We start from the raw sequence: 57671 nt of genomic DNA on the forward strand, positions 1-57671 counted from the left end.
ACCATCTCCCAGCGGTGGTCCGGCCCGGCGGCGTGGGCGTCGCTCGTGGCGTCCAGGACGAGCCGGGTCAGGTCGACCGGACGCGCCTCCAGGGGGCGGCCGGCGTCCAGTCGCGCGAGGAGCAGCAGGTCGTCGACCAGCTCGGACATGCGCACCGACTCGGCCTCGATGCGCCCGAGCGCGTGCCGCACCTCCGGCGGGACGGGCTCGGACGTGCGCAGCGCGAGTTCGGCGTGCCCGCGGATCGCCGCGACGGGCGTCCGCAGCTCGTGGCTGGCGTCGGCGGCGAACCGGCGCAGCCGTTCCTCGCTCGCGTGCCGGCGGGCGAGCGACTTCTCGACATGGCCGAGCATCCGGTTCAGCGCCGCGCCGACCTGGCCGACCTCCGTGCCCGGGTCGGTGTCGGGGACGCGCTCGGGCACCGCCACCTCGCCGCTCGCCAGCGGCAGCTCGGCCACCCGGGACGCGGTGGCCGCGACCCGGCGCAGCGGCCGCAGCGCCAGCCGCACCCAGGCCGCCGCCGCGATCCCGGCGACGGCGAGCACGGCCGCGAAGACGACCGCCTCCACCAGGACCAGCCGGCGCACGGTCTCCTCGACCGGATGCAGCGGCAACCCGGTGATCAGCACGTCGTTCTCGTCACCGCGCACCGCCGCGACCCGGTACTCCTCCAGCGCCGACAGCGACATCGACCGCCCCCGGCCGTCGACCGGGACGGCGGCGAGAGTGCGCCGGTCGGCGGCGGTCAGCGGCACGGGCGCGACGCCGCCCGCGCGGACGACCACCGCCTGCGCCGAGCCGCCGAGCAGCCGGGCGCCGAACGTCCCCGCCGCCTGCCCGCGCGAGTCCGGGAGGTTGTCGGCGTCACTGTGCCGCTCGTGCTCCAGGCTCGACGGGAACCTCCCGTTGGACGCGGCCAGCTGCTCGTCCAGCCGGCCGACGAGGAACCGGCCGAGCGCCGCGGACGTGGCCAGGCCGACCACGAGGCAGCTCAGCGCGAGCAGCACGACAAGCCCGGCGGTCAGCCTCGCCCGCAGCGTGCGGAACGCCGCCGGGATCCTCACGGGGCCTCCGGCTTCAGCACGTACCCGACGCCGCGGACGGTGTGGATCATCGGCGTCCGGCCCGCGTCGATCTTCTTGCGCAGGTAGCTGATGTAGAGCTCGACGACGTGGGCCTGGCCGCCGAAGTCGTAGTCCCAGACCCGGTCGAGGATCTGCGCCTTGCTGAGCACCCGGCGCGGGTTGCGCATCAGGAACCGCAGCAACTCGAACTCGGTGGGGGTCAGCTCGACGATCTGCCCGTCGCGGGCCACCTCGCGGGCGTCCTCGTCCATGGACAGCCCGCCGACGGTGAGCAGCCGCGCGGCCTCCGCCTGCCGGGTCAGGCCCGCCCTGCGCAGCAGCCCGCGCAGCCGTGCCAGCACCTCCTCCAGGCTGAACGGCTTGGTCACGTAGTCGTCGCCGCCCGCGGTGATCCCGGCGATGCGGTCCTCGACGGCGTCGCGCGCGGTCAGGAACAGCACGCAGACGTCCGGGGCCTCGGCGCGGAGCCGGTGCAGCACCCGCAGGCCGTCGATGTCGGGGAGCATCACGTCCAGCACGACCGCGTCGGGCTGGAAGTCGCCGGCCGCGGCGAGCGCCCCGGCGCCGTCGCCCGCGGTGCGGACCGCCCAGCCCTCGGACGCCAGCACGCGCGACAGCACCTCCGCCAGGTCCGGCTCGTCGTCGACGACCAGTACCCGGACGGGCGTGCCGTCGGCCCGCAGCAGCCTCGCGGACCCGGAATCGTCACTCGTCATGGTGCGGCCAGCATCTCTCTCCGACCTCTGAGTTTCCTCTGAGATGTCGCTGAAAAGGGGGTCTTTCCCGTGGAGTCATAGGGAACACAGAAAATGCGTTGGCAGGGTGACCGGCATGACCACGACCAGACACGACATCCCGCGTACAACCGCCCGGACCCCGCGTCCGGCGTGGCGCGTCCCGTCCTCGTGGCCACAGGTACTGATCTACGCCGGGGCGGTGCTCGTCCTGGCTCTGTGGTGGCGGAGCACCGGTTCGATCACCGGGCTGGACGGCTGGCTGACCGAGGCCGGACGCGTCACCGGGCTCCTCGCGGGCTACGGATGCGCCGTCCTGCTCGCCCTGATGGCACGCGTCCCGGCACTGGAACGGGGCGTCGGCACCGACCGGCTCGCCCGCTGGCACGCGATGGGCGGGCGGTACATCATCGCCCTCACGGCCGCGCACGTGCTGCTGATCATCTGGGGGTACGCGGTGACGTCCGGCACGGACGTCGTCCACCAGACGGCCACCATCGTCCTGGACTACCCCGAGATGATCAAGGGGACGGCCGGGTTCGCCCTGCTGGTGGGCGTCGCGATCACTTCGGCGCGGGCGGCGCGGCGGAGGCTGCGGTACGAGATATGGCACTACCTGCACTTCGCGACCTACCTGGCGATCTTCCTGGCGTTCTGGCACCAGCTCGCCAACGGCGCCCAGTTCGTCGAGAACGCCTGGGCACGAGCCGCCTGGTACACCCTCTACATCGGGGTCACCCTCACACTCGTCTGGTTCCGGTTCCTGATGCCGGTCATCGGCGGGATCCGGCACGGGCTGCGGGTCACCGCCGTCCACACCGAGGCGCCCGGAGTCTTCTCCGTCTACATGACCGGGCGGGACCTCGGCAGGCTCGGCGCCGAGCCGGGGCAGTTCTTCCGCTGGCGGTTCCTCGCGCCCGGCCTGTGGTGGGCGGCGAACCCGTACTCGCTGTCCGAACCGCCGCGCGGTGACCGGCTCCGGATCACCGTCAAGGAGGCCGGGGACCACAGCCGCGCCCTGGCCCGGCTCCGGCCCGGGACACGGGTGTGGGCGGAAGGCCCCTACGGCGGCTTCACCGGGGCGCGGCCCCACCACGACCGGGCGCTGCTGCTCGCCGGCGGCGTCGGCGTCACCCCGCTGCGGACGCTGTTCGAGACGCTCCCCGGCGACGTCACCCTCGTCTACCTCGCCCGCCGACCCGAGGACCTGGCCCTGCGCGGCGAGCTGGACGCCGTCGCCGCCGCCCGCGGCGCCCGCGTCCACTACTTCGTGGACGAGCCGTCCCAGCACTCGCTGCCGCTGACCGCGCGGGCGCTACGGTCCATCGTCCCCGACGTACGGCACCGGGACGTCTACCTGTGCGGGCCGTCCGGCATGACCGCCGCCGCGCTGCGCGCCCTCCGGCAGGCGGGCGTGAAGCGCCGCCACATCCGCACCGAGTCGTTCGAGTTCTGAGAGGCACCGATGCGCCGAACCTTGATCACCACGGGTACGACGGTCGCCGGCGTCGTCCTGCTGCTGTCGATGAAACCGCACCACCAGGCGAGTTCCGCGACGCCACCGCCCGCCCCCGGGCCGTCCGCTTCCGGGACGTCCGGCCCCGAGACGTCCGGCCAGGGCGGGGACGGGACGGCACCCGCCGCGAACGGAACCTTCAAGGGGCAGAGCGTCGACACCGAGTACGGGCCGGTCCAGGTCGAGATCACGATGTCGAACGGCCGGCTCACCGCCGTCCGGGTGCTGAGCGCCCCTTCGGAGGACGGCCGCGACCGGGAGATCAGCGCCTTCTCGCTCCCCAAGCTCACCAAGCAGGCCATCGCGGCGGGCAGCGCCAACATCGACACCGTCTCCGGAGCGACCTACACGAGCGAGGGGTACATCACGTCCCTGCAGAGCGCACTGGACAGCGCGCGTGCCTGAGACGATCCGCCATGTCGAGCACGTGATGGGGACCGTGTTCACCTTCGACGTCCGCGCGGCCCCCTCCCCCACGATCACCGATGCGCTCGCGGAAGCCGTCGCCTGGCTGCACCACGTCGACCGCGTGTTCTCCCCGTACCGACCCGACAGCGAGATCACGCGTCTCGCCGAGGGGGACGTCTCGGCCGGCCAAGGCGACCCCGACGTCGCCTGGGTCCTGCGCCGGTGCCGGGAGATGGAGCGCGACACCGGAAGGGCGTTCACCTGCGAACCGTCCGGCCGGCTCGACCCGAGCGGCCTGGTCAAGGGATGGGCGGTCGAGCGGGCGTCCACGATCCTGCACGAGGCCGGCGCCCGCGACCACTCCGTGAACGGCGGCGGCGACATCCAGCTGCGCGGGGAGGCCCGCCCCGGACGGCCCTGGCGGATCGGGCTCACCGACCCGCACCACCGCGACCGGCTCATCGCCGCCGTCACCGGCCGCGACCTCGCCGTCGCCACCTCGGGCACCGCCGAACGCGGGGCGCACATCATCGACCCGCGCACCGGACGTCCCGCGACCGGCCTGGCGTCGATCACGCTGGTCGGACGGCATCTGACCGACGTGGACGCGCTCTCCACCGCCGCCTTCGTCCTCGGCGGCGCCGCGCGCGCCTGGGCGGACGCGCAGCCCGGGATCGAGGCGCTGGCCGTGACCTGCGACGGCTCCGTCTGGTGGACGCCGGGCTTCGAGGACGTCGCCGTGTTCCTCCCGCGCGAGGGCATGGGCCTCTAGGCGCGCAAGGTCGCCGCGTGATCGGGGACGTAGGTCTGCACGTCTCGCGGGGGCCGCTCGTAGCCCTTCGGAGGAGGGCGGCGCGGCAGCCGGAGCTCCGGGCGCTCCACCTCGCGGTACGGAATGGTCGACAGCAGGTGGGAGATCATGTTGATGCGGGCACGGCGCTTGTCGTCGCTGTCGACCACGTACCAGGGCGCCTCGGGGATGTCGGTATGGACGAACATCTCGTCCTTGGCGCGCGAGTACTCCTCCCACCGGGAGATCGACTCCAGGTCCATCGGCGACAGTTTCCACCTCCGCATCGGGTCGTCGAGCCGGCTGCAAAAGCGGCGTTCCTGCTCGGCGTCGCTGACCGAGAACCAGTACTTGCGCAACAGGATGCCGTCCTCGACGAGCATCCGCTCGAATATCGGGCACTGGTGCAGGAAGCGCCTGTACTCCTGGCCGGTGCAGAACCCCATGACCCGCTCGACTCCCGCGCGGTTGTACCAGGACCGGTCGAACAGGACGATCTCACCGGCGGCGGGGAGATGTTCGACGTACCGCTGGAAGTACCACTGTGTCCGCTCGCGGTCGGTCGGCGTCGGCAGCGCCACGATGCGCGCGACGCGGGGGTTGAGGTACTCCGTGACGCGCTTGATGGTGCTGCCCTTGCCGGCGGCGTCCCGTCCTTCGAACACCACGGCGATGCGCGCGCCCTCGGCGCGCACCCACTCCTGCATCACCATCAACTGCGCTTGCAGCCGGCGCAGTTCTCGCTCGTAGATCTGCCGGGGCAGACGCCGGGAAGTGCCCATACCGCCTCCAAAGATCGAATACTCGTCAGCTTCAGTCTGACCGATGCGCCGCCGCGCACACCGGCTGTGCCGGCGGCCGGGGTCAGCCGGTCGGGTTCGTCGCCACGGTTGAGTCGCGAGGCATTTCGTGCGCTCTGGAGAGCGGAAACTCCACGGCAATACGATTGCGCACCATGCGAAAGCGACTGATCGCCATGGCGACGATCTCGTGGCTGACGGCGGGATGCGGTGCGGTGAACTCGGCGATGCACGGAAACCACCGGTACAGCGATCCCGGCATGGCGATGGAGCCGACCATCCATGCAGGTCAGACATTCGACGCGCGTCCGGTCGACCAGGGCGAGTACGAGCCGAAGCGCGGCGACGTCGTCGTCTTCCGAATGCCCGCATGGATCAATGGGCGCGACACGCCGCAGGTCAAGCGAGTGGTGGCGATCCCGGGCGACCGGATCGGCTGCTGCTCGCCCGATGGCCGGGTCACGCTCAACGGGGCCGTGCTGCCCGAGCGGTACCTCGCACCGGGCGCCCGCGGAATGCCCTTCGGGCCGGTCGTCGTGCCCCCGGGACGGCTCTGGCTCATGGGAGACAACCGGAATGCTTCGGCGGACTCCCGCTACCACGTCAACGACGATGGGCACGGCACCGTGCCGGTATCGGCCGTCATCGGCGTGGCTGTTCTCGATGGCCGGTGAGCGCGCATGTCGCGGCGAAGCCCACCGGAGACTCGCCGAGCACCTGGGCGTCGAACTTCCCGAGGGCCGAGAGGTCCGCTGATCGGGTTCCCCCGGGTGGCGGCCGCGGTCCAGGCCGTCACTGCCCGCTTCCCTGCGGATGCAACGACGGAGTGGACCGCGGTCCGTAACGCCGTTGGGTCTACATGCCCTCGCCGCTCCAGCGGCCGATGGAGCGGCTGCGCACCGGGAGGGTGGACGGGATCGGGACGGGGATGGGCTGCCCTTCCTTCCAGGGCCGGCCCTTGCCCACGTTGTGGCGGTGCTCGTCGGTCCGTTCGGTGGGGTGTTCCAAGGCGCGCGGGTCGGCGCCCCAGTCCGCCGTCACCGGCTCGTGGTCGTGATCATGGTCGTGGTCGTGGTCGTGCTCGGACGAGCCGCCCGGGCCGTGGCCGCTCTGGAGGTTGGTGATGTCGAGGGCCTTGGCGAGGGCGATGAGGCTCTTGTCCACTCCCGTCCCGTGCGGGACGAGGTCGATGTCGGGCCCTCCCTGCCTGCGCTGGAAGTCGACGGACGCCTGGAAGTCCGCACGGTCGCGATCGCTGCGCAGCGGGGCGTCGCGTCCGATGTCGTGGCTGGACATCGACCAGCGCATCGGCCCGCCGCCCGGGCCGTAGTTGACCGCCTCGCCTCCCCACCGGATCCACTCGTTCTGCGTGTACCAGTTGATCAGCTCGCCGTCCGAGCGCAGCAGCCAGGTGGTTCCGCCTTCGGGCGTGGTGAAGTGCCCGTGCTTGATCCGCGCGGGCCGGAAGAAGTAGGAGCCCACGCCCATGCGTCCGAAGTTGCCGTCCATGTGCCCCTGGAGGGTGTACGCCTCCTCGTAGCACGGGTGGTGGGCCAGCCGGTGCTCGGTCCAGCCCTCCTGGGAGTGCACGAGCCGCGTGTAGAAGCCGGTGAGCGGGTCGATGTGCAGGTACTTGATGAACAGCCCCGGCATCGGACCGTCCACGGGAACCGCGTCCCACTTCATCGCCTCGGTGTCGATGACGATGACCTCTTCTCGCGCGTCGGGCCAGGCCGGCGCGCGGACGCTGTCGACCGGGTCGAAACCGGCGTCCCCGTATTCGCGGTAATGCAGGATGCGGGTTCCCGCGCTGAAGGTGATCGCGTCCGCCGGAACGCCACGGGGGGCGTACACGTATCCGCCCTTGCCGATTCTGCGGCCGCCGTAGGTCATCGACCCTTCGATGACGTGGTACTCGGTGTTCGCGTGGTGGATGCCGGGTCCGCGGCCCCAGTCCGTGTGGAAGTCGATGCGAAGGGAGGACGAGCCGTCCTCCTCGTCCACCGACAGCCGCCGTTCACTGGCCCGGCCTTCGCCGCCGGTCAGTTCGGCGGCGTGCCAGACGTAGTCCTGTTCCTGGATCAGCTCGACATGGGATCGCACAGCGAATCCTCCTGTTCCACATTCTGGAACACTGTTCCATAGCAATTCCCTAGTATCTCTCCGCGACCCCCTACCGTCAATAGATCGCGCTTTCGGGCCCCTGACCTGCCCGATCAGCGGCTGATGCCGAGCGGCACCCGGCTTCACGTGGGAAATCGAGACTCGGACCACAGAGCAAACCTTCGACCTGGGCGTTGACGTCGCCGAGATATCCGGGAGATCCTTTAGCGGAGTCCGGAAGTCTGTTCCGAATATAGGAACATTTGAGAGGGCTAGAGGTTGACAGAGACGAGCATCGTCCGGCCGAGGGAGAATTCCGGGAACGGCGGCCGCACGCGAATCGTTCTGGTGGACGATCGCGCGTTGATCCGATCCGGTCTGCGGGCCCTCCTGCAGGAACATCCCGACATCCATGTGATCGGCGAAGCCGCCACCACCGAAGACGCCCTGCGGCTCGCTCTGGCTTCGGCCCCCGACATCGTCGTCGTCGACGCCTCGGCCCACACCATCGACGCGGTCGAGACGACGCGCCTGCTGGTGACCCGGTGCGCCGCACCGCGACCGCGGGTGCTGATCGTGATCAACGCTTTAGGGGACGACAGCGGCCATGAGGCGATCAGGGCGGGCGCCTCGGGCCTCCTGCTCAATCACGCCGACCCGCGCGAACTGGTCGCCGCGCTGCGCATGGTGGCCGCGGGCTACCTCCTGCTGGTGGCGTCCGACCCGGGTCCGAAGAAGGCCGCCGGGCTCCCGGAGCCGCCAGAGGTGAAGTACGTGGCCGCCGAGCTGGAATCGCTCACCCAGCGTGAACTCGATGTGCTCGCGCTGGCCGCACGCGGCCACACGAACGCGGAGATATCCGCCGCGCTCTGCCTCAGCGAGAGCACGGTGAAATCGCATATCCAGCACATGCTGGAGAAGCTCCGGCTGCGCAACCGCGTCCACGCCGTCATCTACGCCTACGAGGCCGGCCTGGTCAAGATCGGGACGGCGTCACTCGACCATCTTCAGCGCGCGTACTGAACCGGGGGCCGCCTAACCGCACGCCTTTTCGAGGATGAACTGGGAGAGGACACTGATCAGCACCTTCGGGTTCGTGTGGATGAAATCGTGTCCGCCCGCGACGACCTGGAACGCGAACGGACCGGACGTGTGCCGTTCCCAGTCCCCGACCTGGTCCGGCGGCCAGAGCCGGTCCGCCCTCCCGGCGACCGCGAGTACGGGGCAGGAAAGCAGTTCTCCCTCAACGAAAGCGTACTGTTCGGACAGGCGCAGATCGGCCTCAATGGCCGGCAGAACCAGGTCGAGCAGCCGGTCGTCCTCCAGAACCTCAGCCGGGACACCGCCCAGTCGGCGCAGGAACGCGACGAGCTCCGAGCGGTTCCGCACCTGCACGGGCGGGACGTCGGCGTCCGGTGCGCCCCTGCCCGCCACCACCAGCGCGGTCGGCGTACCACCGGCGGTTTCCAGGGCACGTGCCAGTTCGAAGGCGAGGACCGCCCCCATGCTGTAACCGAAGAGGACGATGTCCGGTTCGGGTATCGAAAGCACCGCGTCCGCGAGTTGCCCGACGAGGACGTCCGGATCGTCGACGGGATCCTCCGCCATGCGTGAACCGTGGCCGGGAAGCCGCACCCCCCAGAGCCTCACGCCCGGCGGCAGCGCTTCGGGCCAGGAGCCGAACATCGCCGCGTCCCCGCCCAGGCCGGGAAGGCACACCAGCCCGATTCGCGAGTACGCCCGTGGCTCCGGACTCCAGAACCACCTCCGCGGATCCGGGGTCACGCCCATGCTCCGGCCTCACGCATGGACTCGTATAGAAGGGTTGCCCAGGCGGTCGGCGGTGCCGTGAAGAACTCCCGGTACTCCACCTTCACCTTCAGGTCCCGATGGAACAGCCGCAGCAGTTGCATGACGGCCAGCGAGTCCATCCCCAGATCGATGAACGTCGTCTCCTCGGTGAATTCGGCGGGGTCGCTCCCCAGCTCGCCGACGCGCTGGCGCACGTATTCGTCGACGGCGGCGGGCCGGTCCTCCGGCGGCGCGGAGAGAATCCGATCCAGTTCGGCCGACTCCTCCCCCGCGACGGCGTCGTCCGCCGCTGCGGCGATGTACTGGATGAAGGGCTTTTCCGCCCGCACCTCCAGGAGCGGCTTGAGAACCGACCAGTCGATTCCGGCCACGACGGCCTGGGCCGGCCCGCCCTGGAGCAGGTCGCCCAGCAGGTCGACCGCGACGGACGGCGACAGAGGCCGCAGGCCGACCCGGGTGAGCCGGGCGAGCAGTTCCGCTCCGCCGAGGCCGCTCGCGGCCAGCCAGGGCCCCCAGTTCACGCTGAGACCGGCGCGGCCGCGGGCCCGCCGGTGAGCGGCGAGCGCGTCGAGGAACTGGTTGGCGGCGGCGTACGCCGCCAGATGGTGGGAGCCCCACAGCGAAGCGACCGATGACATGCCGACGAAGAAGTCCAGCGGGTCCTCTTCGGTGAGGCGGTGCAGCAGCCATGCGCCTTCGGCCTTCGCGCGCAGGACCTCCCGGACGGTCTCGACGTCGATGTCCGCGATCAGTTCCGGTCCGGAGACTCCGGCGGAGTGCACCACTCCCCGCAGCGGTACCGGCCCCTTCCGCAGTTCCTCCAGGACGGCTCCCATGGCGGGCTCGTCCCCGACGTCCGCCACTCGCACGTGGACGGCGGCGCCGGCCGCTTCCAGTTCCCGTACCGCCGCGATCCGGGCTCGCACGACCTCGCCCAGGTTCTGGTCGTCCCAGGAGGAGCGCGGGGGGAGGCCGCTGCGGCCGACGAGCGCGACGTGCCGGGCGCCCCGATCGACGAACCACCGGGCCAGGGTGAGGCCGAGACCGCCCAGCCCGCCGGTGATCAGGTACAGGCCGTCCGCCGGGATCGTGAACGGTCGCGGCGGTTCGGTCCGCCGGCGGGGCAGGAGCCGGGCGGCCAGCCGCCGTCCGTCGCGGTAGGCGATCTGGTCCTCGCCGTCGGAGCCCAGTTCCGCGGCCAGGGCTTCGGACGGGTCGCCGTCCGCCGGATCCAGGTCGATCGCCCCGCCCCAGAGTTCGGGATGCTCAAGGGAGATCACCTTGCCGAGCCCCCACAGCGGCGCCGCGGCGATGCCGGGCAGGGCCGCCCCGTCCCCGGCCGCTTGGGCGCCTCTGGTCACGAGCCAGAACCGCGGCGTCGCGGCCTCGGCGGCGGCCAACTCGCGGACCAGGAGCAGCACGGTGTTCACACCGGTCTCCTGCGCGGTCGCGAAACCCGTGGCGTCGAGCTCCCCGGCATCGGGGACGTCCAGGCCCCACAGGTGCACGACGTGGTCGACCGGCCCGCCGGCCGCGAGGGTCTTGAGGACGTTCCGGACGAGTGACGCGGCGTCCCCCGGCGGCCCCTGCTCCCCCAGGTGACCCGCTTCGGCGGCCGTGACGACGAGGCATTCGGCGCCGTCCGCGGTCAGCCGGTCGGCCAGCCGAGCCCCCACGCCGGCGGCGTCGGCGAGGATCAGCACGCGGCGCGGGGACGGCCGCGGCGCGGCCGGCACTGCGCGCGGTTCCCACCTGACGTCGTACTCCAGACCGTCGGCGCCGCCGGCCGCGTCGGCGGCGGCACCGGGAAGCACCACGGACGCGGCGCGGTCGAAGAAGTACCGCTTGCGCTGGAAGGGGTAGGTGGGAAGCCGGACGGTGACCGGCTGGGTCCGCTCATGGACCCGGCGCATGTCGATCGGCACCCCTCTCACGTAGAGCTCCCCCAATGCCGTCTGCATCTGCTCCACGTCCCCGGCCTTGGGGTTGAGGGACGCCACCCATGCCTGCTTCGGGTCGGGGAGCGACTTGGCGCCGAGGCCCAGCAGGGTGCGTCCGGGCCCGATCTCCACGAACGTGGTGTATCCGAGCCCGTCGAGGGCCCGCATGCCGTCGTGGAAGCGCACGGTCTCCCTGGCGTGCCGGCACCAGTAGTCCGGTGCGGCCAGGTCCCGCGCGTTCACGCGGCCGCCGCTCAGATTGGAGATCATCACGCTGCGCGGCTGCCGGACGCGCGCACCCTCCGCCGCCGCGCGCAGCCCGTCCAGCATCGGCTCCACGAGGGGGCAGTGCGAGGCATGCGAGATCCGCAGCCGCCGGGTCTGCGCGCCGGTGCCCGCGAGTTCGGTCTCGATGCGCTCGATCTCGTCGGACGCGCCGGACAGCACCACGTCGGTTTCGGCGTTGACGGCCGCGACCGACACCCGCCGGGCGGCACGGACGAACGGCATGACCTCGTCTTCGGACAGGGCCACGCTGAGCATGGCGCCTCGGTCCGGCAGGGCCTGCATGAGGCGTCCCCGTGCCGTCACCAGCCGCAGAGCGTCCCCCACGTCCAGCGCGCCGGCGACGCAGGCGGCCGCGTACTCGCCGCCCGAGTGGCCCAGCACCGCGCCGGGCTGCACCCCCCAGGAACGCCAGAGCTCCGCCAGCGCGTACTGGAGGGCGAAGAGCGCCGGCTGCGTGAACTCCGTCTCATCGATCGGGCCCGCGTCGGCCTCGCTCGTGGAGAACATGATGTCCAGCAGCGGACGGCTCAGCTCGTCCCGCGACAACCGTGCGCAGTTGTCCAGCGCGTCGCGGAACGCCGGTTCCGTCTCGTAGAGACCGCGGCCCATCCCGGTGTACTGGGCGCCTGAACCGGTGAACAGGAACGCGACCTTGGCACGATGGCGCGGCGCCGCCTGGCCGGTGACCGTCCCGGACGGGCTCCCTCCCGCGGCGAATCCGCGCAGCATCTCACCGAGCCGCCCGCTCGAATCCGCGACCGCGGCCAGGCGTCTCGTCTGATGGGACCGCCCGATCGCGGCCGTCCTGGCGACCGCGGACACCGGGAGCGGGGATCGGGCCGCCAGCCGGTCGGCGTAGCGGCCGGCGAGCTCCCGCAACGCCGGTTCCGACCGTGCCGAGAGCAGGACGGCTTCGGCGGGCCGGTCGCCCGGCACGGGTGAAGGGCCTGCCGGGGCCTCCCCGAGGATCAGGTGGACGTTCGTCCCGCTGGCGCCGAAGGCGCTGACACCGCAGTACCTTCGCCCGGGGTCGGCCGGCATGGGCTCCCGGGCGACCGGGATCCGGAGGTGGAGCGAATCCCAGTCCATGTTGGGATTCGGGTCGGTGAAATGCAGGTGGGGCGGGATCTCTCCATGCCGGAGCGCGAGGACCGCCTTGATCACCCCGGCGACTCCGGCCGCCGCTTCCAAGTGCCCGATGTTGGTCTTCACTGATCCGACGTACAGCGGATCGTCCCGGTCGGGCCCGTACACCGCCTCCAGGGCCCGCAACTCGATCGGGTCACCGAGCGGCGTCCCCGTGCCGTGCGCCTCCACGTACGCCAGCCTGTCCGGCGTCAGGCCCGCGTCGTCGAGCGCGGCCCTGATGACGGCCTGCTGGGCCGCCGCGTTGGGCACCGTGACCCCGCTTGACCGGCCGTCGTGGTTGACGGCGGAGCCGTGGATCACCGCGAGCACGCGGTCACCCTGAGCCAGCGCGTCCGACAGCCGCTTGAGCACCACGACGCCGCAGCCCTCACCCCGCACGTAGCCGTCCGCGGCCGCGTCGAAGGCCCTGCAGCGCCCGCCCGCCGACAGCGCGCGCGCCTTGCTGACCAGGACGAAGCTGAACGGCGAGAGCATCAGGTTCACCCCGCCGGCGAGCGCCATGCTCGACTCGCCGTGGCGCAGGCTCTGGCAGGCCGTGTGCAGCGCGACCAGCGACGAGGAGCACGCCGTGTCGATCACCTGGGCGGGGCCCCGCAGTCCCATGGCGAACGACACCCGTCCGGCGATGAAGCTGTTCTCGCCGAGGACCTGGTACGGGTCGATGTCGTTCGGATCGCCGTACTGCTGCCGCAGCCGCACGTAGTCGCTCGTGCTGGCGCCGAAGTAGACGCCGGTTCTGCTGCCCTCCAGCGCGTCCGGCGCCAGGCCGGCGTCCTCGAGGGCCTCCCACGAGACCTCCAGGGCGAGGCGCTGCTGGGGGTCCATGCCGACGGCCTCCGCGGCGGAGATGCCGAAGAGCTGGGGGTCGAAGTCCTCCACCGACTTCAGGAAACCGCCGTCCAGCGTGTACGCCTTGCCGGGGGCGTCCGGATCGGTGTCGTAGAACGCCTCCGCGTCCCACCGGCCCGGCGGGAATCGGGAGATCGCGTCGGTGCCCGAGCTCAGCGTCCGCCAGAACTCCTCCACGTCCGCGCCGCCCGGGAAGCGGCAGGCGGCGCCGATGATCGCGATGGGTTCGCGGTCCGCGCGGTCACGGTCCGCCAGCGCCCTGCGCAGCCGGCCGATCGTCTCCACGGCGCGGGCCAGTTCGGTGCGGTAGTCGATCCTGTCGCTGGTCGAGGTCATCCGGGGTTCCTCTCCGTCAGCTCACGTGCCGCGGCGATCTCGGAGTCGAGCCGGGCGAGCAGGACGTCGTCCGGGACCGGCGAAGCCTCGGTCTCCTCGGCGAGGGTCTCCTCCGGTGGGGTCTTCTCGGGGAGGCTCTTCTCGGGGAGGCTCTTCTCGGGGAGGCTCTTCTCGGGGAGGCTCTTCTCGGGGAGGCTCTTCTCGGGGAGGCTCTTCTCGGGGAGGCTCTTCTCGGGGAGGCTCTTCTCGGGGAGGGCGTCACCGGCACTGTCAAGGGCGAGCACGTCCGCCGCGAGGTAGGCGGCCACCGCCGCCGCGGTCGGGAACTCGAAGGCGAGCGTCGCGGGCAGGTCGCGATCACATCGCCTCTGCAGCCTGATCCTGAGCTCCAGAGCCGTGATCGAACTCATGCCGAGCTCGAAGAATCCGGCGTCGGGATCGGTGTCCTCGGCGTCGACGCCGAGGACCACGCTCACATCCTCCAGAACCATCTCCAGGAGCAGGTCCGAACGCTCGTCTGTGGGCAGCCCGCGCAGCCGGTCCGCCAGCTGCGCACCGTCCTCCTCCCGCCGCACCGTCATCTCGTCGAAGAGCGGCCACGGCAGGGCCTGCCGGTAGAGCGGCAGCATCAGGCTCCAGTCGACGCCCGCGACGACGGCGTCGGCGCGGCCGGCGGCGACCAGCCGGTCCAGCGCGGCGATCGCCGTTTCCGGCGAGAGCATCTCGACTCCACTCCGCTCCAGCGTCCGCCGGCTCTCGGGGTCGAGGAGGGCGTCGTCGTCCCACGGCGTCCACGCCACGTGCAGCGACTTCCAGCCTCGTGCGCGCCTGTCGGCCGCGACCGCCGCGAGAAGGCCGTCGGCGGGCGACTGTTGCAGCGCACCCGCGGAGCCCCACGCGGAACCGACACCGGTGAAGACGGCGAAGAGGTCGCGATCGGCGACGATCCGGGAGAGCAGCCAGGCCCCGGCCGCCCGCCGTGCGGTCGCGGCGGCGAGCGTCGCCGGGTCGGCGCCGGCCGGATCTCGCAGCCGCCAGTCCAGGCCGAGCCAGACGACTCCACGCAGCGGTTCGCGCGTTTCCAGTTCGGCGACCAGATCCTCGACCTGGCCGGGGTCGAGGTGGTCGACCTGGCGGAACTCGACGTGGACGCCCCGTTCGGCGAGCCCGTCCAGCGGTCGGTACTCCACGGCCGCCTTGTCCCGGCCGGTCACGACGACCCGGGTCGCGCCCCGGTCCGCCAGCCAGCGGGCGACGCGGGCTCCCACGGTGTTCCAGCCTTCCGCCACCAGGTACGTGCCCGAGAGATCGGCGGGGGCCGGCAGCGGACGGTGGAGCGGATCCGCGACGACCCGTGGCACCAGGCTGCGTTCGCCGCGCAGCGCCACCCTGTCCTCGCCGCCGGGCCGCGATGCCCGGGCGAGCACGGCCCTGGCGTCGGTCACGACGTCCGAGCCCACCGGGTCGAGGTCGAGCAGGCCGCCCCAGGACGCCGCGTAGTTGAGCGCGGCGACACCGGCCGTATGCCAGAGGGACGTCTGCATGGCCGCCGGCGGCGGCTCCAGGTCCCCGACGCGCTGGGCTCCCCGCGTGACGAACAGGGCGCGCGGGGCGTCGGCCTTGGCCGTCGCGCTCAAGGCACGGCAGAGGGCCGGCACGGAAAGGTGGACGCCCGCCTCCGCGTCGCCCGCCGCCTCCGGTCCTTCCGGCAGATCGAGACTCCACAGATGGACGGCCTTCCGGCAGCCATGGCGGCGGACGAGATCGCGCACGAGTCGTTCCACGTCGGCGGGGCTGCGCACGTCCACGCGGTGGTGATCCGCCGCAGCCGGTCCCGCGACGCCTTCGCGCTCGATCACGACCACGCGCTCACCACGCCGGACGAGTTCCACGCGGAGTGCGTCCGCAACGCCTCCGGTATCGGCGAGCAGCAGCCACGGACCCGCCGTGTCGTCCGTCTCACCCTGGCCGGCCGGTGATCGCTCCCGCCAGGCCAGGCCGTGGAAGAGCGTGTCGAGCGCCGCCCGAGCCTGCGAGACCGGAATTTCCGGGGCCGGGCACAGCCGGACACCGAGAAACTCGGCGAGGACGGTCCCTTCCGAATCCAGAACGTGCACATCACCGCTAACGGCGCCGTCCACTCGTCCGGTCACGGCCGCGTGGACCCGCACGCGGGCACGAGGCGTTCCCAGCGCGATGTAGCGCTCGACACTTCTCATGGTCAACGGCGTGTCCGCGACGTCCGCGGCTAGGGCGAGCGCCCGTTCGCACGCGGCGGCGACCACGGGAGGGAACAGCCAGGGACGCCCGCTTGGGGCATACGCGAAGTCCAGCACTGCGAGGCCGCCGGTCACGTGCGCCGCTTCCAGCGACAGGCCGGGCAATGGTCCCAGCGAAGCGGCCGCCTCCGCGGCTTCGTCTCCTGTCCGCGGCCCGTCGAGGCCGGGCTGGACGGCAGGCCCGGACAGTCTTGCCGGGGCCCGGACCGCGCGGCCCACCGCGAAGCTTTCCGCGCCGTCACCGATTGAGAAGCCGGCAGAGCCACCGGTAGAGAGGGTGACGCTCACCGTCCGGGTGCTCTCCGGCTCCAAGACGAGCGGTGCCGGGAAAGCGACTCCGGCGCAGGCGATGGGTCCGGGCCCGGCGTTCGCCGCCACGGCCGCGGCGGCCATCTCCAGCCACGCGCCGGCCGGCGTCATCAGGGCGCCGTGATGGGCGAGCGCGCCCATCTCCTCGGCCAGCGAAGCGGTGAGTTCCACGTCGGCCCGGTGACCGTCCGCGCCCGCGGGCGGACGGACGAGCGGATGCCCCGTCCCGCCGGACACGGCCTCCTCGGCCTGCGGAGCCTCATGCTCGACCCAGTGACGCCTGCGCTGCCACGCGTAGGTCGGGGCGAAGTTGCCCGGGCGGCTCGGAGCGACATGCCTGCGCCAGTCCAGCGGGTACCCGCCGGCGTGCAGGCTTCCCGCACCGGTCAGCATGGTCAGCCGCTCGTCGGCGTCGCGCACGATGGAAGGGACGAGCAGCCCGTCCACGCCGACCGAACGCAGCTCCTCCTCGATCGGGTTCAGCAGGATCGGGTGCGGCGATATCTCTACGAACGTGTCGAATCCGTCCTCGGCCATCTGCCGGATCGCATCGGCGAAACGCACGGGTTCGCGCAGATTGCGCCCCCAGTACTCCGCGTCGAACTCCGCCCCCGGCAGCAGCCCGGCGGTGACGGAGGAGTAGAGCGGCGTCCGCCCGGGGTGCGGCGACAGCGAGGCGAGGGAACGGACGAGCTCGGCGCGCAGCGGCTCCGCCAGCGGACTGTGCCCGGGACCGCCCGCGTTGACCCGGCGGCAGAAGACGTTGCGGGCGCGCAACCTGGCGAGGACCTCGTCGAGCGCCGCGTCCTCCCCGGAGATCACCGTCGATCGCGACGAGTTGCTCACCGCCACGCACAACCGGTCCTCGTACCCGCTCAGTTCGGCGGCCAGCGCGTCCGCGGGCAGCCCGACGACTCCCATCCCGCCCCGGCCCAGCAGACGTTCCAGCAGGCCCGCGCGCATGCAGATCAGGCGGGCGGCCGACGGCAGGTCCAGGACGCCCGCGAAGAACGCGGCGGCGACCTCGCCCATGCTGTGGCCCACCACGGCGTCCGGGGTCACCCCCCACGATCGCCACAGGGCCGCGAGCCCGCACTGGACGGCGAAGATCAGCTCCTGCAGCTCGATCTCCGATCGGGTCGTGCTCCCGGCGGCGATGCGCTCCACCACCGACCAGCCGAGGTGCGGGCGCATGTGCTCGTCGCAGGCGGTCACCGCGTCACGGAAGACCGGTTCCTCGGCGAGGAGGGTGCGGGCCATCCCCGGCCATTGGGAGCCGTAACCGGAGAACACGAACGCGACCCGCCCGCGCTCGCGGGAGCGGCCGGTCGCGACCCCCGGGGCGCTCTCCCCCGCGGAGAACGCCGACAGCCTCTCCGCCAGCTCGACCCGGTCGCGGCCGGCCACGACCAGGCGATGCTCCAGATGCTCACGGTGCAGCGCCGCGGAGCCGCACAGGTCCGCCACCGGCACGCCGCGGTCGAGAGCCTCCTTGTAGGCCGCGGCCTGGGGCGCGAGGGCCGACCTCGTGGCGGCCGAGATCGGCAGCAGGTACGGCGGCGCGGGCCGACGGTGCAGCGGCGTCCCCGTGCCCGTGTCCGGCTCCGCCGCCGGGTCACTCGTGCGTTCCGGTGACTTCGCGAGGACGACATGCGCGTTGGTCCCCGTCATGCCGAAGGCGCTCACCCCCGCCACCCGGCGGTCGGACCACGGCGTCCTCTCGGTGACGACGGTGAACGGCGACTCCTCCCACGGAACGCGCGGATTGGGAGCGTTGAAGTGCAGGCTCGGCGCGATCTCCCCGTGCCAGGCCATCAGGGCCGTCTTGATCAGCCCGGCGACACCGGCGGCGGCTTCGAGGTGCCCGAGGTTCGTCTTCGCAGAACCGACCAGGACCGGCCGCCCGCTCTCCCGCCCGGCCAGGGCGGCGCCGAGCGCCCCCAGCTCGATGGGATCGCCCAGCGCGGTACCCGTGCCGTGCGCCTCCACGTATCCGACATCGCCGGGGCCCACGCCGGCGTCCTGGAGGGCCGTCCGGATCAGCGCTTCCTGGGCCGGTCCGTACGGGGCGGTGAAGCCGTTGCTCGCCCCGTCCTGGTTGACGGCGGACCCGAGGAGGACGGCGTACACCCGATCGCCGTCCGCCACGGCCTTCGACAGCGGTTTGAGGACGAGGACCCCGCAGCCTTCGCCGCGCGAGTACCCGTCGGCGGCGGCGTCGAAGGTCTTGCAGCGGCCGTCGGCCGCCAGAGCCCCGTTGGCGGCGGAGAACCGGTGGATCGTGGGGCGCAGGATGAGATTGACGCCACCGGCGATCGCCGTCTCGCACTCTCCGTCGCGGATGCTGCGGCAGGCCAGATGGACGGCGACGAGCGACGACGAGCAGGCCGTGTCGACCGCCATGCTCGGGCCGTGCAGGCCGAGGAGGTACGACAACCGCCCGGGGACGGCGGAGAAGGCGTTGCCGGTGCCGTAGAAGGCGTCGACGTTCTCCGGGTGCCGGGTGACCAGTTCGGTGTAGTCGCTGGAGTTGATGCCGGTGAAGACCCCGGTACGGCTTCCGGCGAGCGCCGAGGGCACCTGGCCGGCGTCTTCCAGCGCCTCCCAGGCGACCTCCAGGAAGAGCCGCTGCTGCGGGTCCATGCTGCGCGCCTCGCGCGGCGCTATCCGGAAGAACCCCGCATCGAACTCGTCGACGTTCTCCAGGTAGCCGCCGGGCCACAGCCCCGCGTCGGCCGACCGCCGGCCGGGCGGGTCGGTGATCGCGTCTTCGCCGTCCCGGAGCAGGCGCCAGTAGCCTTCCGGACCGTCCGCGCCACCCGGGAACCGGCAGCCGATCCCGACGATCGCCACCGGCTCGTGCCGGTGGTCGGCGCGTCCTCCGGCGGCCGGGTGTCCGGGCGGGGCGGGCTCGTCCAGTGGGGCGCTGGGCGTCGGCGTCGGGGTCGGCTCCTGTGCCGGCGCGGCGGGACGGGACGGCCGCAGGTCGTGCAAATGCGCGGCAAGTCGTTCCACCGTCGGGTGGTCGAACACGACCGTGGCCGACAGCCGGCGGCCGAGTGCCGCCTGGAGGACCTTGTGCAACTCGATCGCGGTCACCGAGTCCATGCCCATTTCGGCGAAACCCCGCCGGGACGGGACCGCGGCGTCCGCTGAGAGCCCGAGGACCTGGGCGACCGCATGCTGGACGAGCATCCCCAGGTCACGCGGGGTGTGCGGGGATTGCGGTTCGGGCGCGGACGCCGACTCGGGCGCGGGCGCCGGAACCGGCACCGGCTCGATGGCCGCGGGCGGGACCGCAGACGTGTCGGGCGTGTACCAGTACCGCTGCCGCTGCCAGGGGTAGCGCGGCAGGTTCCTCGCCGAACTCGCCGAAAGGGCGCCCACGGGCGAGGTCTTCCGCCAGTCGACGTCCAAGCCCGCGGCATAGAGTTCCCCGAGGGACTCCGTGATCGTCTCCAGCGCCGATGTGTCACGGCGGAGTGACGGCACGACCAGCCCTTCGGCGCCGCGCGCGGCGAGGCACTGCGCGAGAGGCTCGGCGAGGGCGGGATGGGGGCCGAGTTCGACGAAGAGGTGATGCCCCGTGGCGATCAACTCGTCGGCCGCCGCCGCGAAGGCGACGGGTTCGCTGACATTGCGTGCCCAGTGCTCCGTGGTGAACCGCCCGTCCCCCGGGGTCGTCGGGACGATCCGCAGGGCCGGCTCGCCGGGCGAAAGGCCCCGCAGGCGAGCGCCCAGTTCGGCGGCGTGCGGGATCATCTGGGGGCTGTGGAACGCGTACTCGCCCGGCATGAGCCGGGCCCTCGCCCCCTGCTCCTTGAACCGGGCGGTGACCGCCTCCACCTCGTCCGCCGGACCTGCGATCACGGTGGCCCGGGGTCCGTTGACCGCCGCGATCGTGATCCGGTTCCCCGCGGCCGCCACGACCTCGTCGGCCGGCAGCGCCACGGCGGCCATCCGGCCCTGCCCCTCGGAGCGCTGAAGCAGCCGTCCCCGCTCGACGATGAGCCGGACGGCGGTGGCGAGGTCCAGCACACCGGCCAGGTGCGCCGCCGCGACCTCGCCCATGCTGTGCCCGACGACCGCGTCGGGCCGCACGCCCCGCGCGTTCCACAGCGCGGCCTGCGCGAGCTGCACCGCGAAGATGGCGGGCTGGGCGAACTCGGTGCGGGACAGCCGGGAAGCCGCGGCGGACACGGCGGAGACGGCGGACACGGCGGACGCGGCGGACACGGCGGACGCGGCGGACGTGTCGAGCAGGTCGAGCAGCGACCAGCCCGCCGCCCGCTCGATCTCCTCGGCGCACTCCCGCAGGACGTCGGCGGCCGCCGGCTCGTCCAGCAGGCCCCGGCCCATGCCGGCCCACTGCGCGCCCTGCCCGCACAGCACGAAGGCGAGTTTGGCCGGGCCCTCGTCGTGTCCGGCGCCGGACGACACTCCGGAGACAGGTCGCCGTTCCAGATAGCCGTCGAGCCGCTCGACCAACTCGGTGCGATCGTGGGCGAGGACGGCGAGCCGGTGCTGGACGTGGTGGGTCCGGTGCACGGCCGCGGCCCGGACGTACTCGTCGGCGGCCGTCCCGTCGCCGCCGTCGCTCAGCGCGGCGACCCGGTCTCGGTGGGAGCGCGCGAGCCGCACGAGCGCTTCCTCGGAGCGTGCGGACACCGGGAGCAGCAACGGCCCTCCCGGACGGGACCGCGCGGCGGCGGCCCGTTCCGGCGCCTCGTGCAGGACGACGTGGGCGTTCGTACCGCTCAGGCCGAAGGCGCTCACTCCCGCGACGCGCTGGGAGCCCGCGGCGGGCCAGGGCGTCAGCGTCCGAGGAACCCGGATCGCCCAGCGGTCCCAGCGGATCGCGCGGTTGGGCGTATCCAGGTGAAGGTGGGCGGGGATCTCGCGGTGCCGCAGTGCGAGTGCGGCCTTGATGAGGCCGGCCACTCCGGCGGCGGCGTCGAGGTGGCCGACATTGGTCTTCAGGGACCCGACGAGGAGGGGGGCCTCCGGCGTCCGGCCCTCCCCCAGAACGGCCGCGAGGGCGCCCATCTCGATCGGGTCGCCGAGGGGCGTGCCCGTGCCGTGCGCCTCGACGTAGCCGACGTCCTGCGGGCGGACCCCGGCATCGTCCAGTGCGGCTCTCAGCAGAGCCTGCTGGGCGGCGCCGTTGGGTACGGTCAGCCCGGCGCTCCGGCCGTCATGGTTGACGGCCGATCCGGCGATGACGGCGACCACGTCGTCGCCGTCCGCCAGCGCGTCCCGCAGCCGTTTCAGCACGACCACGCCGGCGCCCTCGCCTCGGACGATGCCGTCCGCCGCGGCGTCGAAGACGCGGCAGCGGCCGTGCCTCGACATCGCGCCGATCTCGGACATGTACATCGTGAGCTCGGGGGAGATCATGAGGTTCACGCCGCCGGCGATGGCCAGGTCGCTCTCTCCGCCGCGCAGGCTCCGGCAGGCCAGATGCACCGCCACCAGTGACGAGGAACAGGCGGTGCTCACGGAGAGCACCGGCCCGTGCAGGCCGAGCGTGTAGGCGATCCGCCCGGGGCCGAAACTGGCCTCCTTACCGCTGGCGAACCAGGGGTCCACGGCCCCCAGTCCCGTTTCCCTGGACTGCCGGAGCAGGTAATCCGTGCCGAGCGCCCCCGTGAACACGCCGGTGCGCGTCCCGGCGAGGCGGGCGGCGTCCTGGCCGGCGTCCTCCAGCGCTTCCCAGGCGACCTCCAGGAGGAGCCGCTGCTGCGGATCCATCTGCCGGGCCTCGCGGGGCGCGATGCCGAAGAAGCCGGCGTCGAAGTCGGCGATCCCGTCGAGGAACCCGCCCCAGCGCGCGTATAGGTCCGCGGCGTTCCAGCGGTCCTCGGGCACCTCGCCGATCGCGTCCGCACCGTCGCGGAGCAGCTTCCAGAACTGCCCCGGCCCGTCGGCTCCGCCGGGGAAGCGGCAGCCGACGCCGATCAGCGCGATGGCATGCTCCTGCCGGGCGACCCCGCCGGTCTCCTCGGTGGGCATCAGAAGGCGGGCGCCAGGGACGGGGCGCGCAGGCTGCCAAGATGCCGATGCCAGAGATGATCCGGGTTCTCCTCGACGACGCGGGTGATGTCCCGCATGGCGCCGAGAGCCGCCGGCTCGACGTCGTCATAGACGTCGCCCTGCAGCATTTTGAGGACGTCGAGCCGGTACCGCGGGTCCTGGACGAAGGCGGTGAACAGGATGTTCAGCCGGTAGTAGATGGAGATGAACTCGTACCAGTTGCGCGTCGCCCGGCGCAGCTTCCGCTCGTACTCGGCGAAGCGGGGCTTGGTGAAGTCGCCGGCCTCGACCGCGCCGACGACGTCGGCGGCGGCGAGCCGCGCGGAGTTCATCGCGACGCTGACGCCGCTGGAGAAGATGGGGTCCACGAACCTCGCGGCGTCTCCGATGAGCAGGAAGCCGTCGCCGCAGATCTCCCGCATGGCGTAGCTGTAGTCCCCCTCGGACTTGAAGGGGCGGACCCGCTGCGCGCTCCGCAGCGCGCCGTCCAGCTCCGGACGGCTTCCCACGCAGTCCCAGAAGAACTGCTCGCGGTCGGACTTCGCGGAGGCGAAGTACTTCTTCTGGGTGACGACCCCGATGCTGGTGACCGTATCGGTGATCGGGATCTGCCATACCCATGTGTCGTTGATGGGCAGGAAATGGATGAAGATGTAGTCCGCCTGCTCCTCGTCGCCGGAGACGGCACGCCTGTCCAGTCCCTCGAACCAGGTGTGAATGGCGTACTGGTTGAATACCGGATCCGGCTCCTTCAGCTTGAACTGGCGGCCGAGGAGGGTCTGCCGGCCGCTGGCGTCGACGACGATCCGGGCACGCAGGGTCAACTCCCTCGGGCCCATCGCGAAATTGACCGCCGACCTGCCCGGATCCAGGTCGACGCTCCGGACCCGGATGCCCTCGAACACCTTGGCCCCGAGCGACTGCGCATGCTGGAGAAGCAAGGTGTCGAATTGCGCGCGGTCGACGTGATAGGTGTACGCCTGCTCCACACCGGGCTGGTCACGCTCGCCGAACTCCACCGTCGCGGCCCGGAATCCCTCGGTGAGGCCCGTGAATCCCAGGTGCGGGATGCCCGGCTCCGCCGCCGAAGTCCACGCGGCGCCGTACTTGCGCGGAAACCCGGCCTGCTCGATCAGCGGAAGCGCCCCGATCTCGTCCAGCACGGGAGTGGTGGCCGGCACCAGGGACTCGCCGACATGCGGGCGGGGGAAGATCTCACTCTCGAAGACGGCGCAACTCAGCCCCGCCTTGGCGAGGTAGGAGGCGGCCGTCGAGCCCGCCGGGCCACCACCGATGATCGCGACGTCGAAGTCGGCTTCTGACATGTTCGCTCGCTTCCTCACGGGATTCGCCGGCCCTTGCCCCTCATGCCTGCGCGACCGGGTCATCGCGCAGGCTGAGGACCAGCCGCGTGATGGTGTCGAGATTCTTGAAATTGGCGCCGACGATGCGGTCCGGCGGAATGTACAGGTGAAATTCATCAAGGATGAACGTCACCATCCGGGCCATGTTCATCGAGGTGAGGATCCCCCACTCCAGCAGCGGGGTCGTCGCGTCGAGTTCACCGTCGGAGGAACCCAGGACGCGCTCCTCGATGAAACCCGTAAGGCCGGCCAGGACGTTCTCGTAGTCAATCATGCGCACCGCACCCCTAGAGTTCGTTGCCCCGGTACACCGACCCGTGCCTCCGCTGTGATCACCGCGCGACCGCCCCTCGCGATTCCGAGCCTCGGGTGTACCGGAGACGAATGTACGGACGCGGCGGGGCCGGGTCTTCATTCCATTGACGGAATCGGGAATCGGTACCTTCTGCGGAGGGCTCATCAATGAGTTTTCATCATTGAGGCGGAGGAGCGGGGGAAACCGGCGTTCGTAGGCTTCCGGCTGGCAGCGTGCGCGGCGGAAGGCGGGCTCGGTGGTCGATCAGAAGGCTCGTGCGAAGGCCGGTGCCGGCGACGCGTCCGGCTCCGGTGGCGGTGGTGGTGGCCGGACGCGCCGTCTCGCCTCGTTCCTCAGCGTTTACGTCCTGCTGGTCCTGGTCCCGGCGGCCGTCATCGTCGTCCTGCTCGCCGGCGGGGGGCTCGGCGGGGAGGCCGCGCACTCATCCGTTCGGCCGACACCCGGCGGGACGGGGCACTCCGTCTCGCGATTCCTGCTCGCCGTCGCCGCCGTCCTGGTGGCCGGATGGGTGATGGGCGCCCTGTTCGAGCGGATGCGGCAGCCCCGCGTGGTCGGCGAGATCTGCGCCGGCATCCTCCTCGGCCCGTCGTTCCTCGGAGCGGCCTGGCCCGGGGCGGCGAACCTGCTGTTCCCGGCGGCGGTGCTCTCGCACGTGGCCGTGCTGTCCCAGCTCGGCCTGGTCCTGTTCATGTTCGTCGCCGGCGCGGAACTGCGGCCGGCGTTGCTGCGCGGGCAAGTGCGCGTGGTCTTCATGGTGAGCCATGCGGGGATCGCGGTCCCGTTCGCGCTGGGAGTCGCCCTGTCCCCGAGTCTCTATTCGGAGTTCGCGGGGACGGAGGCGTCCCCCACCACGTTCGCGCTCTTCCTCGGCCTGGCGCTGAGCATCACCGCCCTGCCCGTGCTGGCGCGCATCCTCGTGGACCGGGAGATGCAGGACGTCAGGCTCGGAGCGTTGAGCCTCGGGTCGGCCGCGGTCGGCGACGTCACCGCGTGGTGCCTGCTCGCCGGCGCGGTGGCCATGGCCGGCAACGCCTCCCCGGTCGAGGCGCTCAGGGTGCTGGCCTGGACGCTGCTGTTCGTGCTCGTGCTGGTCGGCGTGGTCCGTCCGATGCTGGGCAGGCTGGTGTCCGCAGGCGCCGTGACGGGACCTTCCGACGAGGCGCTCTTCGCGCTGCTGGTGGGCGGGGCCCTGCTGGCCGCGACGGCCACCGAGTACATCGGCCTGCACGCCGTCTTCGGAGCCTTCGCGTTCGGTACCGCGGTGCCACGGGGCTCCGAGCAGCTCGCCCGGGTGCTCGGCAGGCTGGAGACGCTCACGCTCTTCCTCCTTCCGTTGTTCTTCGTGCAGGTGGGACTGCGCACCGACCTCGGGGCGGGCGGCTGGCGGCCGGCGACGCTCCTGGCGACCCTGCTCGTCTGCGCGGTGGCGATCGCCGGCAAGCTCGCCAGCACGGGGGCGGCCGCCCGCGCGGCGGGTCTCCCGTGGCGGGACGCCGCGGCCGTGGGCGTGCTCATGAACTGCCGGGGGGTGACCGAGCTGGTGATCCTGGACATCTGCCTGGAGCTGCGGGTGATCGGTTCCAGCCTGTACAGCGGCCTGGTCGTCATGGCCCTGGCGACGACCGCCATGACCTCCCCGATCCTGGACCTGCTGGAGCGGTCTCGTCCGGACGGCGGAGCTTCTCGGCACAAGGACGGAGCCGACGTTCGGCCACTGTGAGGAAGACGGCGGCGCCGGTGCGACCTAGGTTCTGTCCCGTGGAATTCGACTGGACGGTTTCGCAGCGAAATCTGTACGAGAAGATTTTGTCAGGCGTCCGGGCCGGGGTCGGCGAGGGAGCGGGCGACGGCCGTTTCAGCCGGGACGCGTGGCGTACCTGCGGGGGGCTCGGCCTGCTGGGTCTCTCGGTTCCCGCGGAATACGGCGGGGAGGGGCTGGACGCCGTCACCACCGCGCGTGCCGTGGAGGCGTTCGGCAGGGGGACCGCGGACTTCGGCCTCCTGTTCGCCGCCATGGCGCACCTGTTCGCCTGTGCCATGCCGATCGCCGAACACGGCCGGGCGGAACTGCGCGCCCGCGTGCTGCCCGCATTGTGCTCGGGCGAATGGATCGGCGCGAACGCCATAACGGAGGAGCAGGCCGGCTCCGACGTCGGGGCACTGCAATGCACGGCGGAACGGCAGGACGGTCACTACCGGCTGAACGGGCCGAAGTCGTTCGTGAGCAACGGACCGGTGGCGGACGTCTTCATCGTCTACGCGGTCACTGATCCAGGACTCGGTCATCTGGGCATCAGCGCATTCGCCGTGGAACGGGGCACCCCCGGCCTGGATGTCGGCGAGCCGTTCACGAAGATGGGCCTGGCGTCATGCGCCGCCGGCGAGATCGTCCTCACGGACTGCCTCGTCCCCGAGGGCAACCTGCTCGGGAACGAGGGCCAGGGCTCCGCGATCTTCCAGAGTTCGATGCGCTGGGAACGCGGCTGCCTCTTCGCCGGCTACCTCGGCATGATCGACCGCCTGCTGGAGCGCTGTGTCGCCCACGCCAGGACCCGGCGGCAGTTCGGCGGTCCGATCGGGGGGAACCAGGCCGTCTCCCACCGGCTGGCCGACATGAAGCTCCAGTTGGAGGCCGCGCGGCTGCTCCTGTACCGGGCATGCTGGGCAATGGACCGGGGCGCCCAGGCCGTCCTCGAGATATCGCTGTCGAAGCTGGCCGTGAGCGAAGCCGCCGTGCAGTCGGCGCTCACCGCGATCCAGATCTTCGGTGGCGGCGGATACCTGACGGCGAACCAGATCGAGCAAGAACTGCGCAACGCCGTTCCCAGCACGCTCTTCTCCGGAACCTCGGAAATGCAACGCGAGATCATCTCCCGGGAGATCGGGCTGTGAGGCTGCACGAACTCGTCATCGCCGGGGCCGAGCGGACGCCGAACGCGCCGGCGGTGGACGGCCCGGACGGCCCGCTCACCTACCTGGAGCTGGATCGGGAGGCGAATCGGATCGCCCGTGCCCTGACCGACCTCGGTGTGGGGCCCGGTGACCGGGTCGGGCTCTGGATGGACAAGTCGGCGCGCATGGTGGCCGCCATGCAGGGCGTCCTGCGGCTGGGCGCGATGTACGTACCGCTCGACCCGCTGAGCCCGGTCGATCGCATCGCCCGGATCGTCAGCGGCTGCCGGGCCGCCGCGGTGATCTCCACACCCGAGCGGTCCCGCGAGCTGGCGGCGAGGGTCCGCACCGCGCACCTGTGCACCGGCCCGGACGGGGCCGGGCCGAGCTGGGGCGCCGTCACGGGCCGGTCGGGTGCGGCGCTCCCCGATCCCCCGGTGCGGCCCGACGATCCCGCGTACATCCTTTACACCTCGGGCTCGACGGGCGAGCCGAAGGGCGTGTGCATCAGCCATCGCAACGCGCTGGCGTTCGTCGAGTGGGCGGCGGCGGAGCTGCGCGCCACACCGGAGGACCGCTTCGCCAACCATGCCCCGTTCCACTTCGACCTCTCCGTGCTGGATCTCTACGTCGCCTTCAGCTGCGGGGCGTCGGTCCACCTGGTGCCGCAGGGCACGGCCTACGCGCCGCATCTGCTGACCGACTTCCTCGTCCGGCGGCGGATCACGGTCTGGTACTCGGTCCCGTCGGTCCTGATCTTGATGATCTCCGAGGGCGGCCTTCTGGACCTGGAGCCGCCGGAGGTTCGCGCGGTGCTGTTCGCGGGTGAGCCGTTTCCCATCCGGTACCTGCGGCGGTTGCAGGCCCGCTGGCCCCATGCGCGCCTTCTCAACCTGTACGGCCCGACGGAGACCAACGTCTGCACGTTTCACGAGGTGAAGGGGCCGATCCCGGCGGAGCAGACGCTGCCGGTGCCGATCGGCAAGGCATGTTCGGGCGACCGGGTGTGGGCCCGCCGCGCGGACGGCGGCGTGGCCGCCCCCGGAGAGGAGGGCGAGCTGATCGTCTCCGGGCCGACGGTGATGCTCGGTTACTGGGGCCGGCCCGGGCAGGACGGCGCTCCCTACGCGACCGGCGACATCGTCCGGTTGCGGGAGGACGGGGCGTACGAGTTCGTGGGCCGCCGCGACGCGCTGGTGAAGGTCCGCGGCCACCGGATCGAACTCGGGGAGATCGAATCGACCCTGCTGCGGGATCCGGCGATCGCGGAGGCCGCGGCGGCCGTGGTGGGCGCCGGCCCGGACGCCCGCCTGGTCGCCTTCCTGGTCGGAGCGGGCGGCTCACCACCGGGACTGCTCGCGGTCAAGCGCCTGTGCGCGCGCCATCTGCCGCGGCAGATGATCGTCGACGACGTCCTGCCGCTTCCCGAACTGCCGCGCACGAGTACCGGGAAGATCGACCGGCGGCGCCTCACGGAGATGGCGCCGAAGCGGCTCACATGAGGCGGGCCCCAGGCCGGCCTCCAGACCCGGTCTCATCCTCGGGATGCTTGCCTCCTGGGGCGTCCCGCTTGTGGACCATGACGGTGCGGGTCCAGGAGACGACCTCGTCGCCGTCCTGGTTGAGACCGCGGGTGCGGGTGGTGATGATGCCCGCGTAGGGCCGGGACGCCGACTCCCGCATATCGGTGATCAGCGATTCGGCGCGGATGGTGTCGCCGACGAACACCGGGTGGGTGAGCTTGACGTCGGTCCAGCCGAGGTTCAGCAGCGCGGTCTGGCTGATGTCCGACAGGCCGAGGACGAGCGCGACCGTCAGCCCCGAGTTCACGATGACCTTGCCGGTGGGAGATCGGCCGGTGAAGTCGGCGTTGTCATGGTTCTGCCTGCCGGGCCGGTGTGCGGTGTCGGGCTTCAGCAGCGTGAACCAGGTGTCCTCGCTCTCGCCGACGGTGCGGCTGGACGGATGCTCGAACACGTCTCCGACGGCGAAGTCCTCGTAGTAGCAGCCGATCTGGGTTTCATGGACGGTCACCCGCGCCTCCTTCGGACCGCCCCTCCTCCGAAGGGGCTCCCCCGAACTTAAAGATCAGACTTTTCACCCGTCAAGCCCTCGACCCCCTTGCGGTGCCAGGTCATTCCGCCTAACGTAACGGCGTTCCGACCAGATGGGGAGAGGTGCAGGCCCGTGAATCAGATCCCGGCCACCGCCGAGACCGCCTACCGGGCCCTCGCGCTGCAGACGCGGACACAAGCCGTCAACGGCATGTCCGGCGCCGAGGCGCGGGAGACGATGGCCGCGTCCATCGCCCGGATCGGCGGCGAGGTGACCGCCGCGAAACGCTGGGTCGGCCCGGACCTGCGGCTGGTCGTGCTGCCCGAGTACGTCCTCAGCGGCTTCCCGATGGGCGAGCCCGTCGAACGCTGGCGGGACATGGCCGCGCTCGCCCCGGACGGCCCCGAATACGAGGCGCTGGCAGCCGTCGCCGCCCGCGAGGGTCTGTTCCTGTCCGGGAACGCCTACGAGAGCGACCCGAACTTCCCCGGCCTGTACTTCCAGGCGTCCTTCGTGATCGGGCCGACCGGCGACACGGTGCTGCGCTACCGCCGGCTGCACTCGCTGTACTCGCCGTCGCCCTACGACGTGTGGGACCGCTACCTCGACCTCTACGGCATGGACGCGGTGCTCCCCGTCGCCCGGACCGAGATCGGGAACCTGGCCTGCATCGCCTCCGAGGAGATCCTCTACCCCGAGCTGGCCCGCGCCCTCGCGCTGCGCGGCGCCGAGGTGTTCTGCCACTCCACGTCCGAGGTGACCAGCCCCGCGCTGACCCCCAAGGAGATCGGCCGCCGCGCCCGCGCCGTCGAGAACATCGCCTACGTCGTGTCCGCCAACAGCGGCGGCCTGCACGGCATCCCCATCCCCGGCGACTCCACATCCGGCGGCTCGAAGATCGTCGACTACGAGGGCCGCGTCCTGGCGGAGGCCGCGAGCGGGGAGAGCGTCGTCGCCTACGCCGAACTCGACCTCGCCGCGCTGCGCCGCAACCGGGCCCGTCCCGGCATGGGCAACCTGCTGTCGCGCGTCAAGCCGGGCCTGTGGGCGGACGAGTACGCCCGGCACGACGTCGAGCGGCCGAACGGGCTGGACGGACGCGCGCCCGAGCGCACCTGGTTCGCCCGCCGCCAGCAGGAGTCCATCGACCGCCTCACCGGCCCGCGCTGAACGGCCGCACCGAAGGGAAGGACCCATGGGAACGATCCGCGAGGACATGCCGCTTCTCGCCCGGCACGAGGGCGAATGGAAGGGCACCTACACCTACGTCGACGCCGCCGGCAACGTCACCGACCGGCACGAGTCGCTGCTGACCTGCACCCTGCCGGAGGACGGCGAGTACGACTACCACCAGGTCAACGAGTACACCTGGGCCGACGGGCGCACCGAGAGGCGCGTCTTCCCCGGCGTCTACCAGGGCGACGGGCACTGCACGTTCGACACCGAACGGCTGCGCGGCGAGTTCTGGGAGCTGGACGAGCGCGTCGTCTATCTCAACTGGATCTACAAGGCGGAGGGCGAGGACCTGCGGCTGTTCGAGCTGATCCACCTCAGCGAGGACGGCAACGACCGCAGCCGGGTCTGGCAGTGGATCCGCGACGGCGTCTGCTACCAGCGCACGCTGATCAACGAGGTCAGGATCGGCTGACCGCCCGCCCGGCGGTCAGTCCTCGGCCAGGCGGGTGCGGTCGATGGTGGTGTAGGTCTCGCGCAGGTTCTCCAGGTGCGCGTGGCACGCCTCCCGCGCGCCCGCCTCGTCCGCCGCGTCGATCCGGGACAGGATCTCGCGGTGGTCGTGGTCGACGCCGTACCAGAACCGGGACGGCGCGTTCTCGCGCAGGAAGCGCTCGTTGAGCACCCGGAACACCGGCTGCGTGACAACCTCCAGGAACGGGTTGCCGGCCATCTTCAGCAGCACGGTGTGGAAGTGCCGGTTCGGCGCGAAGATCTCCGCCGGGTCGAGCGCGCTCGGGTCGAACAGGGAGCCGCGCAGTTCCGCGCGGCCCGCCTCGTCCCCGCGCGCGGCGGCCATCCCGGCGGCGGGCACCTCCAGCAGCTCCCTGATCTCCAGCAGCTGGTCGACGGTGATCCGGGTGTCCAGGGTGAGCAGGTTGAGGCTCGTCGCCAGGTACTCGGTGATCTGGTCGGGCCGCGGGCAGACCACGAAGCTGCCGCCGGCGACGCCGCGCGTCGTGGTGACGAGGTTCTGGCTGGTCAGCAGGCGCAGCGCCTCGCGGACCGTGCTCCGGCTGACGCCGTGCTCGGCGGACAGCTCGGGCTCGATGGGCAGCCGGTCACCGGGCTTGAACTCACCGGAGACGATGCGGTCGCGCAGGCTGGCCGCGATCTCGGCGTACGCCGGGACGGGGGCGGGCGGCCGTCCGGAGGCTCTCTCGGTGGTCACCCGGAGCATCGTACCGATAAACGTCAGACTTTCTCGAAGCCAGGGATTGACGCACCGTGCGGGCACCCGGCAAGCTCTCAAACACACACAACGGAACTCGATTCCAGATCGCGGAACACGGAGGTAGGTTCGTGGCACTCCTCCCGGGCGGCGCGCCGCTCTCGATGGCCGGGGGCGTGCGCGAGTTCGCCGCGTCCACACCAGGCACCACCGCCGTCATCGACGGCGACCGGACTCTCACCTACCGGGCCCTGGACGAGCGCGCCAGCCGGCTGGCGCAGGCCCTGCTCGCGGGCGGGCTGCGGCCCGGCGACCGCGTCGCCGTCCGGCTCGGCAACCGGCTGGAGTACCCCGAGGTCATCGCCGCCGCGGCCAAGGCCGGGCTGGTGCTCGTCCCCATCGGGACGAGGCTCACCGACGCCGAGACGACCTACATCCTGGAGCACTCCGGCGCCCGCGCCCACATCTCCGACGCCGAGCCGCCCGTCCCGGTCGACGTCGTCCTGCAGATCGGCGGAACGGGCGCCGCCTCCTACGAGAGGGCGCTGGAATCGGCGCGGGCCACCGACCCGATGGTGCCCATCGACGAGAACGACGCCTGCTGCCTCTACTACACCTCCGGGACGACCGGCAGGCCCAAGGGCGTCCTCAGCAGCCACCGCGCCCGCACGCTCATGTGCTACCTGTCGGCCATGGAGTGGGGTCTCGGCGCCCGCCGCGTCAGCCTCGCCGTCGCGCCGATGTACCACGGCGCCGGGATGGTCTTCGACTACGCGCCCGTCCTCACCGGCGGCACCGTGGTCATGCTCCCCAAATGGGACCCCGAGCAGATGCTCGCGCTCACCGAACGGCACCGCGCCCAGTCGGTGTTCCTCGTCCCGACGCACGCGCAGGCGCTGCGCACGTCCGGCGCGCTCGGCCGCTACGACGCCTCCAGCCTCGACACCCTCTACTTCAACGCCGCGGCCCTGCCCGCCGTCCTGAAGGACTGGGTCATGGAGGCGTTCCCGCACGCGGGCGTCCACGAGCTGTACGGCTCCACCGAGGCCGGCGTCGTCACCAACTGCCGGCCCGCCGACGCCGACCGGACCGGTTCGGTCGGCCTGCCCTGGTACATGACCGAGGTCCGGGTCGTGGACCCGGCCGGCGACCCCGTCGGGCCGGGCGAGCGCGGCGAGCTGTTCAGCCGCTCCCCCTTCCTGATGAACGGCTACCTGCGCGACGACGCCGCCACCGACGGCTGCACGACCCCGGACGGCTTCCTCACCAGCGGCGACATCGTCGTCCGCGACGAGGACGGGTTCATCTACGTGGTGGACCGCAAGAAGGACATGATCATCTCCGGCGGGGTGAACATCGCGCCCCGCGAGGTCGAGGACGTCCTCGGCACCTTCCCCGGCGTCGCCGACTGCGCCGTCGTCGGCCACCCCGACGAGCAGTGGGGCGAGCGCGTCGCCGCGTTCGTCGTCGCCCTCCCCGGCGCGTCCATCGACGTGGCCGCGCTGGAGGCGCACTGCCGCGAGCGGCTGTCCGGCCCGAAGGTGCCCCGCAGCGTCGAGTTCCTCCCAGCCCTCCCCCGCAACGCCGCCGGCAAGGTCCTGAAACGCGAACTCCGCGACCGCTGACCACCGGACTCCCACCGGGCCCGGCGCATTCCTCAACACCCGAAACACGCGATCGAAAGAGGTGCCCCTTTGCGACCCCACGTCGAAGTCATCCAGGAGGGCGACTACATCTGGCACGCCGCCGAACTCGTCGGCGGCGAGGGCCGGGCCAGCGAGCGCCGCCTGTCGGTGGACGAGGAGGACGGCTCCTGCTCGCTGCGGGTCGACTTCCACACCGACTGGGGCCGCGGCCCCGGCATCCACCACGCCAACACCGAGTACCACGTGCTCGAAGGGTCGATGACCTACAACGGGAAGGAGTACGGCAAGGGCGCTTACGTCTACGCGCCCAAGGGCGTTCCCACCGAGGCCATCACCTTCAGCGAGGGCACCCGGATCCTGCACTACCGCGAGTACGGCGACGCCGGATTCGACCCGGTGGAGAGCACCAAGGCGCCGCGCTGGAAGGACGCCCGCGAGGACGTCATCGTCATCGACAGCGAGGCGATGAAGTGGGACGCCGTCCCGAACCCGGGCCCGATGCCCGGCATGTTCATCAAGTACCTCCACGTCGACCCGGTGACCGGCTTCTACACCCGGCTCGTGCACGCGCAGGAGGGCTGGACGGACCACCGCCTGGCGCACCACCCGTGCTACGAGGAGGCCTACACCGTCCAGGGCCACATGGAGTACAACTTCGGCACCCTGGACCTCGGCACCTACTTCTTCCGTCCCGCCCGCGTCAAGCACGGCCACTTCACCAGCATGGAGGGCGGCGCGACCTGGCTGCTGCGCTCCGACGGCGAGCTGTACAACTGGTACACCCAGAGCGAATGGGTGCGCTGGGGCGGCCAGTCCATCAACTGGGGTCCCGGCGACGGCCGGCTGCGCTGGTCGATGTCCTCCCACGACATGGGCGTCGGATCCCCCGGCCGCAGCGAAGCGGACCTGGCCGACCTGCGCGCCTCGGTCGAGTACCAGCGCAAGCAGGGGGAGATCGACGAGGACTACGTCCAGCACGGCACCGGCACCGACAAGAGCCTCATCGCCATCGCCAAGGCCATGGACGCCGCCCGCCTCCAGGGCGGCCACGGCGACCATGACCACGACCACGAGCACGACCATGACCACGAGCACGACCACGAGCACGCCCCGGTGAACGCCGATTGGGGCGCCGACCCCCGCTCCCTCGAACACGCCGACGAGCGCACCGACGACCTCTCCCACGTCTGGGGCGCCGGCCGAGTCTGGAAGAAGGGCGACCCCATCCCCGCCCCGATCCTGTCCAGCCTTCCCGTCCGCAGCCGCACGACGGGCCGCTGGAACGGCGACGGCATGTAACCCCTTGGCCCACTGGCCTGTGGCGCGCCGCCCTCATGAACAGCCACATGAGGGCGGCGCGCCACAACGCTTTGAGGAAGCCCCGCGCCCGAGGCGGCGCGCGATCCTGACGGCTGGGACGGCATGAAAACGTCATGGAACACGACTGCGGCCGGCGCTCACAGCGCCGGCCGCAGTCGTGTTCGCCATCGACTCCCGCGGAGACCGTCAGGCGGCGGATTCTCCGCCCAGGTACAGGGCCTTGACCATCGGGTCGGCCTGTACTTCCGCGGCCGTCCCGGACAGGCCGATGCGGCCCCGCTCCAGGACGTAGGCGCGGTCGGCCAGGCGGAGGGCGATGAGCGCGAGCTGCTCGACGAGCAGCACCGAGATGCCGCGCTCGGCGTGCAGCCGCTTGACGTAGGAGAACAGCTCGGCGGCCTTCAGCGGCGCGAGGCCCAGGGACGGCTCGTCCAGGACCAGGAGCTTCGGCTCGCTCATCAGCGCCCGCGCCACGGCGAGCATCTGCGCCTCGCCGCCGGACAGCGTGCCTCCGGCCTGGTCGCGGCGCTCGGCAAGGCGCGGGAACAGCTCCAGCACCTCGTCCATCAGCTTCTGCGTCCGGGCGCGGCTGCGCCGCAGCGGGAAGCTCCCGAGCTGGAGGTTCTCCAGCACCGTGTGGTCGGGGAAGATCCGTCGCCCTTCGGGGACGTGGCCGATGCCGAGCCCGGTGCGGCGCCACCCGGGGACGCGGGTGATGTCCTTCCCCGCGAACGACACCGTGCCCGCCGACGGCTTCAGCAGGCCCGACAGCACCTTGAGGGTCGTGCTCTTGCCGGCGCCGTTCGGGCCCAGCAGGACGACGAACTCGCCCTCCCCGACCGTCACCTCGACCTCGTCCAGGACCCGGACGCCGCCGTAACCCGCCCTGATCCCGGTCATCTCCAGCAGCGCGGTCATGTCAGGTCCTCCACGAGGTCGGGGCGGCCAAGGTACGCCTCCAGCACCGCGGGGTCGGCGCGGACCTCCTCGGGCCCGCCGCAGGCGATCACCTTGCCGCTGTCGATGACGGTGATCCGGTCGCAGACGCGCATCACGAAGTCCATGTTGTGCTCGATCAGCACCACCGCGAGGCCGTGGTCGCGGAACGCGCGGCACAGCCGGGCCAGCGCGTCGATCTCGGCGGGGACGAGGCCGGTGGCGGGCTCGTCCAGGATCAGCACGCGCGGCCCGGACGCGACCGCCCGGACCACCTCCAGGAGGCGCTTCTGCCCGTGCGACAGCGACCCCGCGAGCTGGGCGGACCGGCCCGACAGGCCGGCGAACGCCAGCAGCTGGGCGGCCTCCGCGCGGGAGGCGGCCTCCCGGCGCCGGTAGGCGGGCAGCCGCAGCAGCGCCGACGGCAGGCCGTACTTCTCGCGCCCGCGCATCCCGGCGAGGACGTTGTCGAGGACGCTCTGCTGCTCGAACAGGTGCGGGACCTGGAAGACGCGGGTGACGCCGCGCTCGGCGACGGCGAAGGGGCGGTCCGGGGCGGGCTCTCCGCAGATGAGCACGTCGCCGGAGTCCACCTTGTGGAAGCGGGTGAGGCAGGCGACGGTGGTGGACTTGCCGGATCCGTTCGGCCCGATGACGCCGTGGACGCTGCCTGCGGCCACGGAGATGTCGATGCCGTCGACGGCCTTGACCCCGCCGAAGTGCTTGACCAGCCCGCGTCCCTCCAGCGCCGGGACGTCCGGGTCGGCGGCGGCGGCCGGCAGCACCGACTCGGGGAGCCCGCCGGACGGTTCGTGGTCCTCACCGTCGGCGGGACGGCCGAGCCGGCTGGCGCGCCAGGTGCCGACGACCCCCTTCGGGACCAGCATCATGGCGAGCAGCAGGGTGCAGCCGAGGAACAGCGTGGTGTACCGGGCGTAGTCCTTGATCAGCTCGACGACGGTGGCGATGAGCGCGACGCCGAGGACCGGGCCGGCCAGGGTGCCGATGCCGCCGAGGAACAGGCCGACGAAGAACACCAGGCCGTTGTCCAGGATGCCCACGTCCGGGTTGATGAAGCCGAGCTGCAGCGCGTACAGGCCGCCGGACAGCCCGGCGATCGCGCCGGAGAGGGTGAACACGAGCGTCTTGGTGCGGGTCGGCCTGATGCCCATCGCCGCGGCCGTGTCCGGGCTCTCCTTGACCGCCATCACCGCGCGCCCGACGCCGCTGTGGATCAGGTTGCGCTGGACGACGTAGACGAGCACCAGCGCGACGAGCGTGACGTAGTAGAACTGGATCTTGGTCAGGCCGCCGGGGGCGACCCCGACGATGCCGTTGACGCCGCCGGTGACCGCCTCCCACGACTTGCCGCCCTCGACCACGATCAGGTTCGCGGCGAGCGTGATCATGCCGAAGTACAGGTAGGTGGCGCGCAGGCTGATCACCAGCACCAGGCCGGAGAAGACGGCGCCGAGCACCATCGCCAGCGCCACCCCGGCGAGCCACGGCAGCCCCGACTCGACGGTCACGTAGGCGACGGCGTAGCCCCCGAGCAGCTGCATGCCGGTGTGCATCATCGACAGCAGCCCGCCGTACCCCATCGACAGGTTCAGCGAGATCGTCAGGATCGCGCTGATCGCGGCGGACGCGACGAGCCCGTTGTAGTACGAGGCGTTGTAGCTGTAGAAGTCGGTGATCGCCGGCCAGGCCAGCAGCACGACCGCGGCCACGGCGGTCAGCGCCGCGGGCAGCCACCGCAGCAGGACGTCCAGCGGGGACGACCTGGCCGGCGCCTTCACCGGTGCGTTCGTCGGTGCGCTCATCGATGCGCCTCCATCAGTGCGCCCTTCTCCGGTGCGCCCTTCTCCGGTGCGCCCTTCATCAGTGCGCCCTCCATCAGTGCGACTCCATCGGCTTGCCGAACAGGCCGGAGGGGAAGGCGACCAGGATCAGCGCCAGCAGCCCGAAGGCGACGAAGTCGCCGGTCGTGGCGCCGGCCAGGTTGCGGACGACCGCGTCCAGCAGCCCGACGATCAGGCCGCCGGCCAGCGCGCCGCGCGGCGAGCCGACGCCTCCGATCACCGCGGCGGTGAACCCCTTGATGGTGAACAGCAGCCCCGAGGCCGGCCCGATGAACAGCAGGGGCGCGGCGAGCACGCCCGCGAAGGAGCAGATCACCGCCGCGATCACGAAGCTGAGCAGGACGACCCGGCGGACCGGGATGCCCATGATCACGGCGGCGTCGGCGTCGTGCGAGGCGGCCCGGATGGCGCGCCCGTACGCGGTGAGCCGCAGGAACGCGTCGTACCCGGCCATCACGGCGAGCGCGACGCCGATGGTGAGCAGCTGCTGCCAGGCGAACCGCTGCCCGAAGATCTCCAGATGGCCGGGGGCCAGCGCCTTCGGCCGCAGCGAGTCCACGTCGAAGTAGCTCAGCGTGAACACCGCCTGGAAGATCATCGCCGCGGCGAGCGTGGCGATGATCCAGGCGTACCGCGAACCGGACAGCCGCACGGGCAGCATGATCATGCGTTCGCTGAGCAGTCCCATTCCCGCGCCGAGAACGAGCGTGATCAGCAGCGCCGCGGGCCAGCCCCACTGCCACAGCGCGACCACCTGGTAGCTGATGGCCGCGCCGAGCACGATCGGCTCGCCCTGGGCGAAGTTCATCACGCGCGTCGGCTGGAAGACGATCGCCAGCGCCAGCGCCACCAGCGCGTACACCGCCCCGGCGAACAGCCCGTCGATCCAGACCTGCGCGCTCACGACGCGGTGATCTCCTTGGTGAACCAGCCCTTGCCGTCCTTCTTCCACTGGTAGAGGTGCACCTGGTGGTAGAACTCGTGGCTCGGGCCGGGCTGGATCGCGTTGCCGGACGGCGTCTGCTGGGCCGTCAGGTTCAGGTTCTCGATGGCCTTGGCGAGCTCGGTCGCGTCGGTGCTCTTGGTGGACTTCACCGCCTGCTCGAAGACGTAGACGCAGTCGGCGGCGATGGCCGTGCCCTTCGGCGACGTCGCGCCGGTCTTCGGGCCGACGTTCTTGCCGTACTTGGCCTCGACCGCCTCGATGTGCTTGCGGTAGCCGGGCAGCCACTGGGACCGGTCGAGGCGCTCGGGGTACTGGTAGAGCGCCGCGGGGAAGACCGCGCCGTCGGCGGCGTCGCCGGACGCCTCGATGAAGGAGATGTTCTGCATGCCCGAGCCGGCGCCGACGAGCTTGCCCTTGAAGCCGGTCTCCGCCGCGGCGGCCATGGTCTTGGACCCGCCGACGCTGCTGGACAGCATGATCGCCCCGGCGTCCTTGAACTTCTCCACGTAGGCGCGGTGGCTCTGGTCGTCGGCCCGGCTCGTCTCCCAGCCGAGGTACTTGATGCCGGCCTCGGGCAGCAGCTTCTTCAGCAGGGCGTCGGTGTTCTTGCCCGTGTCGTCGGCGTCGTAGACCAGGCCGAGCGACTTGACGCCCTCCTTCTTCAGCCAGTCGACGACCGCCTTGCCGTCCAGGTCGAAGGGGTCCTGCGAGCGGAACCCGTACTTGAGCCCGGAGAAGCTGCCGGTGGAGACGGCGGGCTGGCAGTTGAGCTTCTTGTTCTTCTCGTAGGTGCCCTTGGCGGCGTCGTAGAACGCGGTCAGCGACGGGCCGATGACCAGTTTGACCGCGTCGTTGCCCGCCAGCTCGTTGGCGGCCTGCACCGCCTTGCCCGGGTCGAGGGCGGAGTCGCGGACGACGAGCTTCACCTTGGAGCCGTTCAGCCCGCCGGCGGCGTTGATCCGCTCGATCTCGACGTTCAGCGAGTTCTGCTGTGAGATGCCGAGAACCGCGAAGGGACCGCTCATCGGCGAGATCAGCCCGATCTCGATGTCCGGCTTGTCCCCCGCACTCTTGCCCGAGCATCCGGTCGCGGTCACGGCGAGCGCCGCGAGCCCCGCGACGGCCGTGACGACTGATTTGCGCATTGCATCCTCCGCCAGAGTGTTCCTGTTAACGGAACGCGGTTTCTAGACGAAGGACGCTATAGAGCCCCGGATCGCAGTGTCAATAGGTCTGATGTATTCGGAAGATGACGTGTTCGTTACGGGGTGAGCTGGTCCGACGCCGCAGGCCGCCGCGCCCGCCGAAGCGGGCGCGGCGGACGCCACGGCTCGTCAGCCCGTTTCGATGGCGTGGCCCATCAGCGCGGAAAGCCGTCCCGTCACGGCGAGCAGCGCCTCGGCGCACGACTCGGCCTCGCCGCGGAACCGTTCCACCGGCCCGCAGACGCTCACCACCGCGGCGGGAAGCCCGTGGTGGTCGAAGACGGGCGCGGCGACCGACGCGGCACCGGACTGGCGCTCGGCGAACGAGCGCGCGTAGCCGCGCCGCCGGATGGCCGACAGCTCCAGCCTGAGCGCGTCCGGGTCCACGACCGTCCGGTCGGTGAGCCGGCTGAGATGGTCCACCGAGAGGTAGTCCTCGATCTCCGCCTCCGGCAGGAACGCCAGGAACGCCTTCGACGACGCCCCCGCGTGCAGCGGGAACGGCACGCCGAGCGACACCGACATGATCACCTCCCGGTCCGGCGTCACCTGGTCGACGTAGACGCGCTGCGTGCCGACACGGGAGGACAGCGTCGCGGTCTCCCGGGTCGAGCGCGACAGCTCCGCGAGGTCCGCGGCCGCCAGCCGGCGGACGTCGATGTGGTCCAGATAGGCCAGGCCGAGCCGCATCGCGGTCAGCCCGAGCGCGTACCGGCGGGTCTCGGGGTCGATCTGGACCAGCCGGCGGCTGCGCAGCGAGGTGAGGATCCGGTGGACGGCCGGCTTGGAGAGTCCGAGCGCGTCGGCGATCTCGGTGACGCCGAGCGTCCGGCGCCCGGCCTCGGCGAACAGGACCAGCACGTCCGCCGCCCGCTCCACCGTCGAGGCCGACTGCCCGAGCCGTGCGGCGGCGCGGGTCTCCTGGGGCATGGCGGGGGTCTCCTTCTCAGTCCCGGCGCAGGCCGACGGGCACGGGCGGATCGGTGACGATCCTGGTGTCCAGGAACTCCCACCAGTCGTCCTGGGTGACGCGCTCACCCTCCCACTCCTCGTCGGCCTTCAGCCCGCCGAGGGCGGCCCGGTAGGCGCCCCACGCGGCCTCGTCCTCGAAGGCCGCCCAGTTCTCGATGGTGTAGACGTCGCCGATCACGCTGTAGTACCAGCGGACCTCCTTGACCATGGGCAGGTCGCGGTAGAACCAGCGCTCGCGGTCCTCCAGCCAGGCCCAGAACTTCTTCTGGTCCCGCCGGGAGCGCTCGCTGAGCTTCATCCGGTAGACAAGGTAGATCATGTAGTGCCCTCCATGTGTTTCGCTGGAGGCAACGGCGTTACCACCGGTTGCCAGGCACGCCCATCTTGTAACAGCTTTCCGCTAAATGGAATACCCCGCACGGCCCAGGCCCGGCCAACCAGGGGCGGGCCGAGATGTTTCTTTATATGGAACACCGTTTCATATAGCATGCGGCGCATCCACCGGTCACCGATCCTCTGGAGAGCACCCATGCTCAGCAGCCCCCGGTACGCCGTCCTCGGATGCCACGACCTCGCGGCCGCCGCACCGTTCCTGGCCGCGCTCGGCTACACCGAACGGCGCCGCGGCACCCTCGAACCCGACGCGGCCGCGGCCCTCTACGGGCTCACCGGCCCGGCCGAGGAGGTCCTGTACCTGCCCGACGGCGCCGAGACCGGCGGCCTGCTGCTGGTCGCCGCCCCGGAAGGGAGCACCGCGATCGCCGCCGGCGGCTACGGCGTCGACCTCTACACCCGCGACATCGAGGCGAGCGTCGCCGACCTGGTCGCCGCCGGCGGCGTCCCGTCCCCGACGGCCCGCTGGGAGCTCGGCGGCCGCCCGTTCGCCGAGTGCGGGATCGTCGGCCCCGGCGGCATCAGGGTCGTCCTCGTCGAGGGCAGTTCCCGCCGGGCCAGCCTGCTCGACGGCGACGAGACGCGGCGGCACTCGGAACTGCAGGCCGCGGTCCACCTCGTCCACGGCTGCGACGCGGGCTTCTGGGCGAAGCTCGGCCTGGAGCCGCTCTACTCGCAGCGGCTGGTGAACCCGGTGGTGGCCGCGCTGATCGGCATCGACGACCCGGACGCCGAGATCGTCCTCGACCTGTTCTGGGACGGTCGCGGCGCCCGCGTGGAGCTGATCAGCTTTCCCACCCTCGACCTGCCCGCGGGCGACGACGCGTTCGCCTCCGGCATGCGCGCGGGCGTGTTCCCGGTCCCCGACCTCGACGCCGCCCACGCCCTGCTCGCCGGCGCCGGCGCCCGCACGGGCGCCATCACCGAAAGCGACCTGCGCGGCGGCCGTGCCTTCACCGCGGCCTCCCCCGACGGCGTCCACCTCGAATTCTGGACCGAGGTCAGCCGCGAGGCTCGTAGAGGGTGACGGAGACGCCGTTCGGGGTGGTGGCGGACGCGACGGCCGCCTTGCCGTGCAGGGGGTCGTCGGTCTCGACCGGGTCGCCGGCGAGACCGCCGCCCGTCCGGCGGACGCTCTCCAGCGCGGCGCCGAGGTCGCGGGTGCGGACCGTCCAGCCGCTGTGCCCGAGCGTGCGGCCGGGACGCTGGTGGGGACGGCGATCGACGCGGTGCTCGCCCTCCGCGGAAGTGACCTCGATCCGCGCCGTCTTCTCCCCGGCGAGGAACGCCAGCCGCATGCGGGTGCCGGAGGGCAGCCCGGCGACGGTGTCGAAGCCCGGCGAGGAGAACACCACGTCGTACCAGACGGACATGCCGAGGCCGTCCGGTCCCCAGAACGCGATCTCTGCGTCGGCGTCCGGAACGTGGCAGACCACGGAGGTCAGCTCGGTGTAGAGGCGGCCGGGGTCGGCCTCCCATGCGGCGGTCCCGCGGACGGCGGCGGGCTGGACGAACACGACGGCCGTGCCGTCGGGCGCGGGGCACACGCCCTGGGTGACCTGGACCTCCTTGTCTCCCCCGACGGCCACGCCGTAGGTGGCGGGCGGGGTCGACCAGTCGATGCCGGCTTCCGCGAACCGCTCGTGCGCGATCTCGATGTCCTTGGCGTACATGTCGATGCCGATCAGGCCGACGTCGAGGTTGTGCGGCCGTTCGGCGGGGGCGATCGGCTCGGGGACCCGGACGAGGTGGATCCGGCCGGTGCCGGCGCCCGCCGCGGCCAGCGCGACGGCGTCGACGTCGACCGGCCCGGTGCCCCACAGCGCGTCCGCGACGGCTGCCGGAACCACGCCCTCCGCGGCGATCTCGTATCCCAGCCGGTCGCGGAAGAAGCCGAGATGGGGCCCGAAGTCGCGGGCGCCGACGATCGCGGCGGTGATGCCCTCCACCAGGGGAGCCGGGGCGTGCTCGCTCATCGCGATCCCTTCTTGTTCCTGTCTATGGAATGCTGTTCCAATTTGCCAGCGGTTGACGCTAGGCTCGGCGGCAGCGGCCTGTCAACAGCGGCCGCGACCGCCACGCACTTCCCCACACTGCCGCCCCCTACGAGGAGGACCCATGCGCGCCGGAGTCCCGGGCATGCCCATCAACAGCAAGCACCTCGGCGAGTGGCGAGGCGAGTACATCCATGTCGACGCCGACGGGACGATCGTCGACCGGCACGCATCGCACCTGCGCTGCTGGGTCCCCGAGGACGGCTCGTTCGACATCTGCCAGGTCAACACCTACACCTGGTCCGACGGCCGGGTGCAGGCGCTGGAGTTCGGCGGCCGCATGCAGGGCGATGTGTGCCACTTCGACAACGACCGGATCATCGGCGAGATGAGCCAGGTGGACGACCAGTCGATCGTCCTCACGTGGTCGTACAAGTCCGACCCAGACAACTACCTGTACGAGCTCATCCAGCTGTCGCGCGACGGCCTGCACAAGTGCCGCACCTGGCACTGGATGAACGGCGACCGGCTCGTCAAGCGGACGATCATCAACGAGTCCAAGGTCGGCTGACCGTTTCGACAGCGAGAACCTCGTTTCATGTCCGGCCCCCGCTTGCGGCTCTCCCCCTCCCCCCGAACGTAGAGGACAGCGGATGCTGCGGTACCTCGGACGACGGGTCGCCGGTCTCGCACTGGTCCTGTTCGTCGTACTCACACTGGTCTTCTTCATGCTGCGGGCCGCGCCGGGCTCGCCCGCCGACGCCTACCTCGGCATGAACCCCACCCCGGAGAAGCGCGCCGCGGTCGAGCACCGGTTCGGGCTCGACCAGCCGATCTGGACGCAGTACGCCAAGTTCGTCGGCAACCTGCTTCGCGGCGACCTCGGCGACTCGCTGTTCAGCGGCCGCCCGGTCACCGGGATCATCGGCGACCGGCTGCCCGTCACCCTCGAACTCGGGCTGCTGGCCCTGTTGTTCTGGGTGGTCGTCGGGCTGGCCGCCGGCATCCTGGCCGCGCGGCGGCGGGACTCGTTCGTCGACGGCGCCGTCCGCGTGTTCAGTGTCGTCGCGCTGTCGATCCCGAGCTTCTGGCTGGGCCTGGTCCTGGTCGTCGTGTTCGGGCTCTACGTCAGGGGGGTGCTGCCGTCCAGCGGCTGGGTCGCGTTCGGCGCCGACCCGGCGGGCAACCTGCGCAGCGTGGTGCTGCCGGCGTTCGCGCTCGGCCTCGGCTCCAGCGCGGTCATCGCCCGCACGCTGCGCGGCTCGCTGATCGAGACGCACCGCACCGACTACGTCTCGTTCGCCCGGGCGATGGGCATGTCCGAGGGCGGCATCCTGCGGCGGATCGCGCTGCGCAACGCGATCATCCCGACCGCCACCGTGATCGGGATGATGGTGGGGCTGTTCATCAGCGGGACGGTGCTGGTGGAGAACGTCTTCAACGTCCCGGGGATCGGCCAGACCATCGTCGGCGCGTTCCGGCAGCACGACTACCCGCTCGCGATCGCCTGCACGCTGGTCACCGCGGTCGTGTTCCTGGTCGCCAACCTGATCGTCGACTTCCTCTACTTCGCGCTCGACCCGCGGATCCGCGCCGGGTTCCTGAACGGAACGGACTGATGGACGCGACCACGACCGTGACCCCCTCCGCACCCGCGCCGCGACCGGCCCGGCGCCCGTCCGCGCGCCGCCTCGCGCCGCCGCGGATGTCGGCCCTGACCTGGACGGGGCTCGTCCTGCTCGGGCTGTTCCTGCTGCTGGCGGTGTTCGGGCCGATGCTCGCCGGCGACCCGGCCGCGCGGACCGGCGAGCAACTGGCCTCGCCGAGCCCGCATCACCTGTTCGGCACCGACCACCTGCAACGGGACCTGTTCGCGCGGACGGCGGCAGGCGCCCGGGTGTCGCTGCTGGTCGCGGTCGCGGGCGTCGCGTTCGGGCTGCTCGTCGCGGTGCCCGCCGGGCTCGTCGCCGGCTACTTCGGCGGACGCTGGCCGGACGATCTGATCATGCGGCTGCTCGAGGCGCTGCAGGCGCTGCCGCTGTTCGTCTTCGCGATGTTCGTCATCGGCGTCACCGGCACCGGCGACTCGCACCTCGGCCCGGTCACGGTGTCGGCGACCGCGAAGGTGATCCTGCTGCTCGGCGTCGGGTTCATCCCCTACTTCGCGCGGGTCACCCGGTCCGCGACGCTGGTGGAGGCGCAGGAGGACTACGTCGACGCGCTGCGCGTCCTCGGCGTGCCGCGGTGGCGGATCGTCGGCGGCGAACTGCTGGTGAACGTGCTGCCGCCGGTGCTGGTCCAGGCGTTCCTCTGGCTCGGCATCGCGATCTTCGCGGAGAGCGCGCTCAGCTTCCTCGGGCTCGGCATCCAGGCGCCCGCGCCGAGCCTCGGCAACATCCTCGGCGACGCGACCGGCTACCTGTTGCTCGGCGCCTGGTGGTACTCGATCATTCCCGGCCTGGTGATCCTCGTCGCCACGGTCGGCTTCAACCTCGCCGGCGACGGCCTCGGCGACGCCCTCGACGCCGACGGCCGCGGCTGACCCGCCCGGCACCCTCCACCCTCAACCCCCCTTCCCGTGAGGAGCCCGTCATGTCCGCTGCCAACCCGAACGTCCCGAGCGGTCCCGTGCTGAGCCGCCGCCGCTTCCTCGTCGCCGCCGGCGTGCTCACCGCCGGCGCCGGCGCCCTCGCCGCCTGCGGCGGCGGAGACACCGGCGGCTCCGGAGGCGGCGCCGTCAAGAAGAACGGCACGCTGACCTTCGGCGTCACCTCCATCTCCGACTACCTCAACCCGCTGAGCACCACCTCCAGCCGGGTGCACTGGATCACCGAGTCGGTCGTGGAGCCGCTCTACACCTACGACGCGTCGCTGCGGTCGGTGCCGCTGCTGGCCGACGGCGAGCCGGAGATCTCCGCCGACGGGCTGACCTGGACGATCAAGCTGAAGAAGGGCGTCACGTTCCACAACGGCGACCCGCTCACCGCCGCCGACGTCGCCGCCACCTTCGGCTTCGTCACCGACCCGAAGAGCACCAGCGACTGGACGACCTACTTCGTCGGCTACGTCAAGAAGGTCACCGCGACCGACGACCACACCGTCAAGATCAAGCTGACGACGCCGTTCGGCGTGCTGCGCTCGCATCTGACCAACCTGCCGATCGTGCACCGTGACTTCGTCACCAAGACCGACACCACCATGGGGACCGGCCCCTTCACGATGGGCGCCGTCAAGCAGGGGCAGCAGGTCGCGCTGGCCCGCTTCGACGGCTACCACGGCGCCAAGCCGGCCCTCACCGGGATCACCTTCCAGGCGGTGCCCGACTCGGCGACCAGGATGGTCAACCTCCGCGAGGACAAGATCCAGATCATGACGGACGTCCCGCCGGAGAGCATCGGGCTGCTGAAGAAGGCCGCCGACGTCCGCGTGCACGAGGTCGCCGCGCCCAAGGACCTCGTCACCTATTTCGTGGCGAACAAGAAGCCGTTCGACGACGTGCGGGTCCGGCAGGCGCTCGCCTACGCCATGGATCGCAAGGGCGTCCGCGACATCGTCTACGGCGGTTCCGCCGACATCGCACAGGGCCCGATCGGGCCGGTGGCCGAGGGGCACGACCCGTCCCTGAAGCTGTACGGGGAAGGCCCCGACGTCGCCAAGGCGAAGGCGCTGCTCGCCCAGGCCGGGCTGTCCAGCCTCGACTTCACCCTGATGGTCACCAGCGACCCGGTCCTGAAGAACGTCGGGCAGGTACTCGCGCAGGGCTGGAAGCAGGCCGGGATCAACTGCACGCTGGAGACGCTCGACATCAGCCCGTGGGTGAAGAAGTGGGCCACCGGCGAGTACCAGATGGCGATGACGGGGTTCGACGGCGGCTTCGGCGGCGGCAAGACCGCCTTCACCCTGCTGGGCGCGCTCAGCTCCCGGAACCCGCTGAACTTCGGCTACAAGAACCCCGAGGTCGACGAGCTGCTCGGCAAGGCGTGGGCGACCACCGACGCGGCCGAGCGCGCCGCGATCTGCAAGCAGATCAACGCGCTGGTCGCCAGGGACGCGATCTCGATCCCGCCGGTCTACCCCAAGCTCATCGTCGCGCAGCGCACCGAGATCAGCGCGCTGGACGACACGCAGCTGAGCGTCAGCCGGATCAACGTGGCCCCGGTGCGAGCGGCCTGATGCGCCGCTCCCCGGGGCGCTCCCCCACGGCCGCGGACGCCGCCTCCGCCGGTTCCGAGGGCGGGCCGCTGCTGTCGGTGGCGGGCCTGTCGGTGTCGTTCCGGACCCGGACCGGCGAGACCCGCGCCGTCCGCGACGTCTCCTTCGACCTGGCGCCGGGCGAGATCCTCGGCCTGGTCGGCGAGTCGGGGTCGGGCAAGAGCACCGTGCTGACCTCCCTGATGCGGATGCTGCCGGGCAACGCCACCGCGTCCGCCGGGCACGTCCGCTTCGGCGGCACCGACCTGCTCGCACTGCGCGAGGACCGGATGCGCCGGCTGCGCGGCGACCGCATCGGCCTGATCCCGCAGCGCCCGATGACGTCGCTGTCGCCGACCACGCCGATCGGCCGGCAGCTCCGCTGGCACCTCCCCGCCGGCGGCGACGCCGGCGGGGGCGGGGGCCCCGGCGGGGGCGACCGGCTCGGGGAACTGCTGCGCGAGGTCGGTCTCGGCGCCGTCCTGGACCGGCTCGACGGATACCCGTTCGAGTTCTCCGGCGGCCAGCTCCAGCGGATGCTGATCGCGGTCGCCGCGCTCGGCCGCCGTCCCGAGCTGCTGCTGGCCGACGAGCCGACCACGACGCTCGACGCGACCGTCCAGGCGCAGGTGATCCGGCTGCTGCTGGAGCTGCGCGACCGGGTCGGCCTCGCGATGATCTTCGTGACCCACGACCTCGGGGTGATCTCGCAGATCAGCGACCGCGTCGGGGTGATGTACGCGGGGCGGCTGGTGGAGACGGCGCCGGTGCGGGAGCTGTTCGCCGCGCCCCGGCACCCCTACACGCGCGCCCTGATCGGCGCGATGCCGGGCCGGCACCCGAGGGGCGAGCCGCTGCGCACCATCCCCGGCACGGTGGGCGGCGCGAACCTGCTGCCCGGCTGCCCGTTCGCGCCGCGCTGCGACATGGCCGCCGACGCATGCGGCGTGGAACATCCGGGCGCGCGGGTCATCGGCGCATCCACGGTCAGCTGTCATCGAGCGGACGAGGTCGTATGAACGCCATCACCGCGCAGAACCTCACCAAGCACTATCCGGTCCGGTCGGGAGGGCGCGCGAAGGGCCGCGTCGTGCACGCCGTGGACGACGTGTCGTTCGAGGTGCCGGCGGGGAGGACGCTGGCGATCGTCGGCGAGTCCGGCTGCGGCAAGTCGACGATCGCGCGGATGCTCGTCCGGCTCGCCCGGCCGACCGCCGGCCGCGTCCTCGTCCGGGGCGAGGAGCGCACGGACGCCCGCGCGATCCAGCTCGTCTCGCAGAATCCCTGGTCGGCCCTCAACCGGCGCAAGAGCATCCGGCATGCGCTGGAGCAGCCGCTCGCCGTGCACGGGCTGGCACCGGACCGCGCCGCCCGCGCCGCGCGGGCGCGGGAGCTGCTCGGCATGGTCGGGCTGTCCGCCGACTACCTCGACCGCCGGCCCGGCGGGGTGAGCGGCGGCGAACTGCAGCGGGTCACGGTCGCGCGGGCCCTGGCTGTGGAACCCGAGGCGCTGGTGCTGGACGAGCCCACCGCCAGCCTGGACGTCAGCGTGAAGGCGCTGCTCGTGAACCTGCTGCTCGACCTCCAGCGACGGCTCGGGCTGAGCTACGTGCTGATCACCCACGAGATCGAGATCGCACGGCACATGGCCGACCGGGTCGCGGTCATGTATCTCGGCAGGCTCGTGGAGTACGGCGACGCCGACCAGGTCTTCGGGGATCCCCGGCACCCGTACACGCGGTCGCTGCTGGCCGCCGTCCCCGGCCTCGCCGATTTCGGGGACGGGGCCGGAGCGGGAACGCCGCCGCCGGTGCTGACGGGGGACGTCCCGTCGGCGGTCGACATCCCGTCCGGGTGCCGGTTCCACACCCGCTGCCCGTTCGCCGCCGACGCCTGCCGCCGGGACGAGCCCGTCCTGGAGGACGCGGGCGAGGGCCGCCGCGCGGCCTGCCTCCGGCTCGCGGACCTGACGTCCGCCGCGCCGGCACCCGCAGACGCACCGCCGCGTGCCGGCGCATCCGCACACGCCGACAAGGAGAAGACATGACCGAGCCTACGCCGGACGGGTCCATCACACAGCGGACCGACGGCGGGTACGCCACCGCCGACCTGGTCAAGGACGCCTGGACGCTCGGGGTCGTCCAGTCGCGGGTGCATCCCGCCGCCGACGAGGCGGAGCAGGAGGCCAACCTCGCGCACATGCTGCACCTGATCGACAACTCTTTCCACACCGGCTTCGGCTTCGCCCCCGACCTGCTGTTCTTCCACGAGTTCCCGATCAGCGGCTGGGACCAGTGGACGAAGGAGGAGACCGAGCGGCGCTGCATCGAGATCCCCGGTCCGGAGACCGAGCGGATCTCCGCGAAGGCGCGCGAGTACGGCTGCCACATCGCGTTCGGCGCCTACGTCCGCGACCCCGACTGGCCGGGGCACGTGCTGAGCATCACCACGCTGATCGGCCCGGACGGCGAGATCATCGCCAAGCACTGGAAGGCGCGCAACGTCAAGGGCGTGTTCCGCGGCTTCGAGCTGTTCACCACCACCACCTACGACGTGCTGGACCAGTACGTCGAGATGTACGGGGCGGACGCGGTGCTCCCGGTCGCGCGGACGGGCCTCGGCAACATCTCCATGTCGTCCACGCAACTGGAACCGGAACTGTTCCGGGCGCTGGCGATCAAGGGCGCGGAAGTGTTCCTGCGCACCGCCAGCGGCAGCTTCTCCGAGGTGGACATACGCGCGTCGGCGCTGCACAACCGGGTGTACTGCGCGATCGTCAACAACTCGGTGCTGGCGCGGGAGTCGAACTACTTCGAGGACACCGGGGCCGGCGGCTCGGCCGTCTACGGACCGGACGGGCAGGCGCTCGCCACCGCCGACAGCAAGTTCGAGAAGCTGATCAGCGCGCAGATCCCGATCGCGTCGTTCCGGGCGGTGCACCGCCAGCCCGACATCCACTGGGACCTGTACCGCCCGGTCTTCGAGCAGTACCGGAGCCGCTTCGAGCCGAACCTCTACACCCCGTACCAGCCGCACGACCTGCGGGACGCGGGCCGTTACCTGAACGGCCGCTCCCGCTGGCGGTGACGCCCCCGATCCGTGCCGCCCGCCCGCGGCGGGCGGCACGCTCCTATTCCGGGGTGCCGAGGGGGCGGGCGCCGTCCGGCCACCAGTCGCCCGCGCCGTAGGGGTCGGCGAGCGGCTGGGAACCGTGCTCGTGGACGATGCGCCAGCGGTCGCCCTCGTCCCGGAGCAGCCACGTCATCCGCATCCGGAGCCGGCCCTCGCGCCCGTCCCCGTAGACGTCGTAGTCGATGACGCCGGTGACCTGGCCGAGGGCGCCGGATTCGAACAGGTGCGGGCCCTCGACCCACTGGTAGGCGTCGATCCTGATGGGGGCCTCGAAGTAGGCCCGCCAGCCCTGTTCGATGCGGTCGCCGCCGCGCGTCGTCCAGCGCGGTCCCTCGGGGAACACGTAGGCGTCGGGTTCGCCGGAGAACGCGTCGAGAACGGCGTCGAGATCGCGGTCGATGACCGCCCGCAGCATGTCCTCGGTCGCGCCGAGCGGAGTCTTCATCGCTGTTCCTCCCTGTTCGGAGTGCATGGTCGTGTCAGGTCCCGCGGGTTGGGCTAGGGTTCCCGTAAGTTCCGGGGGACCAGCTGCCTGGTGGAACGGCTTTACACTGGTCGAAACGGCTTTCACCTCTCACGGCCCTACCGCGTCCGGCCACAGGATCGGGAAGGAACCACCCTCCATGAGCAGCAGCGCTCGCCCGAGCGAGCCGTCCAGGCGCACCGCGGAGCGCGGGGGCACCGGTCAGACCACCGCCACTGTGGAAAGGGCGGCCGACGTCCTGATGTACTTCGCCGAGCAGCGGGCGGCGACCCTCGGCGTCACCGAGGTGGCGACGGCGCTCGGGCTGTCCAAGGCGGCGGTGCACCGCATCCTCACCTCGCTGCGCGGGCACGGGCTGATCGAGCTGGACGAGGCGACGCGGCGCTACTCGCTCGGCATCGGCGCGATGAAGCTCGGCATGGCCTACCTGGAGCGGATCGACGTCCGGACGGTCGCCCGCCCCGAGCTCGTGGCGCTGTCGGAGCGGACGGCCGAGACCGTGACGCTGTCGGTGCGGTCCGGCTGGACGCGCTCCTACATCGACCAGGTGACCCCGCGCCGCGAGCTGATCATGTCCGTGACGCTCGGCGTCCCCTACCCGCTGCACGCCGGCGCGTCGTCCAAGGCGTTCCTCGCCTTCCTGTCCGACGACGAGATCGACCACTACCTCGCGCAGCCCGCGCTGGAGCAGTTCACCCCGGAGACCGTCACGAACGGTCCCCGGCTGCGCCGCGAGATCGAGGAGATCCGGGCCCGCGGGTACGCCCGCTCGACGGCCGAGCGGCAGCCGGGCGCGGCGTCGGCCGCCGCGCCGATCCTCGACCAGAGCGACCGGCCGATCGCGGTGATCAGCGTCAGCGGCCCGAGCGAGCGGTTCACCGAGGAGGCCGACGCCTGCGTCAGCGCGCTGCTGCGGACGGTGCGGCGGCTGTCGGAGCGGTTCGGCCACCGTCCCGCCTGACGGCGGGCCGTCCGCGCCGCCGCGCCGTCGGCCGGGAGCGCGCATTCAGTACGCCGTGGTGCCCGGCTTGACGACGCCGAGCAGCGCCGCGACGACGACGAGCGCCCAGATGGCCAGGACGTAGGGGATGCAGCCCTGGACGGAGCCGCGGATGTCACGTTCCACCTGGGGGTCGCTGCCCTTGGTGAGCAGCGTCCCCCAGGCGGCGCCGAACGGCTTGAGCTTCACTCTGATCATCAGACCGCCGGCGATGCACAGCGCGTAGGCCGCGACCTTGCCGGCCAGCCATTTCGGGTTGGTGGTCACGCCGAACGGCTCGGCGGCGGCGAAGGTGTAGGCGGCGGCGCCGAGCAGCGCGGCGATGAGGCCGCAGCGCACGGCGAGGTCGGCCCGGTGCACCAGGTCGCCGAACCTGCCGGGCCCCCGCCGGTAGTCGGCGATGACGAGCCACAGCCAGATGAGCGCGAGTACCCAGACGGCGGCGAGCCGCCAGCCGCCGAAGATGTCGCGGCCGAGGTCGTCGGAGGCCATCAGCGTGATGCCGCTCGGCAGGAACAGCACGAGGCAGATCCGCGGCGCCATGTCGACCACGTGCATGACCTTCACCGCGACGCCGCGGGCCTCGGCGGACAGTTCGGGCTTCAGGATGAACCGGCTGGAGTAGAAGACGCCGAGGTCGCCGCCCAGCCAGTAGGCGAACAGGACGATGTGCAGCAGGACCGCCCAGCTGTGCAGGGTCCAGCCGTGGGTGCCGGTCACGGGTCCTCCGTCGGGGGGTAAACGTCAGACTATTATTCGTACCATCATTCCGGTCAGAGCGGAACACCGTTACAGTCGTCGGAACAAACTTCTCGGGAGGTTCCGATGGGACGACGGATCGGCGTGCGCGACCCCCGCACCGGACGGCAGGACCACACCCTCACCTGCGCGGACCCGGCGGAGGTCGGTTCTGCGGCGGTGCGCTCGCGCGCCGCGCAGCCGGGATGGCTCGCCCTCGGCGTGCCCGGCCGCGCGGCCGCGCTGCGCGCGCTGCGCGACGCGCTCGCGGGGCGCGCGGACGCGATGGTCGCCGCGCTCGTCCGCGACACCGGCCGGCTGCCGGTCTCCCGGCTGGAGGTCGACAGCGTCCTCGCGTCCCTGGACCGCTGGTGCGACCGGGCGCCGGACCTGCTCGCCGAGCCCGGCACCGTCCCGACCTCGATGCCCGGGATCGGCCTGCGCCAGAGCCCGCTGCCCTATCCGGTGACCGGCGTGATCAGCCCATGGAACTTCCCCCTGCTGCTCGCGATGATCGACGCCGTCCCCGCGCTGCTCGCGGGCTCCGCCGTGCTGCTCAAGCCGAGCGAGATCACCCCGCGCTTCGCCGCGGTCCTGCGCGACTGCGTCGCCGCCGTCCCCGAACTGCACGATGTGCTCACCGTCGTCGACGGCGACGGGGAGACCGGGGCGGCCGTCGTCCAGGCCGTCGACCTGGTCTGCTTCACCGGAAGCGTGCGGACCGGACGGGCGGTCGGCGCCGCGGCGGCGGCCAGGTTCATCCCCGCGTTCCTCGAACTGGGCGGCAAGGACCCCGCGATCGTCTGCGCGGACGCCGACCTCGACCGCGCCGCGCAGGCGATCCTGTACGGCGGCACCGTCAACACCGGCCACTCGTGCATGTCGATCGAGCGGGTCTACGTGGCCGAGCCCGTGTTCGACGCGTTCGTCGGATCGCTGGTCGGGCGCGCCCGCACGATCGGCCTCGCCTATCCCGAGGTGACCGACGGCGAGCTCGGCCCGGTGATCTCCGCCGCGCAGGTGGAGATCATCCGGGACCAGCTCGCGGACGCCGTCGCCCGCGGCGCGGCCGTCCGCTGCGGCGGTGAGATCCGCGTGCTCGGCGGCGGCGCCTACCTGGAGCCCACCGTCCTCACCGGCGTCGACCACACGATGAAGGTCATGCGGGAGGAGACGTTCGGGCCGGTGCTGCCGGTCATGCCGTTCACCGACACCGACGAGGCGGTCGCGCTGGCCAACGACAGCGAGTTCGGCCTGTCCGCCGCCGTGTTCGCGGCCACCACCGAGGCGGCGCTCGCGGTCGGCGAACGGCTGGAGGCGGGCGGCATCAGCATCAACGACGCCTCCCTGACGGGGTTCGTCCAGGACGGCGAGAAGAACGCCTTCAAGTCCTCGGGGCTCGGCGGCTCGCGGATGGGCGCCGCCTCCATCCGCCGCTTCCTGCGGCAGCGCTCCTTCCTGATCCGCTCCCCCGAGGACAAGGCACCCTGGTGGTTCGCATGACGGTGGTTCGCATGACGGTGGTCCGCGTGACGGGCTTCAGAGATCCGCGGCGCGGAGTTCGATCTCGATGCCGGACGGGCCCCGCAGCGTGCTCGCGCCGAGCGGGGCACCGCCCGCCTTGACCAGATCGGCCAGGGTCGCGCCGGGGTCGTCGGAGGCGAACACCAGGCGGCGCAGGCCGAGCCGGCTCTCGGACAGGTCGGCGGCGTCCACCCCGGTGAACGACATGATCTCCAGCCGGGCGGGAGCGTGACCGGGCGAGACCAGGAACGTCAGGCGCAGCGAGGCGTCCGCGGGTATGCCGGTCATCCGGTCGAACGGCTCCCCCGACATCTCGCCCTCGAAGAGGATCTCCAGGCCGCCCGCCTCGGTGAAGAAGCGGACCGCGGCGTCGTGGTCGGCCGGGACGATCACCGCGGTGTGGAGTTCGCCGTGCAGCCGGCCGGGGTCGTCCTCCAGCGCGGGGCTCGGCCGGTGGCCTGCAGCGGCCCGCGGGATCGTCCACCAGAGGCCGTCCGCGCCGAGCGCGACGAACTCGCTGAGCGTCGCGGATCCGTAGGGGTAGGTGACCCGCTCGCGGGAGCGTCCGCCGGCGGCGTCGATCGCCGCGGCGGTCCGTTCCAGGTCGCGCGAGTAGATGCCGAGGAGCCGCGGCCCGATGTCCCAGAGGCGGGGCTCGGGGGCCGCGGGGGCGTCCGGGACGGCGGTGAGCCGGAGCAGCCCGGTGACCCCTCCGGGGGCTCCGAGCAGCGCCCCGGCGGCGTCCCGTTCCAGGACCTCGAGGCCGAAGGCCCGGGTGTGGAAGGCGACGGACGCGCCGAGGTCACGGGTGGCCAGCACGGCCTCGATGACGGCCCCGAGCGACATGAAGCGACCTCCTGTGGAACAGCGTTTCAACTTGGCCGCAAGATAGGTCTCCCGGCCCTGGGACGTCAACGCGGGACCTTGCGCCGGTCCGTCCCGGGCAGGCACCATGGGGCAAGCAATTGGAACAATGTTCCCATAAATGGAACGAAGGAGCGGGTGTGCCGACGGACCACCAGTACGACCTCGTCATCGTCGGAGCCGGCACCGGGGGCATCCCGTGCGCCGTCGAGGCCGCGGCGCGCGGAACCCGGGTGCTGCTCGTGGAGAAGGACTCCCGGATCGGCGGCACCCTGCACACCACCGGCGGGCACATGTCGGCCGCCGGCACCCGCCGGCAGCGCGAGCGCGGCATCGAGGACTCCGTCCAGGCGCACCTGGACGACATCGAACGGATCAGCGGCGGCACCGCCCGCTCCGACCTCGTCGAACTCGCCGCGAGCTACGCGTCCGAGACCGTCGACTGGCTGGAGGACCACGGCTTCGAGTTCGCGCCCGAGTCGCCCCGGCTCGTCTACGGCCACGAACCGTACGGCGTCCCCCGCACCCACTACGGCAAGGACGCCGGCCTGTCCATCCTGGCCGTGCTCAGGCGCCTGCTGGACGAGCAGCTCGCGTCCGGGCGGGTCGAGCTGTGGCTCGGCAGCACCGCGATCGGCCTCACCGAACGCCCCGGCGGGCCGCCGAGCGTCACCGTCCTGCGGAACGGCGTCGAGGAGATCGAGGTGACCGCGCCCGCGGTCGTGCTCGCCACCGGCGGGTTCGCCGCCGACGCGGAGTTGTTCGCGGAGATCGAGGGCGCGACCCTCGTCAGCGCCGCGCACCCCACGTCCACCGGCGACGGCCTCGTCATCGCGCGCGAGGCGGGCGCGGGCATCGCCGGACGCGGCCGCTACCTGCCGACCTTCGGCGGGCTCCCGCACCCCACCACGCCTGGCAAGGCCTACTACGACGAGCGTCCCCTGCTGGTCGCCACCGAACGGCTCCCCTGGGAGATCTACGTCGACCGCACCGGGCGCCGCTTCGTCGCCGAGGACGAGCGCAGCATCGACCGCAAGGAGCGCGCCCTCGCCGCGTCCACCGACGGCACCTTCTGGACGCTCTTCGACGACAGGGCCCGGCTGAACTCTGCCCCGATGGTCGTCGGCTGGAGCCCTGAGGACGTGGCGTCCGAGGCGGGCGCCCGCACCGGCGTGCACAAGGCGGACACGCTGGCCGGACTCGCCGCGCTCGCCGGGATCGACCCGGACGGCCTGGCCGCCACCGTGGAGCGCTACAACGCGGCGGTCACCGCCGGGCACGACGCCGAGTTCGGCCGTACCCACCTGCCCGCCCCCATCGCCGAGCCCCCGTTCTTCGCGATGGAGAACCACGGCATCACACTGATCACCTTCGCGGGCGTGGACGTGGACGAGGGGTTGCGCGTGCGCCGCGCCGACGGCACGTCGATGGACGGCGTGTACGCCCTAGGCGAGCTGATCGGAGCCGCTGCCACCTGCGGCAACAGCTTCTGCGGCGGCATGCTCGTCACCCCGGCCCTCACCTTCGGCCGCATCCTCGGCCGCCGGCTGGCCGTCTCGCCGCAGATCTAGCCCCCGGCGCCGCGCCCGCCGGGCGAACCTCAGCTCGGATACGAGAACACGTCGGCTCGCCGTAGTCCTCGGGATACGTCCAGATCGAGGCCGCGGTCTGATTCCGGGCGCGGCTCCGTGGCCGGCTCCCGACTCGCCTGCACGGATGCACACCGGGACGCAGGCTCCGCATGATGTCCGGTGTGGAAAAGGAACTGGCCCGCGATGACAACGGCGACGCGCTGACAGGGTTCTACCGGATCGCCGAACGAGCCTGCCCCGACGACGCGCCGCTGACGGCCGCCCTGGTGGCCTTGTGGCATCGCGACCGCGAGCTGCTGCTGGTGTTCAACCGCTACCGGCAATGCTGGGAACTTCCCGGCGGGATGATCGACCCCGGAGAAACACCGCGCCAAGCAGCCGTTCGGGAACTGCACGAAGAAGCGGGAATCCACCTGGAAACCCTGACCTTCGTCGGTTTCGCCCGCTTCAGGCTCGGGATCGAACAGCGCACCGAGTACCTCGCGCTCTACACCGCCCCGGCCACCCCGCACGACGGCCGGTTCACGCCCAACGAGGAGATCGCCGCGATCTGCTGGTGGAACGGCGTCCGACCGCTCACCGGCCGCGTCCAGTTCCTCGACGTGATGCTCGGCGACCTCGCCAGGCCAGTATCGAATGTATGATCGATAGAAAAGAGGGAAGGAATATATGAGCAGTGGCCGGCTCGGGTGATCGCCGGGTCGGCAGAGCCTTCGACGCAAGGGCGGACATGCCGATGGCGTTCTCATCCGAGGTCCTTCCAGCCGCTGTCCAAGCGATCGCCAGTTCCCCATCACGTCAACGCCCCGTCGTCATGGTCACCTGCGGTGCCGACGGGCAGCCCCGGGTCTGCGTTCCGGACTGGGGAGAATTGCGCGTCGTCGGCGATCAGCGGCTGCGCGTGGCCGTCTGGCCCTCCGACCCCACCGCCGTCAACCTCGACCGTGACCCGTCCGCCCTGCTGATCGTCCCCGCCTTGGCCGACGTCTATCTCATCCACGCCACGGCCCGTCGCCTGGTCGACGCCGCGATGGTGTGGGCGCACTACGAACTCACGATCACTTCAGCGCGCGTCGCCGACCGCGGCACCACCCCGCACTTGCAGTCCGAGAGCGACGCCGATGGCGAGGTGGAATTCCTGACCCAGCGGTTGCCGAAATCGGAGGACACGCTGGGGCGGGCGTCCGCGGCGCTCAAAGCCCGTCGCCGGAACTCACCCCAGCGATCTCCATGGGCCCCCTCCCCCGATTCCGAGGAGAAAGGAGACCAGCGGTGCGCCGAAGGCGCATGAGCATGAAGCACGTGCCACCGCCGAGAATCTGCTGATCAGTCCGCCGATCAACGCTTCGGTTGCTTCAAACGCCCACATCCGGTCATCTGCCCGGCTATTGAGCACCCCTGCGTCCGGGC

The 57671-nt window shown here is 71.6% G+C and carries 47 protein-coding genes (1 of these 47 only partly in view); 25 read left to right on the forward strand and 22 right to left on the reverse strand.

Annotated elements, in window-relative coordinates; translation table 11 throughout:
• Nucleotides 1-1064, reverse strand: partial view of a sensor histidine kinase gene (locus SM418_RS28720; protein WP_371944193.1) — the 5' portion only. Its footprint begins 367 nt before the window's first position; only the first 1064 of its 1431 coding nucleotides appear in the window; its start codon is at nucleotides 1062-1064; its stop codon lies off the left edge, out of view.
• Nucleotides 1061-1801, reverse strand: coding sequence for a response regulator transcription factor (locus SM418_RS28725; protein ID WP_371944192.1), 741 nt, complete (start codon nucleotides 1799-1801; stop codon nucleotides 1061-1063). Before SM418_RS28725 ends, SM418_RS28720 begins: the two co-directional genes overlap by 4 nt.
• 115 nt (nucleotides 1802-1916) lie before the next feature.
• Between SM418_RS28725 and SM418_RS28730 the strand changes: the two genes are divergently transcribed.
• From SM418_RS28730 to SM418_RS28740, 3 genes are read left to right on the forward strand one after another with little or no spacing between them, the layout of a single operon-like run.
• The gene (locus SM418_RS28730; protein ID WP_371944191.1) at nucleotides 1917-3275 is read left to right on the forward strand and encodes a ferredoxin reductase family protein; all 1359 of its coding nucleotides are present in this window, start codon (nucleotides 1917-1919) and stop codon (nucleotides 3273-3275) included.
• A 9-nt stretch (nucleotides 3276-3284) separates the two neighbouring features.
• Entirely contained in the window at nucleotides 3285-3740 is a 456-nt protein-coding gene (locus SM418_RS28735; protein WP_371944190.1) for an FMN-binding protein, read from the forward strand.
• Nucleotides 3733-4515, forward strand: a complete 783-nt coding sequence (locus SM418_RS28740) for an FAD:protein FMN transferase (protein ID WP_371944189.1) — start codon at nucleotides 3733-3735, stop codon at nucleotides 4513-4515. The genes SM418_RS28735 and SM418_RS28740 overlap by 8 nt, the downstream gene beginning before the upstream one ends.
• Here SM418_RS28740 and ppk2 read toward each other — a convergent pair.
• On the reverse strand, nucleotides 4512-5315 hold the full coding sequence (ppk2, locus tag SM418_RS28745) for a polyphosphate kinase 2 (RefSeq protein WP_371944188.1): 804 nt from the start codon (nucleotides 5313-5315) through the stop codon (nucleotides 4512-4514). The genes SM418_RS28740 and ppk2 overlap by 4 nt on opposite strands.
• Nucleotides 5316-5397: 82 nt before the next feature.
• Nucleotides 5398-5613, reverse strand: coding sequence for a hypothetical protein (locus SM418_RS28750; protein ID WP_371966125.1), 216 nt, complete (start codon nucleotides 5611-5613; stop codon nucleotides 5398-5400).
• On the opposite strand from SM418_RS28750, the gene lepB reads away from it, so the two are divergent.
• A complete protein-coding gene (lepB, locus tag SM418_RS28755) occupies nucleotides 5594-6007 on the forward strand; it encodes a signal peptidase I (protein WP_371966126.1) in 414 nt (137 codons plus the stop codon). The two genes, SM418_RS28750 and lepB, sit on opposite strands and share 20 nt — an antisense overlap.
• 181 nt (nucleotides 6008-6188) lie before the next feature.
• Here lepB and SM418_RS28760 read toward each other — a convergent pair whose 3' ends face one another.
• A complete protein-coding gene (locus tag SM418_RS28760) occupies nucleotides 6189-7436 on the reverse strand; it encodes a DUF4437 domain-containing protein (protein WP_371944186.1) in 1248 nt (415 codons plus the stop codon).
• 348 nt (nucleotides 7437-7784) lie between these two features.
• On the opposite strand from SM418_RS28760, the gene SM418_RS28765 reads away from it, so the two are divergent.
• On the forward strand, nucleotides 7785-8459 hold the full coding sequence (locus tag SM418_RS28765) for a LuxR C-terminal-related transcriptional regulator (protein WP_371944185.1): 675 nt from the start codon (nucleotides 7785-7787) through the stop codon (nucleotides 8457-8459).
• Nucleotides 8460-8471: 12 nt separating this feature from the next.
• Here SM418_RS28765 and SM418_RS28770 read toward each other — a convergent pair whose 3' ends face one another.
• Genes SM418_RS28770 through SM418_RS28790 form a run of 5 tightly spaced genes read right to left on the reverse strand, consistent with a single transcriptional unit; the run spans nucleotide 8472 to nucleotide 24069 of the window.
• On the reverse strand, nucleotides 8472-9227 hold the full coding sequence (locus SM418_RS28770) for a thioesterase II family protein (RefSeq protein WP_371944184.1): 756 nt from the start codon (nucleotides 9225-9227) through the stop codon (nucleotides 8472-8474).
• The gene (locus SM418_RS28775; protein WP_371944183.1) at nucleotides 9218-13810 is read right to left on the reverse strand and encodes an SDR family NAD(P)-dependent oxidoreductase; all 4593 of its coding nucleotides are present in this window, start codon (nucleotides 13808-13810) and stop codon (nucleotides 9218-9220) included. Before SM418_RS28775 ends, SM418_RS28770 begins: the two co-directional genes overlap by 10 nt.
• Complete coding sequence (locus SM418_RS28780; RefSeq protein WP_371944182.1) at nucleotides 13807-22410, reverse strand: type I polyketide synthase; 8604 nt, start codon at nucleotides 22408-22410, stop codon at nucleotides 13807-13809. The genes SM418_RS28775 and SM418_RS28780 overlap by 4 nt, the downstream gene beginning before the upstream one ends.
• Nucleotides 22410-23756 carry an NAD(P)/FAD-dependent oxidoreductase gene (locus tag SM418_RS28785; protein ID WP_371944181.1) on the reverse strand — a complete coding sequence of 449 codons (1347 nt, stop codon included), beginning with the start codon at nucleotides 23754-23756 and terminating at the stop codon, nucleotides 22410-22412. Before SM418_RS28785 ends, SM418_RS28780 begins: the two co-directional genes overlap by 1 nt.
• A gap of 40 nt (nucleotides 23757-23796) precedes the next feature.
• Nucleotides 23797-24069 (reverse strand): hypothetical protein, encoded by a 273-nt coding sequence (locus tag SM418_RS28790; RefSeq protein ID WP_371944180.1) that lies wholly within the window; start codon nucleotides 24067-24069, stop codon nucleotides 23797-23799.
• A gap of 277 nt (nucleotides 24070-24346) precedes the next feature.
• On the opposite strand from SM418_RS28790, the gene SM418_RS28795 reads away from it, so the two are divergent.
• Genes SM418_RS28795 through SM418_RS28805 form a run of 3 tightly spaced genes read left to right on the forward strand, consistent with a single transcriptional unit; the run spans nucleotide 24347 to nucleotide 28505 of the window.
• Entirely contained in the window at nucleotides 24347-25831 is a 1485-nt protein-coding gene (locus SM418_RS28795; RefSeq protein ID WP_371944179.1) for a cation:proton antiporter, read from the forward strand.
• Complete coding sequence (locus SM418_RS28800) at nucleotides 25828-27003, forward strand: acyl-CoA dehydrogenase family protein (protein WP_371944178.1); 1176 nt, start codon at nucleotides 25828-25830, stop codon at nucleotides 27001-27003. The genes SM418_RS28795 and SM418_RS28800 overlap by 4 nt, the downstream gene beginning before the upstream one ends.
• Entirely contained in the window at nucleotides 27000-28505 is a 1506-nt protein-coding gene (locus SM418_RS28805; RefSeq protein WP_371944177.1) for an amino acid adenylation domain-containing protein, read from the forward strand. The genes SM418_RS28800 and SM418_RS28805 overlap by 4 nt, the downstream gene beginning before the upstream one ends.
• Here the strand turns inward: SM418_RS28805 and SM418_RS28810 are convergent.
• Complete coding sequence (locus tag SM418_RS28810; RefSeq protein ID WP_371944176.1) at nucleotides 28498-29037, reverse strand: MaoC family dehydratase; 540 nt, start codon at nucleotides 29035-29037, stop codon at nucleotides 28498-28500. The two genes, SM418_RS28805 and SM418_RS28810, sit on opposite strands and share 8 nt — an antisense overlap.
• Nucleotides 29038-29190: 153 nt before the next feature.
• On the opposite strand from SM418_RS28810, the gene SM418_RS28815 reads away from it, so the two are divergent.
• Together SM418_RS28815 and SM418_RS28820 are read left to right on the forward strand one after the other, a co-directional pair.
• The gene (locus SM418_RS28815) at nucleotides 29191-30228 is read left to right on the forward strand and encodes a nitrilase-related carbon-nitrogen hydrolase (protein ID WP_371944175.1); all 1038 of its coding nucleotides are present in this window, start codon (nucleotides 29191-29193) and stop codon (nucleotides 30226-30228) included.
• A gap of 25 nt (nucleotides 30229-30253) precedes the next feature.
• A complete protein-coding gene (locus tag SM418_RS28820) occupies nucleotides 30254-30706 on the forward strand; it encodes a DUF3598 family protein (RefSeq protein ID WP_371944174.1) in 453 nt (150 codons plus the stop codon).
• A 15-nt stretch (nucleotides 30707-30721) separates the two neighbouring features.
• Here SM418_RS28820 and SM418_RS28825 read toward each other — a convergent pair whose 3' ends face one another.
• Nucleotides 30722-31462, reverse strand: a complete 741-nt coding sequence (locus SM418_RS28825; RefSeq protein ID WP_371944173.1) for a FadR/GntR family transcriptional regulator — start codon at nucleotides 31460-31462, stop codon at nucleotides 30722-30724.
• Nucleotides 31463-31593: 131 nt separating this feature from the next.
• Here SM418_RS28825 and SM418_RS28830 point away from each other — a divergent pair, with 131 nt between their 5' ends.
• The gene (locus tag SM418_RS28830) at nucleotides 31594-33087 is read left to right on the forward strand and encodes a class I adenylate-forming enzyme family protein (RefSeq protein ID WP_371944172.1); all 1494 of its coding nucleotides are present in this window, start codon (nucleotides 31594-31596) and stop codon (nucleotides 33085-33087) included.
• A gap of 69 nt (nucleotides 33088-33156) precedes the next feature.
• Nucleotides 33157-34407 carry a DUF4437 domain-containing protein gene (locus SM418_RS28835; protein WP_371944171.1) on the forward strand — a complete coding sequence of 417 codons (1251 nt, stop codon included), beginning with the start codon at nucleotides 33157-33159 and terminating at the stop codon, nucleotides 34405-34407.
• Nucleotides 34408-34614: 207 nt separating this feature from the next.
• Here the strand turns inward: SM418_RS28835 and SM418_RS28840 are convergent, their stop codons facing one another.
• The 6 genes from SM418_RS28840 to SM418_RS28865 all read right to left on the reverse strand — a co-directional run bounded on the left by SM418_RS28840 (nucleotide 34615) and on the right by SM418_RS28865 (nucleotide 40668).
• Nucleotides 34615-35346: an ABC transporter ATP-binding protein gene (locus SM418_RS28840; protein ID WP_371944170.1), complete on the reverse strand. Its 732-nt coding sequence runs from the start codon at nucleotides 35344-35346 to the stop codon at nucleotides 34615-34617.
• The gene (locus SM418_RS28845; RefSeq protein WP_371944169.1) at nucleotides 35343-37187 is read right to left on the reverse strand and encodes a branched-chain amino acid ABC transporter ATP-binding protein/permease; all 1845 of its coding nucleotides are present in this window, start codon (nucleotides 37185-37187) and stop codon (nucleotides 35343-35345) included. Before SM418_RS28845 ends, SM418_RS28840 begins: the two co-directional genes overlap by 4 nt.
• Nucleotides 37188-37260: 73 nt before the next feature.
• Nucleotides 37261-38130: a branched-chain amino acid ABC transporter permease gene (locus SM418_RS28850; RefSeq protein WP_371944168.1), complete on the reverse strand. Its 870-nt coding sequence runs from the start codon at nucleotides 38128-38130 to the stop codon at nucleotides 37261-37263.
• Complete coding sequence (locus SM418_RS28855) at nucleotides 38127-39317, reverse strand: ABC transporter substrate-binding protein (RefSeq protein ID WP_371944167.1); 1191 nt, start codon at nucleotides 39315-39317, stop codon at nucleotides 38127-38129. Before SM418_RS28855 ends, SM418_RS28850 begins: the two co-directional genes overlap by 4 nt.
• Nucleotides 39318-39506: 189 nt before the next feature.
• Nucleotides 39507-40307 carry an IclR family transcriptional regulator gene (locus SM418_RS28860; protein ID WP_371944166.1) on the reverse strand — a complete coding sequence of 267 codons (801 nt, stop codon included), beginning with the start codon at nucleotides 40305-40307 and terminating at the stop codon, nucleotides 39507-39509.
• A 16-nt stretch (nucleotides 40308-40323) separates the two neighbouring features.
• Nucleotides 40324-40668 carry a hypothetical protein gene (locus tag SM418_RS28865; RefSeq protein WP_371944165.1) on the reverse strand — a complete coding sequence of 115 codons (345 nt, stop codon included), beginning with the start codon at nucleotides 40666-40668 and terminating at the stop codon, nucleotides 40324-40326.
• Nucleotides 40669-40878: 210 nt separating this feature from the next.
• On the opposite strand from SM418_RS28865, the gene SM418_RS28870 reads away from it, so the two are divergent.
• Nucleotides 40879-41769 (forward strand): hypothetical protein, encoded by an 891-nt coding sequence (locus tag SM418_RS28870; RefSeq protein WP_371944164.1) that lies wholly within the window; start codon nucleotides 40879-40881, stop codon nucleotides 41767-41769.
• Here the strand turns inward: SM418_RS28870 and SM418_RS28875 are convergent.
• A complete protein-coding gene (locus SM418_RS28875; protein WP_371944163.1) occupies nucleotides 41744-42718 on the reverse strand; it encodes a hypothetical protein in 975 nt (324 codons plus the stop codon). The two genes, SM418_RS28870 and SM418_RS28875, sit on opposite strands and share 26 nt — an antisense overlap.
• A 142-nt stretch (nucleotides 42719-42860) precedes the next feature.
• Here SM418_RS28875 and SM418_RS28880 point away from each other — a divergent pair, with 142 nt between their 5' ends.
• The 7 genes from SM418_RS28880 (at nucleotide 42861) to SM418_RS28910 (ending at nucleotide 50014) form a co-directional block, all read left to right on the forward strand.
• Nucleotides 42861-43307, forward strand: coding sequence for a hypothetical protein (locus SM418_RS28880; RefSeq protein WP_371944162.1), 447 nt, complete (start codon nucleotides 42861-42863; stop codon nucleotides 43305-43307).
• An 82-nt stretch (nucleotides 43308-43389) separates the two neighbouring features.
• On the forward strand, nucleotides 43390-44355 hold the full coding sequence (locus SM418_RS28885) for an ABC transporter permease (RefSeq protein ID WP_371944161.1): 966 nt from the start codon (nucleotides 43390-43392) through the stop codon (nucleotides 44353-44355).
• Entirely contained in the window at nucleotides 44355-45278 is a 924-nt protein-coding gene (locus SM418_RS28890; protein ID WP_371944160.1) for an ABC transporter permease, read from the forward strand. Before SM418_RS28885 ends, SM418_RS28890 begins: the two co-directional genes overlap by 1 nt.
• Nucleotides 45279-45328: 50 nt before the next feature.
• Nucleotides 45329-46909, forward strand: a complete 1581-nt coding sequence (locus SM418_RS28895; RefSeq protein WP_371944159.1) for an ABC transporter substrate-binding protein — start codon at nucleotides 45329-45331, stop codon at nucleotides 46907-46909.
• A complete protein-coding gene (locus tag SM418_RS28900; RefSeq protein ID WP_371944158.1) occupies nucleotides 46909-47946 on the forward strand; it encodes an ABC transporter ATP-binding protein in 1038 nt (345 codons plus the stop codon). Before SM418_RS28895 ends, SM418_RS28900 begins: the two co-directional genes overlap by 1 nt.
• Complete coding sequence (locus SM418_RS28905) at nucleotides 47943-48974, forward strand: oligopeptide/dipeptide ABC transporter ATP-binding protein (protein WP_371944157.1); 1032 nt, start codon at nucleotides 47943-47945, stop codon at nucleotides 48972-48974. Before SM418_RS28900 ends, SM418_RS28905 begins: the two co-directional genes overlap by 4 nt.
• Nucleotides 48971-50014 (forward strand): nitrilase-related carbon-nitrogen hydrolase, encoded by a 1044-nt coding sequence (locus SM418_RS28910; protein WP_371944156.1) that lies wholly within the window; start codon nucleotides 48971-48973, stop codon nucleotides 50012-50014. The genes SM418_RS28905 and SM418_RS28910 overlap by 4 nt, the downstream gene beginning before the upstream one ends.
• A 43-nt stretch (nucleotides 50015-50057) precedes the next feature.
• On the opposite strand, the gene SM418_RS28915 is transcribed toward SM418_RS28910, so the two are convergent.
• Nucleotides 50058-50504, reverse strand: a complete 447-nt coding sequence (locus tag SM418_RS28915) for a YybH family protein (RefSeq protein ID WP_371944155.1) — start codon at nucleotides 50502-50504, stop codon at nucleotides 50058-50060.
• 178 nt (nucleotides 50505-50682) lie between these two features.
• Here SM418_RS28915 and SM418_RS28920 point away from each other — a divergent pair, with 178 nt between their 5' ends.
• Nucleotides 50683-51504 (forward strand): IclR family transcriptional regulator, encoded by an 822-nt coding sequence (locus tag SM418_RS28920; RefSeq protein WP_371944154.1) that lies wholly within the window; start codon nucleotides 50683-50685, stop codon nucleotides 51502-51504.
• Between the two features lie 45 nt (nucleotides 51505-51549).
• On the opposite strand, the gene SM418_RS28925 is transcribed toward SM418_RS28920, so the two are convergent.
• On the reverse strand, nucleotides 51550-52263 hold the full coding sequence (locus SM418_RS28925; RefSeq protein ID WP_371944153.1) for a hypothetical protein: 714 nt from the start codon (nucleotides 52261-52263) through the stop codon (nucleotides 51550-51552).
• A 105-nt stretch (nucleotides 52264-52368) separates the two neighbouring features.
• Between SM418_RS28925 and SM418_RS28930 the strand changes: the two genes are divergently transcribed.
• Nucleotides 52369-53784 (forward strand): aldehyde dehydrogenase family protein, encoded by a 1416-nt coding sequence (locus tag SM418_RS28930; protein WP_371966127.1) that lies wholly within the window; start codon nucleotides 52369-52371, stop codon nucleotides 53782-53784.
• Nucleotides 53785-53820: 36 nt separating this feature from the next.
• On the opposite strand, the gene SM418_RS28935 is transcribed toward SM418_RS28930, so the two are convergent.
• Nucleotides 53821-54651: a VOC family protein gene (locus SM418_RS28935; protein ID WP_371944151.1), complete on the reverse strand. Its 831-nt coding sequence runs from the start codon at nucleotides 54649-54651 to the stop codon at nucleotides 53821-53823.
• A gap of 158 nt (nucleotides 54652-54809) precedes the next feature.
• Between SM418_RS28935 and SM418_RS28940 the strand changes: the two genes are divergently transcribed.
• The 3 genes from SM418_RS28940 (at nucleotide 54810) to SM418_RS28950 (ending at nucleotide 57552) form a co-directional block, all read left to right on the forward strand.
• Complete coding sequence (locus SM418_RS28940; protein ID WP_371944150.1) at nucleotides 54810-56240, forward strand: FAD-dependent oxidoreductase; 1431 nt, start codon at nucleotides 54810-54812, stop codon at nucleotides 56238-56240.
• 182 nt (nucleotides 56241-56422) lie between these two features.
• The gene (locus tag SM418_RS28945; protein WP_371944149.1) at nucleotides 56423-56905 is read left to right on the forward strand and encodes an NUDIX hydrolase; all 483 of its coding nucleotides are present in this window, start codon (nucleotides 56423-56425) and stop codon (nucleotides 56903-56905) included.
• A 32-nt stretch (nucleotides 56906-56937) separates the two neighbouring features.
• Nucleotides 56938-57552, forward strand: a complete 615-nt coding sequence (locus SM418_RS28950; RefSeq protein WP_371944148.1) for a hypothetical protein — start codon at nucleotides 56938-56940, stop codon at nucleotides 57550-57552.
• Nucleotides 57553-57671: the final 119 nt, after the last annotated feature.

The sequence above is a fragment of the Actinomadura chokoriensis genome (genome assembly GCF_041463665.1).
In the GTDB taxonomy this organism is placed as follows: Bacteria; Actinomycetota; Actinomycetes; order Streptosporangiales; family Streptosporangiaceae; genus Spirillospora; species Spirillospora chokoriensis_A.

Bases quoted from the DNA above. Each gene is read 5' to 3' on its own strand.
- SM418_RS28725 (WP_371944192.1), bottom strand. From the start codon at position 1,801: ATGACGAGTGACGATTCCGGGTCCGCGAGGCTGCTGCGGGCCGACGGC.
- SM418_RS28730 (WP_371944191.1), top strand. From the start codon at position 1,917: ATGACCACGACCAGACACGACATCCCGCGTACAACCGCCCGGACCCCG.
- SM418_RS28735 (WP_371944190.1), top strand. From the start codon at position 3,285: ATGCGCCGAACCTTGATCACCACGGGTACGACGGTCGCCGGCGTCGTC.
- ppk2 (WP_371944188.1), bottom strand. From the start codon at position 5,315: ATGGGCACTTCCCGGCGTCTGCCCCGGCAGATCTACGAGCGAGAACTG.
- lepB (WP_371966126.1), top strand. From the start codon at position 5,594: ATGGCGATGGAGCCGACCATCCATGCAGGTCAGACATTCGACGCGCGT.
- SM418_RS28750 (WP_371966125.1), bottom strand. From the start codon at position 5,613: ATGGTCGGCTCCATCGCCATGCCGGGATCGCTGTACCGGTGGTTTCCG.
- SM418_RS28770 (WP_371944184.1), bottom strand. From the start codon at position 9,227: ATGGGCGTGACCCCGGATCCGCGGAGGTGGTTCTGGAGTCCGGAGCCA.
- SM418_RS28775 (WP_371944183.1), bottom strand. From the start codon at position 13,810: ATGACCTCGACCAGCGACAGGATCGACTACCGCACCGAACTGGCCCGC.
- SM418_RS28780 (WP_371944182.1), bottom strand. From the start codon at position 22,410: ATGCCCACCGAGGAGACCGGCGGGGTCGCCCGGCAGGAGCATGCCATC.
- SM418_RS28785 (WP_371944181.1), bottom strand. From the start codon at position 23,756: ATGTCAGAAGCCGACTTCGACGTCGCGATCATCGGTGGTGGCCCGGCG.
- SM418_RS28790 (WP_371944180.1), bottom strand. From the start codon at position 24,069: ATGATTGACTACGAGAACGTCCTGGCCGGCCTTACGGGTTTCATCGAG.
- SM418_RS28820 (WP_371944174.1), top strand. From the start codon at position 30,254: ATGGGAACGATCCGCGAGGACATGCCGCTTCTCGCCCGGCACGAGGGC.
- SM418_RS28840 (WP_371944170.1), bottom strand. From the start codon at position 35,346: ATGACCGCGCTGCTGGAGATGACCGGGATCAGGGCGGGTTACGGCGGC.
- SM418_RS28845 (WP_371944169.1), bottom strand. From the start codon at position 37,187: ATGAGCGCACCGACGAACGCACCGGTGAAGGCGCCGGCCAGGTCGTCC.
- SM418_RS28855 (WP_371944167.1), bottom strand. From the start codon at position 39,317: ATGCGCAAATCAGTCGTCACGGCCGTCGCGGGGCTCGCGGCGCTCGCC.
- SM418_RS28860 (WP_371944166.1), bottom strand. From the start codon at position 40,307: ATGCCCCAGGAGACCCGCGCCGCCGCACGGCTCGGGCAGTCGGCCTCG.
- SM418_RS28865 (WP_371944165.1), bottom strand. From the start codon at position 40,668: ATGATCTACCTTGTCTACCGGATGAAGCTCAGCGAGCGCTCCCGGCGG.
- SM418_RS28870 (WP_371944164.1), top strand. From the start codon at position 40,879: ATGCTCAGCAGCCCCCGGTACGCCGTCCTCGGATGCCACGACCTCGCG.
- SM418_RS28875 (WP_371944163.1), bottom strand. From the start codon at position 42,718: ATGAGCGAGCACGCCCCGGCTCCCCTGGTGGAGGGCATCACCGCCGCG.
- SM418_RS28880 (WP_371944162.1), top strand. From the start codon at position 42,861: ATGCGCGCCGGAGTCCCGGGCATGCCCATCAACAGCAAGCACCTCGGC.
- SM418_RS28885 (WP_371944161.1), top strand. From the start codon at position 43,390: ATGCTGCGGTACCTCGGACGACGGGTCGCCGGTCTCGCACTGGTCCTG.
- SM418_RS28890 (WP_371944160.1), top strand. From the start codon at position 44,355: ATGGACGCGACCACGACCGTGACCCCCTCCGCACCCGCGCCGCGACCG.
- SM418_RS28895 (WP_371944159.1), top strand. From the start codon at position 45,329: ATGTCCGCTGCCAACCCGAACGTCCCGAGCGGTCCCGTGCTGAGCCGC.
- SM418_RS28900 (WP_371944158.1), top strand. From the start codon at position 46,909: ATGCGCCGCTCCCCGGGGCGCTCCCCCACGGCCGCGGACGCCGCCTCC.
- SM418_RS28905 (WP_371944157.1), top strand. From the start codon at position 47,943: ATGAACGCCATCACCGCGCAGAACCTCACCAAGCACTATCCGGTCCGG.
- SM418_RS28910 (WP_371944156.1), top strand. From the start codon at position 48,971: ATGACCGAGCCTACGCCGGACGGGTCCATCACACAGCGGACCGACGGC.
- SM418_RS28915 (WP_371944155.1), bottom strand. From the start codon at position 50,504: ATGAAGACTCCGCTCGGCGCGACCGAGGACATGCTGCGGGCGGTCATC.
- SM418_RS28920 (WP_371944154.1), top strand. From the start codon at position 50,683: ATGAGCAGCAGCGCTCGCCCGAGCGAGCCGTCCAGGCGCACCGCGGAG.
- SM418_RS28930 (WP_371966127.1), top strand. From the start codon at position 52,369: ATGGGACGACGGATCGGCGTGCGCGACCCCCGCACCGGACGGCAGGAC.
- SM418_RS28935 (WP_371944151.1), bottom strand. From the start codon at position 54,651: ATGTCGCTCGGGGCCGTCATCGAGGCCGTGCTGGCCACCCGTGACCTC.